61 protein-coding genes, 1 tRNA gene and 1 pseudogene (1 of these 63 running past the window's edge) are annotated in these 57,671 nt (G+C 30.6%); 3 read left to right on the forward strand and 60 right to left on the reverse strand.

Features of this window, described 5'->3' with window-relative positions; genetic code table 11:
• Positions 1–158: 158 nt before the first annotated feature.
• From ACEG17_RS06955 to ACEG17_RS07250, 60 genes and pseudogenes are all read right to left on the reverse strand, one after another.
• Positions 159–836 carry a dTMP kinase gene (locus ACEG17_RS06955; protein WP_372583117.1) on the reverse strand — a complete coding sequence of 226 codons (678 nt, stop codon included), beginning with the start codon at positions 834–836 and terminating at the stop codon, positions 159–161.
• A 176-nt stretch (positions 837–1,012) separates the two neighbouring features.
• Positions 1,013–2,023, reverse strand: coding sequence for a ketol-acid reductoisomerase (gene ilvC, locus ACEG17_RS06960; RefSeq protein ID WP_372583118.1), 1,011 nt, complete (start codon positions 2,021–2,023; stop codon positions 1,013–1,015).
• A gap of 337 nt (positions 2,024–2,360) precedes the next feature.
• Positions 2,361–2,816, reverse strand: coding sequence for an FxLYD domain-containing protein (locus ACEG17_RS06965; RefSeq protein WP_147005036.1), 456 nt, complete (start codon positions 2,814–2,816; stop codon positions 2,361–2,363).
• A gap of 236 nt (positions 2,817–3,052) precedes the next feature.
• Entirely contained in the window at positions 3,053–3,709 is a 657-nt protein-coding gene (locus ACEG17_RS06970; RefSeq protein WP_372583119.1) for a DNA alkylation repair protein, read from the reverse strand.
• Between the two features lie 124 nt (positions 3,710–3,833).
• A pseudogene (locus ACEG17_RS06975) lies at positions 3,834–4,598 on the reverse strand (class I SAM-dependent methyltransferase).
• A 191-nt stretch (positions 4,599–4,789) separates the two neighbouring features.
• Entirely contained in the window at positions 4,790–5,845 is a 1,056-nt protein-coding gene (locus ACEG17_RS06980; protein ID WP_372583120.1) for a DMT family transporter, read from the reverse strand.
• 37 nt (positions 5,846–5,882) lie between these two features.
• Positions 5,883–6,668, reverse strand: coding sequence for an ABC transporter ATP-binding protein (locus ACEG17_RS06985; RefSeq protein WP_372583121.1), 786 nt, complete (start codon positions 6,666–6,668; stop codon positions 5,883–5,885).
• A gap of 27 nt (positions 6,669–6,695) precedes the next feature.
• Positions 6,696–7,754, reverse strand: a complete 1,059-nt coding sequence (gene leuB, locus ACEG17_RS06990) for a 3-isopropylmalate dehydrogenase (protein WP_372583122.1) — start codon at positions 7,752–7,754, stop codon at positions 6,696–6,698.
• A gap of 38 nt (positions 7,755–7,792) precedes the next feature.
• The gene (locus ACEG17_RS06995) at positions 7,793–8,242 is read right to left on the reverse strand and encodes an OmpA family protein (RefSeq protein WP_372583123.1); all 450 of its coding nucleotides are present in this window, start codon (positions 8,240–8,242) and stop codon (positions 7,793–7,795) included.
• Positions 8,243–8,256: 14 nt separating this feature from the next.
• Entirely contained in the window at positions 8,257–8,529 is a 273-nt protein-coding gene (locus ACEG17_RS07000; RefSeq protein WP_372583124.1) for a type II toxin-antitoxin system YafQ family toxin, read from the reverse strand.
• Positions 8,522–8,776, reverse strand: coding sequence for a type II toxin-antitoxin system RelB/DinJ family antitoxin (locus tag ACEG17_RS07005; RefSeq protein WP_372583125.1), 255 nt, complete (start codon positions 8,774–8,776; stop codon positions 8,522–8,524). The genes ACEG17_RS07000 and ACEG17_RS07005 overlap by 8 nt, the downstream gene beginning before the upstream one ends.
• A 104-nt stretch (positions 8,777–8,880) precedes the next feature.
• Positions 8,881–9,339: a hypothetical protein gene (locus ACEG17_RS07010; RefSeq protein WP_372583126.1), complete on the reverse strand. Its 459-nt coding sequence runs from the start codon at positions 9,337–9,339 to the stop codon at positions 8,881–8,883.
• A gap of 13 nt (positions 9,340–9,352) precedes the next feature.
• Complete coding sequence (locus ACEG17_RS07015; protein WP_372583127.1) at positions 9,353–9,511, reverse strand: hypothetical protein; 159 nt, start codon at positions 9,509–9,511, stop codon at positions 9,353–9,355.
• A 247-nt stretch (positions 9,512–9,758) separates the two neighbouring features.
• A complete protein-coding gene (locus ACEG17_RS07020) occupies positions 9,759–10,814 on the reverse strand; it encodes an alpha/beta hydrolase family protein (RefSeq protein ID WP_372583128.1) in 1,056 nt (351 codons plus the stop codon).
• A 22-nt stretch (positions 10,815–10,836) separates the two neighbouring features.
• A complete protein-coding gene (locus ACEG17_RS07025) occupies positions 10,837–11,202 on the reverse strand; it encodes a hypothetical protein (RefSeq protein WP_372583129.1) in 366 nt (121 codons plus the stop codon).
• 410 nt (positions 11,203–11,612) lie between these two features.
• Positions 11,613–12,188: a 3-isopropylmalate dehydratase small subunit gene (leuD, locus tag ACEG17_RS07030; RefSeq protein ID WP_372583130.1), complete on the reverse strand. Its 576-nt coding sequence runs from the start codon at positions 12,186–12,188 to the stop codon at positions 11,613–11,615.
• Positions 12,189–12,216: 28 nt separating this feature from the next.
• Positions 12,217–12,846, reverse strand: a complete 630-nt coding sequence (locus ACEG17_RS07035; RefSeq protein ID WP_372583131.1) for a glutathione S-transferase family protein — start codon at positions 12,844–12,846, stop codon at positions 12,217–12,219.
• A gap of 63 nt (positions 12,847–12,909) precedes the next feature.
• A complete protein-coding gene (gene leuC / locus ACEG17_RS07040) occupies positions 12,910–14,328 on the reverse strand; it encodes a 3-isopropylmalate dehydratase large subunit (protein ID WP_372583132.1) in 1,419 nt (472 codons plus the stop codon).
• Positions 14,329–14,378: 50 nt separating this feature from the next.
• Positions 14,379–15,053: a Fic family protein gene (locus ACEG17_RS07045; protein ID WP_372583133.1), complete on the reverse strand. Its 675-nt coding sequence runs from the start codon at positions 15,051–15,053 to the stop codon at positions 14,379–14,381.
• Positions 15,054–15,090: 37 nt separating this feature from the next.
• Positions 15,091–15,933, reverse strand: coding sequence for a YwqG family protein (locus tag ACEG17_RS07050; RefSeq protein WP_372583134.1), 843 nt, complete (start codon positions 15,931–15,933; stop codon positions 15,091–15,093).
• An 83-nt stretch (positions 15,934–16,016) separates the two neighbouring features.
• Entirely contained in the window at positions 16,017–16,946 is a 930-nt protein-coding gene (locus tag ACEG17_RS07055; protein WP_372583135.1) for a 3-oxoacyl-[acyl-carrier-protein] synthase III C-terminal domain-containing protein, read from the reverse strand.
• Positions 16,943–18,217 carry a F390 synthetase-related protein gene (locus ACEG17_RS07060; RefSeq protein ID WP_372583136.1) on the reverse strand — a complete coding sequence of 425 codons (1,275 nt, stop codon included), beginning with the start codon at positions 18,215–18,217 and terminating at the stop codon, positions 16,943–16,945. Before ACEG17_RS07060 ends, ACEG17_RS07055 begins: the two co-directional genes overlap by 4 nt.
• Positions 18,201–19,031, reverse strand: coding sequence for an MBL fold metallo-hydrolase (locus ACEG17_RS07065; protein ID WP_372583137.1), 831 nt, complete (start codon positions 19,029–19,031; stop codon positions 18,201–18,203). Before ACEG17_RS07065 ends, ACEG17_RS07060 begins: the two co-directional genes overlap by 17 nt.
• Positions 18,994–19,977, reverse strand: a complete 984-nt coding sequence (locus ACEG17_RS07070; RefSeq protein ID WP_372583138.1) for an NAD-dependent epimerase/dehydratase family protein — start codon at positions 19,975–19,977, stop codon at positions 18,994–18,996. Before ACEG17_RS07070 ends, ACEG17_RS07065 begins: the two co-directional genes overlap by 38 nt.
• 2 nt (positions 19,978–19,979) lie before the next feature.
• Positions 19,980–21,251, reverse strand: coding sequence for a glycosyltransferase (locus tag ACEG17_RS07075; RefSeq protein ID WP_372583139.1), 1,272 nt, complete (start codon positions 21,249–21,251; stop codon positions 19,980–19,982).
• Positions 21,226–21,852: a hypothetical protein gene (locus ACEG17_RS07080; protein ID WP_372583140.1), complete on the reverse strand. Its 627-nt coding sequence runs from the start codon at positions 21,850–21,852 to the stop codon at positions 21,226–21,228. The genes ACEG17_RS07075 and ACEG17_RS07080 overlap by 26 nt, the downstream gene beginning before the upstream one ends.
• Positions 21,842–23,020 carry a glycosyltransferase family 21 protein gene (locus tag ACEG17_RS07085; RefSeq protein ID WP_372583141.1) on the reverse strand — a complete coding sequence of 393 codons (1,179 nt, stop codon included), beginning with the start codon at positions 23,018–23,020 and terminating at the stop codon, positions 21,842–21,844. Before ACEG17_RS07085 ends, ACEG17_RS07080 begins: the two co-directional genes overlap by 11 nt.
• Complete coding sequence (locus ACEG17_RS07090) at positions 23,017–23,790, reverse strand: SDR family NAD(P)-dependent oxidoreductase (protein WP_372583142.1); 774 nt, start codon at positions 23,788–23,790, stop codon at positions 23,017–23,019. Before ACEG17_RS07090 ends, ACEG17_RS07085 begins: the two co-directional genes overlap by 4 nt.
• A gap of 85 nt (positions 23,791–23,875) precedes the next feature.
• Positions 23,876–24,718 (reverse strand): metallophosphoesterase, encoded by an 843-nt coding sequence (locus ACEG17_RS07095; protein ID WP_372583143.1) that lies wholly within the window; start codon positions 24,716–24,718, stop codon positions 23,876–23,878.
• 68 nt (positions 24,719–24,786) lie between these two features.
• Positions 24,787–25,167: a RidA family protein gene (locus ACEG17_RS07100; protein ID WP_372583144.1), complete on the reverse strand. Its 381-nt coding sequence runs from the start codon at positions 25,165–25,167 to the stop codon at positions 24,787–24,789.
• A 90-nt stretch (positions 25,168–25,257) separates the two neighbouring features.
• Entirely contained in the window at positions 25,258–26,592 is a 1,335-nt protein-coding gene (locus ACEG17_RS07105) for a DUF4272 domain-containing protein (protein ID WP_372583145.1), read from the reverse strand.
• A gap of 19 nt (positions 26,593–26,611) precedes the next feature.
• Positions 26,612–27,454: a metallophosphoesterase gene (locus tag ACEG17_RS07110; protein ID WP_372583146.1), complete on the reverse strand. Its 843-nt coding sequence runs from the start codon at positions 27,452–27,454 to the stop codon at positions 26,612–26,614.
• A 145-nt stretch (positions 27,455–27,599) separates the two neighbouring features.
• Positions 27,600–27,875: a hypothetical protein gene (locus ACEG17_RS07115; protein ID WP_372583147.1), complete on the reverse strand. Its 276-nt coding sequence runs from the start codon at positions 27,873–27,875 to the stop codon at positions 27,600–27,602.
• Positions 27,856–28,326: a hypothetical protein gene (locus tag ACEG17_RS07120; RefSeq protein ID WP_372583148.1), complete on the reverse strand. Its 471-nt coding sequence runs from the start codon at positions 28,324–28,326 to the stop codon at positions 27,856–27,858. Before ACEG17_RS07120 ends, ACEG17_RS07115 begins: the two co-directional genes overlap by 20 nt.
• Before the next feature lie 53 nt (positions 28,327–28,379).
• Entirely contained in the window at positions 28,380–28,571 is a 192-nt protein-coding gene (locus ACEG17_RS07125; protein ID WP_372583149.1) for a PspC domain-containing protein, read from the reverse strand.
• A 57-nt stretch (positions 28,572–28,628) separates the two neighbouring features.
• A complete protein-coding gene (locus tag ACEG17_RS07130) occupies positions 28,629–29,195 on the reverse strand; it encodes an NAD(P)H-dependent oxidoreductase (protein ID WP_372583150.1) in 567 nt (188 codons plus the stop codon).
• 35 nt (positions 29,196–29,230) lie between these two features.
• Positions 29,231–30,262 (reverse strand): PDDEXK nuclease domain-containing protein, encoded by a 1,032-nt coding sequence (locus ACEG17_RS07135; protein WP_372583151.1) that lies wholly within the window; start codon positions 30,260–30,262, stop codon positions 29,231–29,233.
• Positions 30,263–30,284: 22 nt separating this feature from the next.
• Positions 30,285–30,341 carry a hypothetical protein gene (locus ACEG17_RS07140; RefSeq protein WP_372583228.1) on the reverse strand — a complete coding sequence of 19 codons (57 nt, stop codon included), beginning with the start codon at positions 30,339–30,341 and terminating at the stop codon, positions 30,285–30,287.
• Between the two features lie 97 nt (positions 30,342–30,438).
• On the reverse strand, positions 30,439–30,945 hold the full coding sequence (locus ACEG17_RS07145; protein ID WP_036060000.1) for a DUF4865 family protein: 507 nt from the start codon (positions 30,943–30,945) through the stop codon (positions 30,439–30,441).
• A gap of 26 nt (positions 30,946–30,971) precedes the next feature.
• Complete coding sequence (locus ACEG17_RS07150; protein WP_372583152.1) at positions 30,972–32,483, reverse strand: 2-isopropylmalate synthase; 1,512 nt, start codon at positions 32,481–32,483, stop codon at positions 30,972–30,974.
• Positions 32,484–32,550: 67 nt separating this feature from the next.
• Complete coding sequence (locus ACEG17_RS07155; protein WP_372583153.1) at positions 32,551–33,240, reverse strand: aspartate/glutamate racemase family protein; 690 nt, start codon at positions 33,238–33,240, stop codon at positions 32,551–32,553.
• A 134-nt stretch (positions 33,241–33,374) separates the two neighbouring features.
• On the reverse strand, positions 33,375–33,941 hold the full coding sequence (locus ACEG17_RS07160; RefSeq protein WP_372583154.1) for a hypothetical protein: 567 nt from the start codon (positions 33,939–33,941) through the stop codon (positions 33,375–33,377).
• 56 nt (positions 33,942–33,997) lie between these two features.
• The gene (locus tag ACEG17_RS07165; RefSeq protein ID WP_372583155.1) at positions 33,998–34,747 is read right to left on the reverse strand and encodes a class I SAM-dependent methyltransferase; all 750 of its coding nucleotides are present in this window, start codon (positions 34,745–34,747) and stop codon (positions 33,998–34,000) included.
• A gap of 40 nt (positions 34,748–34,787) precedes the next feature.
• Positions 34,788–35,276 carry an acetolactate synthase small subunit gene (ilvN, locus tag ACEG17_RS07170; protein ID WP_372583156.1) on the reverse strand — a complete coding sequence of 163 codons (489 nt, stop codon included), beginning with the start codon at positions 35,274–35,276 and terminating at the stop codon, positions 34,788–34,790.
• Complete coding sequence (gene ilvB, locus ACEG17_RS07175) at positions 35,269–36,987, reverse strand: biosynthetic-type acetolactate synthase large subunit (RefSeq protein WP_372583157.1); 1,719 nt, start codon at positions 36,985–36,987, stop codon at positions 35,269–35,271. Before ilvB ends, ilvN begins: the two co-directional genes overlap by 8 nt.
• Before the next feature lie 139 nt (positions 36,988–37,126).
• Complete coding sequence (gene ilvA / locus ACEG17_RS07180; RefSeq protein WP_372583158.1) at positions 37,127–38,344, reverse strand: threonine ammonia-lyase; 1,218 nt, start codon at positions 38,342–38,344, stop codon at positions 37,127–37,129.
• Positions 38,345–38,753: 409 nt separating this feature from the next.
• A complete protein-coding gene (locus ACEG17_RS07185) occupies positions 38,754–39,623 on the reverse strand; it encodes a prolyl oligopeptidase family serine peptidase (RefSeq protein ID WP_372583159.1) in 870 nt (289 codons plus the stop codon).
• Between the two features lie 27 nt (positions 39,624–39,650).
• Entirely contained in the window at positions 39,651–41,330 is a 1,680-nt protein-coding gene (ilvD, locus tag ACEG17_RS07190) for a dihydroxy-acid dehydratase (RefSeq protein ID WP_372583160.1), read from the reverse strand.
• 296 nt (positions 41,331–41,626) lie between these two features.
• On the reverse strand, positions 41,627–41,788 hold the full coding sequence (locus tag ACEG17_RS07195) for a hypothetical protein (RefSeq protein WP_039901132.1): 162 nt from the start codon (positions 41,786–41,788) through the stop codon (positions 41,627–41,629).
• A 141-nt stretch (positions 41,789–41,929) separates the two neighbouring features.
• A complete protein-coding gene (locus ACEG17_RS07200; protein WP_372583161.1) occupies positions 41,930–42,670 on the reverse strand; it encodes a tetratricopeptide repeat protein in 741 nt (246 codons plus the stop codon).
• Positions 42,671–42,705: 35 nt separating this feature from the next.
• Positions 42,706–43,485 (reverse strand): tetratricopeptide repeat protein, encoded by a 780-nt coding sequence (locus tag ACEG17_RS07205; protein ID WP_372583162.1) that lies wholly within the window; start codon positions 43,483–43,485, stop codon positions 42,706–42,708.
• A 521-nt stretch (positions 43,486–44,006) separates the two neighbouring features.
• Positions 44,007–45,341: an autotransporter outer membrane beta-barrel domain-containing protein gene (locus ACEG17_RS07210; RefSeq protein WP_372583163.1), complete on the reverse strand. Its 1,335-nt coding sequence runs from the start codon at positions 45,339–45,341 to the stop codon at positions 44,007–44,009.
• An 814-nt stretch (positions 45,342–46,155) separates the two neighbouring features.
• Positions 46,156–47,283: a nicotinate-nucleotide--dimethylbenzimidazole phosphoribosyltransferase gene (gene cobT / locus ACEG17_RS07215; RefSeq protein WP_372583164.1), complete on the reverse strand. Its 1,128-nt coding sequence runs from the start codon at positions 47,281–47,283 to the stop codon at positions 46,156–46,158.
• A 22-nt stretch (positions 47,284–47,305) separates the two neighbouring features.
• Positions 47,306–48,607 carry a glutamate-1-semialdehyde 2,1-aminomutase gene (hemL, locus tag ACEG17_RS07220; protein WP_372583165.1) on the reverse strand — a complete coding sequence of 434 codons (1,302 nt, stop codon included), beginning with the start codon at positions 48,605–48,607 and terminating at the stop codon, positions 47,306–47,308.
• A 184-nt stretch (positions 48,608–48,791) separates the two neighbouring features.
• Positions 48,792–48,866: transfer RNA gene (locus tag ACEG17_RS07225), tRNA-Cys, on the reverse strand.
• Positions 48,867–48,886: 20 nt separating this feature from the next.
• On the reverse strand, positions 48,887–49,993 hold the full coding sequence (mnmA, locus tag ACEG17_RS07230) for a tRNA 2-thiouridine(34) synthase MnmA (RefSeq protein WP_372583166.1): 1,107 nt from the start codon (positions 49,991–49,993) through the stop codon (positions 48,887–48,889).
• A 57-nt stretch (positions 49,994–50,050) separates the two neighbouring features.
• Positions 50,051–50,929 (reverse strand): glycosyltransferase family 2 protein, encoded by an 879-nt coding sequence (locus ACEG17_RS07235; protein WP_372583167.1) that lies wholly within the window; start codon positions 50,927–50,929, stop codon positions 50,051–50,053.
• A gap of 35 nt (positions 50,930–50,964) precedes the next feature.
• The gene (locus ACEG17_RS07240) at positions 50,965–52,425 is read right to left on the reverse strand and encodes a lipopolysaccharide biosynthesis protein (RefSeq protein WP_372583168.1); all 1,461 of its coding nucleotides are present in this window, start codon (positions 52,423–52,425) and stop codon (positions 50,965–50,967) included.
• 481 nt (positions 52,426–52,906) lie between these two features.
• Entirely contained in the window at positions 52,907–53,887 is a 981-nt protein-coding gene (locus tag ACEG17_RS07245) for a KpsF/GutQ family sugar-phosphate isomerase (protein ID WP_372583169.1), read from the reverse strand.
• Positions 53,888–54,021: 134 nt separating this feature from the next.
• Positions 54,022–55,143, reverse strand: coding sequence for a mannose-1-phosphate guanylyltransferase (locus tag ACEG17_RS07250; RefSeq protein ID WP_372583170.1), 1,122 nt, complete (start codon positions 55,141–55,143; stop codon positions 54,022–54,024).
• Positions 55,144–55,332: 189 nt separating this feature from the next.
• Between ACEG17_RS07250 and kdsA the strand changes: the two genes are divergently transcribed.
• The 3 genes from kdsA to lgt all read left to right on the forward strand — a co-directional run.
• Positions 55,333–56,172 carry a 3-deoxy-8-phosphooctulonate synthase gene (gene kdsA, locus ACEG17_RS07255; RefSeq protein WP_147004981.1) on the forward strand — a complete coding sequence of 280 codons (840 nt, stop codon included), beginning with the start codon at positions 55,333–55,335 and terminating at the stop codon, positions 56,170–56,172.
• Positions 56,173–56,209: 37 nt separating this feature from the next.
• Entirely contained in the window at positions 56,210–57,295 is a 1,086-nt protein-coding gene (locus ACEG17_RS07260; RefSeq protein ID WP_372583171.1) for a pyridoxal-phosphate-dependent aminotransferase family protein, read from the forward strand.
• A gap of 69 nt (positions 57,296–57,364) precedes the next feature.
• Positions 57,365–57,671 carry the beginning of a prolipoprotein diacylglyceryl transferase gene (lgt, locus tag ACEG17_RS07265; RefSeq protein WP_147004979.1) on the forward strand. 602 nt of this gene lie beyond the right edge of the window, so 307 of the gene's 909 nt are visible here — the first part of the coding sequence; the start codon lies at positions 57,365–57,367; its stop codon lies beyond the right edge, outside the window.

The following is a 57,671-nucleotide window of genomic DNA, read 5'->3' on the forward strand; positions in this document are numbered from 1 at the left end:
ATGAAAGGTTTCTCCTTAATGTGGTTTGGTAGATTTACATTATATCAGAAACCTTTCTTTTTTTGTATATGCTTGTCACATATGTATTATCTCACAACATTTTCTTTTCTATTTTTGATTTCTTTTAATAAAATTTTATTTTATAAAATTTGAATCAATTATATATTTTCCAGCGATATTTTTAGCATTTCATCATTTATATCTTCTATCGTTCTTAATTTGTCATCTTTAACGCAGGAAATTACATTCCACTTATATTTTAATGACAATTCTTTTGCTACTTCATAGGCATTTTTCAAGTAATTTTTATCTTTTTCGTGAATATCCTTCTCTTTTTCTCCAGTTATTTTATTTTCCCTGTTTTTCATAAGTTTTTGACTAAACTCAAACGGAATATCTAAAAAAAATACAACATCTGGCTCTGGGATTGCTATTTTTCTCCATTCCAAGTCTATTAACCAGTTCAAATATATTTCACGTTCAGATTTATCAGATATTTTAGGAACTTGATGAATCATATTTGAAATTGTATATCTATCGCTAATCACAATTCCTCCATTATTGTAAAACTCTTCCCATTCAGTCTTAAATGAAGCAAACCTGTCAACTGAATAAAGTACAGAAGCCGCATAAGCATTGACACTTTCCGCTGTTTTTCCAAATTCACCTGCAAGATACATTTTTACAGGCTCAGAAGCTCTGCTTTCATAATTTGGAAAAGATATTTTTCTTACTTTCCCGTCTCCTTTTATTTCTTTTAATTTTTCATAAAGCAATTCTGTCTGTGTCTGTTTTCCACTTCCATCTGTACCTTCTATAATTATTAATTTTCCCATTTTTATTTCCTTCATTTTTAAAAAGTCTTTATAATCAAAAATATAGCAGCCTTATTTAAAAGACTGCTAAAATTTTAAATTGTAATTTTATTTTTATTTTATTGATTTTTCCCCATTTTTGCTCCTTTCAGCAAAATGGATAATCACTCTATTCCTTTAAAGGATTTTAATATGATTTATTTTTTAATCCAAGGCATAAGTTTTCTTAATTCAGCCCCAACTTTTTCTACACCGTGATTTGAAAATTCTGCTCTTTTTTCTTTTAAGAATGGTTGCCCTGCTTTTGAGTCTGCTAAGAAATCATTTGCAAATTTACCTGATTGAATATCTGCTAATACTTGTTTCATAGCTTCTTTTGTTTCAGCAGTTATAATTTTTGGACCTGTAATGTAATCTCCATATTCAGCAGTGTTTGAAATTGAGCTTCTCATTGTTGCCAATCCACCTTCATAAATCAAGTCTACGATAAGTTTCATTTCGTGTAAGCACTCAAAGTAAGCATTTACAGGATCATATCCAGCTTCTGTCAATACTTCAAATCCTACTTTCATAAGTTCTACTACTCCACCACATAATACAGCTTGTTCACCGAATAAATCTGTTTCTGTTTCTTGCTTGAATGTAGTTTCAAGGATTCCTGATCTTCCTCCACCAATAGCTGATGCCCATGCTTTAGCAACTTCCATTGTATCTCCTTTAGCATCTTGGTAAACAGCTACTAGACAAGGTACTCCGCTTCCTTCTTGGAAAGTTCTTCTTACCAAGTGTCCAGGTCCTTTTGGTGCAACCATAAATACGCTTATATCTTCTCTTGGAACAATTTTTCCAAAATGAATGTTAAATCCGTGTCCAAATGCGATATATGCTCCTTCTTTCAAGTTTGGTGCAATATCAGATGCATATACATCAGCCTGAATTTCATCTGGAATCAAAATCATAACTATATCTGCACCTTTTACAGCATCTGCAGTTTCTTTTACTGTAAATCCTGCTTCAGTAGCCTCATCCCAAGATTTTGAACCTTTTCTAAGTCCAACAGTTACATCAAATCCACCTTCTTTTAAGTTCAAAGAATGTGCGTGCCCTTGTGAACCATACCCCAATACAGTAATTTTTTTACCTTCCAATTTACTCAAATCACAGTCAGCATCATAATAAACTGTTGTTCCTAAAATATTTCCTGCCATTTTTTATCCTCCTAAATTTTATATGTATATATTATACACTTTTTAAAAATATTTGCAAATATTTCTTTTTAATGTAACTATATATTTTATATATTTTTGAATTTTATTTTTTAGATATTTTTATTAATAGATATTTTTTCATATTACTATGTTTTTCTTATTTCTATAAGATATCTCATTGACGGAAATCCTACAGATTAGTTTATACTAGGCTCTGTTTAAAAAACAAAAATTATATTTTAATTATTTTAAAATATTAGATTTTATCTTTATTTAGAAGAGATTATAATAAATTCATTATTTAAACAGTGTCTAGTATAGGATCTTATTATCAAATTTATTGTGCATTTACATAAGCATCCTTCACTTTACACGCTTTTACATCTCCCGAATTTAGAACAGCTCTAAATTCCCATTTTTTATTTTTATCAATGGAGTCAGTGCTGTCCACAGCATCTCCGACTTTTGTTCCTTTTTTATCAAAGCAAGGGATTTCAATAGTAACATTTTCCTTTCTGCTTCCACTATTTGTTAAAACTCCTGTTACAATTGTTGTATTCCCGTCATTTTCAACTTTCGCCTTAGAAAATTTATACTTAACGCCCTTTGCATCAATTTCTCCATCGTTTCCACCAATTATCCCGCCGATAATATTTCCAGTAGTTTTAATTACTGCTCCTGTAACAGTTCCAGCTGCTTTAATTGTACCTCCAGCAATACTTCCTGCCGCTCCAACAACTCCACAAGATGAAAGAACTAAAGCCGTTCCCATTATCATTATTATTTTTTTCATAATTTATAAATCCTTTCAATATTTTTTATGCTTATAATACAATAAAATTACTTTAAAACTAAATTCAAAAATATTTTATTGCAATACCAGCATATTTCAAGTATTCTAACATTAAAATTATATATTTCTATTTTTTTATAAATATTTTTTACTTTAAAACTTATACTATTCCACATTTAAATAACAAATGTTTAATAAAATTTAGCATAGTTTTTATTTTCTAATGAAATTTATTATTACAAATATTTACTAGCTTCCCTAATACTTAATTTTGTCATTTTTTCTTTATTTTTTTCAATAAAATTTTTTACCCATTCAGGATTAGTCTTGCTATAATCTCTTAATGCCCAGCCTATCGCCTTATTGATAAAAAATTCAGCCTGCCCCAGATTATTCTTTAAAATCTTTTCCAGTAATTCAGTATTTGTTTTTTCTTTTCTCAAAAGCTGATGATCAATCGCAATTCTTCTAAGCCAAATATTTTCATCAATACTCCATTCCAGCAATATTTTATTCACATTTGAATCCTTTAATGCCAAAGCTCCTATTGTCATATCTAAATTGTCTATCGTATCCCACCACGATTTTTTCAAGATTAACTGTTTCAGATTTGGAATATCGTCTATTGTCAACTTATCTTTCTTATTCTTCAAAAAATCAGCTGCAACATACTGAAATTCCCTGTACTTATTTTCCCAGCATTTATTTACAAATTCCCAGTCGATTTTTTCTTCATTCTTATATTCCTTAAAAAAATTTTTAAATATTTTGCGTCTTTCAGGCGTCTTGATTCCAATATATTCAAATTTATTAAGCATATATTTTGACATTTTTTGAGCCTGTTCTTCATTTTTATGCTGAATCATTTCTTCATAAAGTTTATTAAAATCCATAAGTTTCCTCTTTTTTCATTTTATTAAAAACATTAATTTCTATTAATTACAAAATTCTAATTTTTAGATTTTAACCCTTACGGAAAATAAAACGGGCTATTCTCCTGAAGTATGCTCTATAACATTATAATTTAATGCAAAGTGTAGCTATATAGTCATTTCCATAACGTGATAATCTATGTCTTTTGTCACACGATTCATAAAAATCTATCATAGCGAGACCATTTTTAAGTTGTCCTCTAATCTGGGTTTCTAAGGTATGGCTAAATTCATATCCATATTCTGGATTTATGGTTATTTTGCCTTCCTCTTCAAGCTCTTTTGAATTAAAAGGTATTGAAAACTTTAAAAGTAATTCCTCATCGGGTTTGTCCCATACAATGTCAGTATCATACATGTATATCCAAGGATTCATAAATCCGACCATTAACAATCCACCCTTTTTCAATACTCGAGAAGCTTCTTTATACATGTTTTCTAAATCTTCTATATATACATTTGAAACCGGATTAAAAATAATATCAAAAGTTTCATTTTCAAATGGAAATGGTTTTGTCATATCGCCTTGAACTGTATTAATTTTTAAGCCTTCTCTTTTAGCAACCAACTCATCTCTTTGTAATTGTGATTTAGAAAAATCCATTATGGTTACATCATAACCTTTTATAGCAAAAACTGGTCCCTGCTGTCAACCACCACAAGCCAAACCTAATATCTTTTTTCCATTTGCTTTTTCAAACCATTCTTTCGGGACTTTTTTCCCAACAGTTAATGCAACAGAAATTGGATTAGTTCTAACTTCTTCTAATTCTTCATGTGTCAATGGCTCAGTATAGTCATTTTTTACATTATTCCATCTATCTTCATTTAATTTTATATAATTGTTCATCTTATAATCTCCTCGTAATTTTATACTATTTCGATTTAAGTTGGATGTGTTGCAATTATATTTTTCTTACCTCTAAAAATTTTTAATTTCTTGAACAATTTTAATCTTGCTTAATTTTTTTTATTTTTCCTAATGTTTCTTTTGTTTTAAACTTTAGTTTGTTATGTTTTAAATACAGCACTTTTATAAATCTACAATTCCTTTTTGTGTATTAATTTATGTTCTATGCTATTTATATAATTTTTATGTTTATGATTATGCTTTTTCTCTGATATAAAGTGACTATGTTCATGTTCATGCGTGATAATATGAGTATGTGTTTTTCCATCATGCGTATGAACAATTATGTGAGAATGACTATGACTGTGACGTTTAACCATTGTATCGTATACGACAACTGCACTACCAATTATCATAAAGATAAGACCAATGAAATATACCAAAGTAAGTTTTTCTCCATTTACTACAAATGCTAAAAAAGTTCCTACAAATGGAGCTATAGCATAATATGCACTGGTTTTTGCAGCACCTAAATCCCTTTGTGCTCTGATATACATAAAAATACTAAGTCCATATGCTACAAATCCAAGTAGCAAAGCAGCTATTATATATTTGATTTCAGGAATTCTTTCTCCCAAAATAAGGGCGACTATAAATGAACCACCACCAGAGAAAAAGCCTTTTAGCAAAACAATCTCGTAAGTGCTTTTATCCGAGATTTTTCTAGTGCAGTTATTTTCAAGTCCCCAACAACATGTTGCCAATATAACAAACAATGAACCTAATGAAAACTGGAAACTTTCAGCCCCTTCAAATGAAAGAACTATACTTGATATTGTGATAAATCCAATAGCAATCCACAACTTTGATGTTACTTTCTCCTTAAATATCAGAAGAGCAATAAGTGTTGTTGCTACAATTTCAAAATTACCAAGCAGTGAAGCATTTGAAACTGAACCAATATTTATACCAATCATCAGAAATATAGGTGCCGCAATATCAAGGACAATCATTCCAACAGTATAAGGTAAATCTGCCTTATTTAACTTTTTATACTTTTCTTCGGCTTTTCTACGAAACAAGTACATAATACCTACCCCTGTTCCAGCTCCCAAATATAGAAAAGATGCCATCAATGTAGGTGGAATCTTATTTAAAAGCACTTTAGAAAACGGTGTATTAATTGCATAAAAAATAGCCGCAAGCAGTGCTAAAATTACCGCCATAAATTTTCTGCTTTTATCCATATTTAATAAATCAACTCCTTTTAGATAAATCCTAAATTTATCTCACAATCAGCCAAGGTCTTTCATTTTCCCAAACAATCTTCACATCCAAACCAAACATCTGAGAAAGCAATTTACCTGTTAAAATATCCTTTTTAAGCCCTTTTGCTAAAATCTTTCTATCGTGAAGAAGTGCCACATGTGTTACTGACGGCATAATTTCCTCAATCTGGTGAGTTACATAAATAAATGGTATTGCATTGTCATTTTTGGAATTTTCCTCAAGCACTTTCAAAAAATACTCCCTCGAAGTTACATCAAGCCCTGAACAAGGCTCATCCAATATAAGCAAATCAGGCTCATTCATAAACGCTCTTGCAAGCAATGTCCGTCGTTGCTCCCCTTGCGACAAAGTTCCAAAACGATTATTTTTTATATACGAAATCTTAAAATCCTCAATAATCTTATCCGCCTTTTCCCTATCCTCATCGGTAACTTCATCATAAATCCCAATAGAACTAAACTTTCCAGAAATTACAACATCTTCCAGTTTTTCGCCATTTAATGTGCTTGAAAAATTATTTAATGTGGAACTTACAAATCCAACTCGATTCTTTATTTTTTTCCAAGAATAATTACCAAATTTATGCCCAAAAACTCTCACTTCTCCAGAAGTTGGAAAAATGTAGGCTGGTATCATTCCAAGAAGAGTTGACTTTCCAGAACCATTAAGCCCCAGAAGTACCCAATTTTCACCTTTATTTATATGCCAGTCAATTCCTTTCAGTATTTCTCTGCCATTACGCTTAAAAGTTACATTTTCATAGTGTAATATTTCTTCCATAAAAATATCCTTCTTTTTCCAAAATTTTTAAATCCTATTAGCAATTTCAGTTCCCATTTCATCAGTTCCAACTTTCTTCATACCATCTGTATAAATATCAGCTGTTCTAAATCCTGCTTCCAGCACTTCTTCCACAGCTTTTTCTATCGCATCAGCCTCTTTTTGAAGATTAAATGAATATCTTAACATCATTACTGCTGAAAGTATTGTCGCTATTGGGTTTGCAATATTTTTTCCAGCAATATCAGGTGCTGAACCGTGACTTGGTTCATAAAGTCCGACTTTTCCATCTCCAAGACTCGCTGATGGCAGCATTCCAAGCGATCCTGTAAGCATTGAAGCCTCATCTGACAAAATATCTCCAAACATATTTTCAGTCAAAATTACATCAAATTGTCTAGGATTGGCAATCAGCTGCATTGCGGCATTATCCACATACATATGCGAAACTTCCACTTCTGGATAATCTTTTGCAAGTTCATTTACTGTTTTTCTCCACAATTTTGAAGTATCTAAAACATTGTGTTTATCCACACTTGTAATTTTTTTCCCTCTTAATTTTGCAATTTCAAACGCTTTTTTTGCAATTCTTTCAATTTCCATTTTTGTATATGGCAATGTGTCGACAGCTTTTTCATCAGAATATTCTCTAGGTCCAAAATAAATTCCTCCTGTAAGCTCTCTAACTATCATTACATCTAGCCCTTCTCCAATTATTTCATCTTTTAGAGGACTAGCACTTTTCAATTGCTTAAATAAAACCGCTGGTCTTAAATTTGTGTAAACTCCCAAGTCTTTTCTTATCGCAAGAAGCCCTTTTTCAGGTCTTTTATCAGGTTCAATATTATCCCATTTAGGTCCTCCAACTGACCCCAATAAAATCGAGTCACTCTCTTTACAAATCTTCGCAGTTTCTTTGGAATAAGGAATCCCATATTTATCAATAGATTCTCCTCCCAAATATCCTTGCGTATACTCAAATTTATGTCCAAATTTTTCTCCAATTCTATCCAAAACTTTTACCGCTTCATCAACGATTTCTGGACCAATTCCGTCCCCTTTTAATAATGCAATTTTGTAGTTCATTTTATTTGCTCCTTCCTAAATTTTTTATATCATCTTTTTTATTCAAAATTTTTCCATTTTAAATTATTAAATAAAATCTCTACTCTTCTATTATTATATTTTCCTATATCTGTTTCATTTTTATCAACTGGATTATCTTCTCCTTTACCACTTATTTCTCCAATTGAAATAGTATCTTTTAAACCAAGCTCTCTAAGTGTTCTAGCAACATTTCTAGCTCTTATCAACGATAATTTTTGATTATATTTCTTTGTCCCAGTTGAATCAGTATGTCCTACGAAATCTACAGTTCCACTTTCTCCAAATTTATTTAAAATATTTACAATTTCTTTAAGATCAAATATCTGATACTCAGTTATTATTCTCCCATCAACTTTAAAACCTCTTATAACACACTTTTTCTCCTCTCTATTGCAAGGTACTACTAACGTTGTTGAAAAAGAGATATTCACAATTATAAATATACAAAATAAAATAAACTTTTTCATAAAATTCCTCCAACTTAAAACAAATCCGAATGTGTCCCCGTTCTCGACAATGTCAAAACCAAGATATTTTTTTCAATTTTATAAATTAACAACCAATCAGGCTGAATATGACATTCTCTAAATCCTTTATAATCGCCAGTAAGATAATGATCTCTATATTTTTCAGGCAAAGGTTTCTCATTTACCAAATAAAAAAGGACTTCTTCAAATAATTTTTTGTTACACCCTCTTTTTATTGCCCTTTTATAATCTTTCTTGAATTTGACCTGGTATCTGATTTTAAGCATTCAAATCCTCCATTAGCTCATCTACACTATCAAAAGTTTTGCTTAATCCAATACCTTTTTCAACTTCATCCAAAACCTTTCTGGTTTCTCCATTTGGAACTTTCAACTCAAACGGAATCCCCTGCTCCAAAATACACTTCTTCAAAAATAAATTCATAGCAGTACTCATATTAAGCCCCATTTTTTTAAATAATGTTTCCGCTTCTTTCTTCACATTTTCATCAACTCTAGCTGTTACTGTAGCCATTTTTACCACTCCTTTGTAATACTTTTGTTATACAATGTAATTATATTACTAAATAATGTAAAAATCAATATTTTAATTAACTTTTTCAAAAAAATTTACTTTTTTCATTTTTTCAAATCTATTAATCTATTTTCTATCAAATAATTTATATTTTCAACTACCCAATTTTTATTAAATCTATAAAAAATATCAATTCTAAAAGCTTTACTTTCATTATCTAATTTAAAATATAATTTATATCTCATTATTTTTTTTACTAATTTTAAAACCTTTACTTCTTCCCGTGGGATTATTTTCCTTATTTTACCTATATTTGAAAGTTGTATTTCTGAAGGTATTTTTAATGTTACATCACACGAAAATATTTCTATATTGTCTTTCTTAAATAAAACTATAATACTTTCTCTTAAATCCTCGTTAACATCGTAAATAAGTTTTTTATCAAAAAGCACTTTTATAAAATTGATTTTAGGAAAAAAAAACAAATAATTCCTGTCATACTCAATATTATTTTCATTAAAATAATTTTCTATTATTTTATTCCATTCTTTGATAGTTTGCATAATTTTTTATCTCCTAGCCATCTGAAAATTTTTTGTTAAATCCAAGCATATTGCAACTCATAGCACTTTCTATAATAATTCCCTTTAACTGAAGTTTCAAGATTTTTATTTCTTCTAAAATTCCGATTACAGCTTTTTTTGTAAAACTGATAAGCTCTCTTACACCAGCCACTTCTTCTCCAGCTGACTAATTCTCCATTTTTTACAAACACGTCAAATGGTAAATCTTTTGAACTTATTTTAGAGAGTTTTTCTTTTTCTCGCTTTCTATACTCAATTCCTTTTGACCACATAAACATCTCCTTTTTTAGATTATACTTAAAACTTGAAATTTATTTTATAACTCGCATCCTCTGCTTTTACATCTATAATTTCCTAATTTTTCATTTTCAATCAAATTTCTGAAATCAAATTATCTGCTATTTAACAATCCCTTTTGAAATCACATCCAAATCCCCATTGCTAAACTGAATATTTGTTTTTGCCCCTGTATCAGCTAGTATTTTTTGTGCAATCATTGTTGTTAATGGATAAAGTATATTAAAATGATCTCCACCTGCAATTTGGTATTTCTTAAATGGTATTTTGTATTTATCTGCGGCTTTTTGCATAGGCTCGAATAAAATATCTCTTCTTTCTTCTTGCCCTTCAAAGTGGAAAGTTGGTGCTGTTATTGAACGGACGTATCGAAGTGATGATCTTACTGCTATTTCTCTAGGATTTATCAAATCAAATGGAACTCCGCCATATTCATCTGGTTTTTCTGTTGCCCAAAAGAAATCTGGCAAGGCACCTATTGCAAAAACTGCTCGAAAACCTTTTGAATATTCGCTTAGAAGCAACGCCTTTGTCCCACCTGTACTGTGTCCAACAAGATAAATTCTATTTGGATCAACATAAGGAAGTGATGCCACATATTTTCTAGCTTCTTCCAAGTCTTCAATTTCCCCATAAAACATTTCATATTTTCCAGGATTTGCATTTTCTCCTCTAGCACTTGGTATTGCAAGTACAAAATCATCTCTTTTAAATGCACCTGCCCCTTGATAATTATTTTTAGGCGATTCTTCATCCCAACCAAACTCACTATCTCCAATTCCACCAAATCCACCATTTAAATATATGATTGCTGGATATTTTTTCCCGTTATTTTCTTTTGCTGTAATATACATTGGCATTTCTCCTAACTTTGATGGATAATTTACCAATGAGAATTTGCTGTTTTTAGGCGGAATACCTGGTTTGCCATCTGGTACAAATTCCGTTTTTTGTCCATCGATAATCTTTGTCTTAAAATTTTTATGAGCCTCTTCCAATGTTTCTCCATATATTTCAAAATCAAAACTATTATCAATTTCTTTATTATTTTTTTCACTATTTTGAACTTCTGTATTTGCGTTTGAATTTTTACCTCCATTCCCGCAAGATACTACAAAAGTCGCTAAAATTAACAATAAAAGTAATATTTTTTTCATAAAGTCACCTTTCTTTTTTTATTTATTGTTCTAACATTCTTCTTTTGCCCACTCTTTCAGCCAATTTTTCAAAGTACCCACTTTCAATCAGATTATTTCTATTCTGCATCCACCATGCCTTTCCATTAATTTGGGCAAAATTTATTATTTCTTTTTTTATTTTATCTCCAGCTCTTACTGATATTGTCAATTTATAGTTTAAGATTCCTTTTTTTAAATCAATTTTTTCTATATCATCAACATCTATTCTTGTTAAAAGTCCCTTAATTCCACCAAGCATCCCAATTTCGAAAAATAATATTTCATTCTCTTTAAAAAGTATATAACACGGCTTCATTCCTGCTTTCATAATCAATCCAATAAGCCCCATCATCAAAAATGAATTCAAATTTCTTTCTCTTTAAAAAGTATATAACACGGCTTCATTCCTGCTTTCATAATCAATCCAATAAGCCCCATCATCAAAAATGAATTCAAATTTCTTTCTCTTTAAAAAGTATATAACACGGCTTCATTCCTGCTTTCATAATCAATCCAATAAGCCCCATCATCAAAAATGAATTCAAATTTCTTTCTCTTTAAAAAGTATATAACACGGCTTCATTCCTGCTTTCATAATCAATCCAATAAGCCCCATCACCAAAAATGAATTCAAATTTCTTTCTCTTTTAATACCGTAAATAAATTTTTATCATATTCTATACCATTTTATTTAAAATACTCTTCTACTTTCAACTGTTCTTTTGATTTTTCTGGCTATTTTTAAAATCTTTCTTTTCACAAATTAAGTTATTCAGATTATCTATGATTCTTCTCATACTTCCTAATCTCATCCTCATGTTCCAATGTCAATCCAATCGAATCAAGCCCTTTCAGTAATCTCTGTTTCCAGCTTTCCTCCAGCTCAAAGAAATAATCTTTCCCATTTGCTGTCAGCTTGTTATTTTCCAAATCAACTACTACTTTAGCATCTCCAGGAAGTTTAGCCAGTTCCAGTCTGTCCGCTTCTGGCAAAGTTATTGGCAAATGTCCGTTATTTAGCCAGTTCATGTAGAAAATTCCTGAATACCCTCCTGCAACAATTACATGAAATCCATAATCCTGCAATGCCCAAGCCGCATGTTCTCTGCTCGAACCACAGCCAAAGTTATCTCCTGTAATCAGAATTGTCCCTGTCTTATATTCAGGCTTATTTAAATTAAAATCCATATTATCCGTTCTGTCCTCATTGTATCTCCATTCATCAAACACATATTGCCCAAATCCTGTTTTTTCGATACTTTTTAAATATTGTTTTGGAATTAATTGATCCGTATCAATATTATCATTCATTATTGGAACGATTGTTCCTTCATATTTTGTAAATGGTTTCATTTTTTTCTCCTTGCTTTTATTAATTTTTTTAATCTAATCCCATTGATTTTGCTAATTCTTGATCTAGCTCCTGTCCTTTTATATTAGCTTCTCTTGTTCCGTGCAGTTTCATGTAATCTGCGAGCATACCCTCTTTTGGAAGAACTCCAGCCGCAAATGTCGCCCATCTCAATAATCCTGTCAAATATAAATCTAGCACAGTAAATCTATTTCCTATTGCATATTTTTTATCTTTTAAAAATTCAGTTAATGTATTTAAAGCTGTATCATAATCTCCATACCCTATGTTATTTCTTTTCTTTTCACTTGATGGAACATCAAAGAATTTATCCATGAAAGCATACTCTAGATGAAGTGCAAAAAACATCCAACGATAAAATTCTCCTCTTTCTAAAGAATTAACTGGTGGAATCAAGTTTTTTTCAGGGTACATATCTGCTAAAAATGTCAAAATTGCTGCTGTTTCTACAATTACTTTTCCATCTACTTCTAGTGCTGGTACTTTTCCCATTGGATTTACTGAAAGATATTTTTCAGATTTCATTTCTTTACCGAAATGAATAGGTACTACATCATATTCTGCTCCACATTCTTCTAACATCCATCTTACAGATACTCCTCTTGAATATGGATTTGTATAAAAAGTTATCTTTTTCATAGTATTTTTCTCTCTTTCAATTTTTTTATTCTTATTAATTATCATTAACCAGTATCGATTCTCTTATTTTACTTCATCCAATTCCCTTACATCCACAAATTTTCCATAAATTGCAGCAGCAGCAGCCATTGCAGGACTTACTAGATGTGTTCTCGCCCCTTTTCCTTGCCGTCCTTCAAAATTTCTGTTAGAAGTTGAGGCACAATGCTCTCCAGCTGGTATCAAGTCAGGGTTCATCCCAAGACAAGTTGAACATCCAGCTTCTCTCCATTCAAATCCCGCATCTTTCAAGATTTGTGCAATTCCATTTTCTTCAGCCGCTTTTTTAACAACTTGTGAGCCAGGAACTACAACTGCCGTAATATTTGGAGCAACTTTCTTTCCTTTTACAATTTTTGCAACAATTTCCAGATCACTCAATCTTCCATTTGTACAAGATCCTATAAATACATGCTTTAATGGTATATCAAATGGAGTTTGCCCTGGTTTTAAGCCCATGTATTCGTACGCTTTTTCATCATTATGATCTTTGATTTCTGGAAATTTTTCAGTAATATTTATTCCCATTTCAGGATTTGTTCCCCAAGTAACTTGTGGCTCAAGATTTGTAACATCAATTTTTATATGTTTGTCAAAGGCTTCTGCAGAATCTGTATACAATTCCTTCCATTCAGCCACCTTTTTCTCAAATTCCTCACCTTTTGGTGCAAATCTTCTTCCTTTCACATAATTAAATGTAGTTTCATCAGGTGCAATAATTCCTGATTTTCCACCACCTTCAATCGCCATATTACATATTGTCATTCTTTCTTCCATCGAAAGCCCTCTTATCGTATCTCCAAAAAATTCAAAGGCATATCCATTTCCAAGACCAATTCCGTAAGTCTTAATTATATGTAAAATAATATCTTTTGCGTATACACCTTTTTGCAATTTTCCAGTAATCTCAATTCCCATTGTCTTAGGTTTCTTTTGCCAAATTGTCTGTGTTGCCAGAACATGCTCAACTTCGCTTGTCCCAATTCCAAATGCAATCGCTCCAAATGCCCCATGAGTCGCAGTATGGCTATCCCCACAAACTACAGTTTTTCCAGGTTGCGTAAGTCCTTGCTCAGGCCCCACCATATGCACAATTCCATTATTTTCATTAAACATATCAACAAGTTCAATCCCAAATTCCTTACAGTTCGCAGCTAGTGCATCAAGCTGTGCCTTAGAAATCTTATCTCTAATATTCATTCTTTGCGACATTATAGTAGGCGTGTTATGATCCATCGTTCCAAAAGTCAAGTCAGGCCGTCTAACCTTTCTTCCAGCAAGTCTCAATCCCGAAAACGCCTGTGGCGAAGTAACCTCGTGAATTAAGTGTAAATCTATATAAAGCAATTGTGCTTCTCCAGGCTCTCCTGTAATTACATGTTTCTCCCAAACCTTATCAAACAAAGTTTTTGGTTTTTTCATTTCATTTTTCATTTCTGACATCTTTCTATCCTCCAATTTTTCTCTCCAAATTTTTTTATTTATAAATTTTTTTAAAATTTATCTATTCTTTTTTGTTCAAATTTCTGTAATTCTTTTACTTTTTCAAAAATAATATCTACATTTTGTTCCCTCAAATAACTCATATACAAGGCTCTATCTTCCTTTTCGATTACAAATGGAGATATTTTTTCCTGAAAACACAGATACATCATAATCAGTCTTCCCGTTCGTCCATTTCCATCACTAAAGGGATGAATCCGTTCAAATTCTATATGAGAATTTAATATCTCCAATAATTTTTCATCATCATTTTTACATAATTCAAGCCTATAATTAAGATTTTCAATCCAATTTTTTGTAAGAATTGGTGCTTGACTTGGTGTAGAAGTTTCAAAATTTGCACCAATTATGGCATTACTATTTCTTTTAAAATTTCCTGCATTATCATTTAACCTATCCAAAATTTCCTTATTTATACTCTTTATCACGTAAATATCAAGTTTTTTATCATTTTCAAGTTCACTTATCATATAGTCAATCGCCCTTTTATGATTCAAAACTTCAAAAACTTCACGAACACTCTTGCTACCTGGTATTGTGCTATCCAAAATAATTGTAGCCGTCTCATTCAATGTCAATGTATTTCCTTCAATGGCATTTGAATGGTGTGTCATTCTTACTGATAAATCTAAAAAATATTCATAATTTATATTTTTTATATCCATTTTCTCCAACTTTCTATTTTCTGCCTACCAAATAAAATCAATAACAATCCCAATGATAAAAAATATCAGAAAAATCTTTATTTTTCAATTTTTCACGATTAATAAAAAAGTGCATTACCCCACTATCTCCAATCATAACTTCTTTTCCACTATCAATTTGAAACAATGATGTATCGTACTCTTTCATCTGCTCGTCATCTCTTGGTTCCCATTGAGTAAAATATGGAAATCCATTGCATTTTGTCCCAACAATTTCTTCATAGAATTCGTCATCGTATAATTTTTCTACTTCTTCGTATAATTTATCTTTTTCATTAAATCCTATATTTTCTTCTTCCAAGACTTCTTTAAACAAGTTATCTAAAAGTTCATAATTAAAACTTTCTTTCTGTTTTTCCAAAGAAAATTTCATTTTACAAGGTTCACTTGCTATTAAAGTTTCCATATACTTTAAATCAAATTTATAAGGATTGTACATTTCCATAAACTCATCTTCCGAATAATAATCTTCAATTTTTTCATAATAAATTACATCAAATCCATCTCGATTCGTATAATCATCAAAATCCAATCCCAGCAAATCTTCTCCCAGAATCCAAAACTGCAAAATCCCTTCCTGTGGAAAATCTTCAAGCCCCTTTAAATCTTCACAATTTATCTGTGCAAGAAACATGAATTGTTGTCCTTTTGAATTTGTTGGAATTTTTCTCCCTATTGGAATGTACGGAATCCCTTCAATTTTGCTATCCGTTATTTTTATTTCTTTTGAAGCACTGACCGAGGCATCTGCAACAATCATTTCTTTTGCCGTTTCTTGATACTTTTTTTCTATTTTATTAAAAATATCTTTTGCTAAAGTCTTTATTTCTTTCTCTTCCATTTCATACCTCTTCCAAGTTTTACATTTACTTTCTTTATTTTAACATAAAAATCCCAAACTTAAAAAATTACTATTAATTATAGCTATAATTTAATTAGCATCATATTTGTAGTAAGTCCAGCCGCTGTTCCAATAAGCAATATTGTATTGCCGCTTTTAATTTTTCCATTTTCCAGTCCATGGACTAATGTTATAGGAACAGATGCTGATACCATATTTCCAAATTCCTTGACCTCGTCTAAAAATTTATCTTTTTCTATTCCTAACTTTTGCATTACAAGAGGCATTGCAACGCTAGCCTGATGGGGAACTGTCATATCTATATCTGAAACTTTCATTCCATTATTTTTTAGAAAATTTTTCATTAATTCAGGAATTTTGCTTATTGAAAGAGACAATACTGTTTTTCCGTTCATATCGAACATATATTCCTCTTTTGTCATTTCAGAATAATTTTTGGGATGGAAATTGCTTAAACCTCCTCGAATTTCAGTTGAATGTGCTCCTTCTGACCATGTTTTCTGTATTGCATCAATAACTCCTATTTCCTTTTCAGTTTTTTCAATTACAAATGCCGCCGCCCCATCGCTGAAAAGCTGGAAACTTTCCTTTTGTTTTGGATTTAAGGCTTTTGAAGCTACATCGCAGGAAACTATCAGTACTCTTTCATATCTTCCTGCTTCTACAAGGTATGACATGGTATCCAGTGCAGTTATAAAGCTTGTACAGGTAGTATTTATATCAAGAGCTGGAATTGAAGTCCCTTTTGCTATTTTTTCATGAATTAGGGCTGCTGTGCATGGTATAGGCTGTATTCCAACAGCACTGGCTGAAACTATGCAATCAATATCATTAATTGTTATATTTGCATTTTTTAACGCTTTTTCACAGGCAGAAACAGCAAGGGAAATTTGGCTTTCACCTTCACTTATTCTATAACGAATTTGTCCTTTAAATTCAGCTGTATTTTTTGGTAATTCTATTCCATACCCTTTAAATTGAATTCTTCTCATTCTATAACCTTTCTTACTATTCTTTTTAATTTTTTTGTGCTATCTGTTTTATAATCTATGAATCTAATTTCTACATTTTCTATATCCAAAGAATCGAACAATTTATCAAATTCTTTTCTTACTAGTTTTTCCTGTTCATTATTTACATTCAAAATTGCAATCTCCAGTAAATTGCTATTTATTTGAAAAACCTGATATTCTCTTATATTTTCAGCAAAAAGTATTGTTCTTCTAATAAAATCTGGAAATACAGTAATTTCTTTATCAAATTTATTTATAAACCTGAAAATATCATCTGAACGCCCTTCAATCTTTTCAATTCTCTGTAAAACAGAACCGCACTCACATGGTTCTTCTGATCCAACTAGAATATCATTCAAATAATAATTTACAAAAGGCTGGCTTGTCCTCCTGAAATCTGTAATTATTGGATAAAATCTTTTTGCATCTATATATTTCCTGTCAAATTTTATTAAATCTTCATTCAAATGGAGATGTCCGTATTCACAAGTACAGGCTAAAAAACCTTCTGTCGCCTGGTAAATCTGATGAATTACTTTTAAATTAAACTGCTTTTTTATATATTCCTCATCAGGTTTTTCTAAAATTTCTGCAACTGAAACAACTTTTTTCACAAAAGTTTTCAACTTGCCTTCCTCTATCTTTTTAGCCAGCATTAGTAGTAAGGAGGGGGGCGCAACAATAATAGTTGGATTGTATTCATTCAACCTCTCAATATGTCCGTCAATATCTTTAAAAGTATCAAAATATTCCAAACTTATTAAAAAAGAATTTATAGATTTATACAAATCATTGTCCGCTCTTAGGAAAAATGCTATTCTATGTCCAAGAATACTATTTTTAGGCAGCATTTTAGCCAAAATTGTTCCTGCCCATATGCCTTGCTCTTCAGGAGTAGTAATAAACATTCCTCTATGTCCAGAAGTTCCAGAAGACAACCCTACTGAAATATCTTTGTATTTCTGATTAAAATTTCTTGTTTTTTCACTATTTAGGGCAATTTCCATTGCTTCATCCCTTTTTACCCCTAAAGTATTAAGTTCATCAAAATTTTCCATCATAAATGCTTTGTTCATAACAAAATTTTCAGAAATTTCGTGAGTTTTAAAATATGGAGATTTTTCTTTTAGAAATTTTAAGTGTTTATTTACCTGTTTTTTCTGATGTTCCAAAAGTTTATCTCGTGAATCCCATTTATTAAAATATCTTATTTTTATAAAACTTGATATAATCTTAAATATTTTTTTCATTCAATATCCTCTTTACCTTTTCTTTATTATCATGACTGACAACAACAGAAATATCATCTTTTATCAATTTTTTCAAAAAATCACTTCCCTGCTGATAATCCTCAAAGTTATTCTGTATTTTTCTAGCAAGCCATTTCATTTTATCTGTAAATGGAAGATATTCAGTCCCCCAGCATACATCAGCGCCAATAAACAGTTTTAATTCTGGCATATATACACATGCCTGACCTTTTGCATGTCCGTCTATCTCGACCATAAGCATAGATGAATCAGAAAATAAATCAAAACTATTTTTATACAAAAACAACTTGTTTTCCTTATAATTTTCCTTTCCTATCAATGTCAATCTATTTTCAAAATCATCTGGCAGAAGTTCATTAAAAATCAAAAAATCATCTTTTTTTGACTTAAAACTATTATAGCAAGTCTCAGTTAATATTAAATTAGAGTTTGGAAAAAATTTCAATCCCCCAATATGATCAGGATGTAAATGTGAAACAATTATATATTTTATTTCTTCTATACTTATACCTTTTTTTCTAAGTTGATAATCAATTGTATCTTCTTTTTTTAAGGTTATTGGATTGGGAAATCTATACAAAAAATATTTAAATTTATTTTTTAAAATATCCATAGAATAACCAGTATCATAAAGAATATAGCCCATCCTTTTATGCTTTATCAAAAACACTCCCGCATAAAAATCAACTACTGTCTTACCAAAACCTTTAAAAACCTTCTTTAAATCATTTGTACAATAGCCACAGGCAAAATATTCAACTTTTTCTATCATTTTTTCTGATGTGCTTAACATATTTTTTTACTCCTTCAAGGACAGATATTTGCGGATAGTATCCTAATTCTTTTTTTGCCTTGTCAATATTCAAAGTCTGGCTGTATCTCATTAAATATAGCGTATATTTGGTAAGAGGAGGCTCTTTCTCAATTCCAAAAAGTTTATAGACTTTTTCTAAAATTGAAACTAGAATTAAAATTAGTCTGTAGTTCCATTTTAAATATTTGCCTTCTGTTCCCAGCTCGTTAAAGAACAATGTCAAAATTTCCTTAAATTCTATCGGCTCATCGTTTGTTATATTGTAAATTTGCCGTGAATACTTTTCGTTTTCTAGTGCCAGCCTTAAAGCATAGGCAACATTTTCAACACAAGTTACATCGACTTTTTGTTTTCCATCAGCAAAAAGAGGTATTCCCATTTTTTTATTTAAATCTAGAAGTCTTGGAATTATGCTTGTATCTCCAATTCCAAATAATCCACGTGGACGAATTATCATATAATTTAGCTTGGAATTCTTGATTATATTTTCTGCCATAATTTTACTTTTTATATAAAAATTAAGGTTATTTTCCTTTGGAGCCTCATTTTCCTTAACATCCAGCTGATCTTTTGCCCCAGCATATATGCTTGGAGATGAAACAAAAACTAATTTTAGGTCCTGTTTCTCACAAATTTCAACGATATTTCGAGTTCCTAGTACATTCACCTTATAAAAATTGTTCCATTTACCCCAAACTGTAGATAATGCCGCAGCATGAATTACTGCACTGCATCCTTGCAAAGCTCCTAGCAAATCTTCCTTATTTTCTATATCTCCCTTAAAAAACTCAACATTACTGTCAATCAAAGTCTTGCCAATTTTCTCATTTCTTCCAAATGCAACAACCTGATAACCATTATTTTTTAATTCTTCAACTATATATTTTCCTAGAAAACCAGTAGCCCCTGTAATTAAAACCTTCATCGCTATCCTCCTTTTAACAGCCTGTCAATTTCTTTTTTCAATATTTCACTTGGTAAATAATTATTAAATTCTTTTGATAATTTTTCCAAATTGTTCCATTCTTCTCTTTTTAGCATTTTCTTAAAAGCCTTTAAAATCGACTTTCTTGATTTTAATTTAGCTGGTATTCCAATTTTAGCTAAATCAGCCCTTACTGCATAATCAAACTGGTCATAATCATGAGGAACAATAACAGTAGGCTTGTTATATTTTATACAGGAATAAAGTATTCCTGCTCCACCATGATGAATAACATAATCTATCTTGGGCAAAATTTCATCATAATCTAAATAATGGTAAATGTGTAAATTATTTTCCTTTATAGTACCCTTATCTTTTTCTAAATAACTTCCCAATGAGACTACGAACAGAAATTCAGGATAGATTTTTGAAAGTTCTTTTGCCAACTCAATTATTGAATTTTTAGCCCATTTCAGATGCGTTCCGTTAGTTAAAAATACAGTTTTTTCAAATTTTTTATTATTTTCAAATTGCACACTATTTTTAAAAAGGGACGAACAGCAAGGCCCAGCCCAGGAAAATTGACTTGGAAAATCATCTCTAAATTCAATTTCTTTCATGCCTAAACCTAATATCGAATATGGAGAATAAATATTTTCTTCACCTTTTTCATTGTACAAAGTGAAGTTAAATTGTCTTAATTGATTTTTTAAAATAAAACAAACCATTCTTTTAAAATTTCTGACAATGTTTCTTGATATACTATCTCTTAGTTTGAATAAAAAATTATCTCTTGGATATAGTCCTCCCATATAAGAAGGAGTTGTTGTCCTGCTTTCTATTGCAAATGGTGTCGGAATGCTTGTAATCCAAGGAATATTAATTTTTTTGCACACAAATCCTGCTGGAACGGCTGTAAAATCTGCTATAACTATGTCAGGCTTTCTTTTAGAAAAAAAATCTTCCATTTCTCTTATTATTTCTGGCATAAGTCCCATATTTTCTTTAAATTGCTTATACATAATCCGAAGATTAGTCTGTTTATCTGTATCAGATATTTTTTCAAAGATAGCAGGCTTATCTCTAAGGAAAACTTTTACAGGAAATCCAAGTTTCTTTACAACTTCCTCTTTTTGACAACCTGTATAAATACAGATATTATATTTGTCCTTTTCCTTTAATAGAGGGAGAACTAACTCTAAAGCTGGATAGAGATGACCGCTAAAAGGCGGAGCAACAACTGCAATTTCAATTTTTTCCTTGTAAGTATTCATAAATTATTTTTTTTACCTTTCTATCCTTAAAATATTCCAAATGTCCACAATTTACAATTCTGTCAGTCTTGTGAAAATCTAGAAGCCAGCTGTAAATATCTAAACTTCCCTTAATAACTACTGTATTTTTCAAGTTTCCATAACCTTTCGCTACAGGTCCTAAAGCAAACATCGTAATATTCTCATTATTATAATTTGCTAAATCCATAAATTTATTCCAAACATTTAAGCCTGAGCTTAAAGAAATAACTATCACATCTTTTAAATGCTTAACAGGCTCTAAATGCCTCAAAATTTCCTGTTTAAATTTTTTATTAAAAAGAGTGCTAGAATAATAAACAATATTTGATAAACTTGCTTTAAAAATGCTGATGTCTTCATATTCATCATGTTCAAAGTCTTCATTATATGGAAAATTTGAATTTATAATTTTGTAGCCAAATTGCTTAAAAATATTTAAAATCTCAAATTTTTCTTGTGCTAAGGCAGCTGTTTTAAGATTGCTGCTTCCACTTATAAAAAAGACAATTTTATCTTCTTTTAAAAAAGTTTTTGAAACATCAAGACTTTCCAGCTTTTCTAAATAGTCGTTAAACTTCATAATGTATTTTCCCATCTTTAACTCTAATTTTTTTATTTCTCCATATAATCACAGGCGGTGTTAAAAGAGTATAAACCAGTATAAAAGGCAATAAAAATTCACTTATTAACTCATACGGCGATTCATCAGCCTTATGAAAAAAATTACCTTTCTTTTGTATTTCTGACTGATAAATAAATAATCTCACTATATGGAACAATCCAACCTTTCCTATAAATAGTGCTATTATCATGATAAAATAATTTATTCCCAAATAAAAACTTAAAAATAATAGAATAGCTGGTAAGAATACAGGCAATAATATTATAAATAAAAATTTAATGGAAAAGGCATTTTTCATATAAACATTGCTAAATAAAAGCCATCTTTTCATAAGAAGAATATATTTTCTAAAATTTGGAACAGTATTTCTCACATTGCAAAAAATAGTACTTTGTATAATTTTTACATTTTTGGAAAGTAAATAAGTTGCAAGTGCCAAATCATCACATAGCCAATATTTTATCTCTTCAAAAGCAGAATATTTTTTTAAAATATCAGTCCTTAAAATATAAAACATTCCGTTTATAGTCTTATTTTCCTTTAAAAAAGACATAGAAAAGTATGAAAAAATAGAATTAGAATTTATAAAAGCCGAGATTAATTTTGAATAGAAGCCTTTAATATTATAATTATAAGGAATCCCAGTTACTATCCACTCCGCCTTATCTTTTTCATAGATACTTAATTCATCGAGTTTTTTTCTGTCAATAACTGCATCATCATCTAAAATTACCGTATATTCCGTTTTTATTTTCTTTATAGCTTGCGATAATTTAAATACTTTGGGATTTACTTCTTGCGGAACATCATCTAAGTAACAGACTTCTACTCTGCTAGAATAATTTTTATTTTTTAAAATATTTTCAACTGTCTGTCTTGCTAAAGAATCACTTTTATCAACAAGCCAAATAAATTTCATGTCATTAGTATTTTTTAAATTTGCAGACAAATCATCTTCCAATCTTATATCTCCAGACAAAATAGGTTGAACTACTGTGTATTTGCTCTCATCTATCTTATTTTTTTCCAGACTATTTATTCTTTTAAAGTAAACAAAAGAAAATATTAATTTTAAAATGAGCAAGATTACTGCCAATATCAATAAAAAATTAAACAATACTGTCATTTAATCACCTTTTTCAAGACTAATCCTGCTAACCTTAGCTGTAACGAAATTGGCAATAAATTTATTAAAAACATGGACACTCTATTCCTAAAGCCAATAATGGAAAATCTTCTTCCTTTTTCCATCGCTTTTATAATTTTTTTTGCTGTCTCTTCCGAACTCATCATAAATTTTTGAGAACTTCCAAATTTTTCCTGTGTATTCTTATCAAAAAAATTAGTTGCCGTTGGGCCGGGACAAACTGATAAAACTCTCACATCTTTGTTTTTATGCGACAATTCTTGATCTAATGCCAAAGAATAATGCAATAATGCAGATTTTGTCGAACTATAAACTGCCATATACGGATGCTGATATAAAGCACCTGTCGAACATACATTTAAAATAATTCCTTTTCCTTTTTGCAAAAATTTTTCTGAAAATTTTTTTGTTAAAATTAATGGAGAAACAAAATTCACATTTACAGTATCCAAATCTTCCTTATCACTTAATTTCAAAAAATCTGTAATTTTTCCAAAACCAGCACAATTAATAACCAAATCAACATCACAATTTTCAACAACATTTCTTAAATTATCTATATCTGTTAAATCATATTCTATACAAATACATTCAATTAAGGGATTTTTTTCTTCCAGTTCTTTTTTTAATAAATTCAGTTTATCAGAAGATCTTGCCAGCAAATACATCTTTTTACTTTTATTTGCCAATTTTTTTGCCAATTCTTTACCAATTCCTGAACTTGCGCCTGTTATTAAAATTTTTTCCATTATTTATTCATCCTATTCATAATCAAATAATCTGGCTGTCAACAAACTATTATAGTCCTTTATTTATTTGATTTTCCGTATATATTTAAATTTTTTTCAATTTTAGCACTACAATTTCAGGCTGTGCAAAAAATCTTATGAACATTTCAAATGCTCCACCACCAACACCTGAAGTAGTATAAATTTTATGTCCATCATATTCCTTTAATCCGTATCCGTATTTCCAAGGATGCTTAATTTCTGCCCATAATATCAAGCCGAACAATGTTATCTGCCCACCGTGAGTATGCCCTGCCAAAGTCATATCTGATCTTTCTTTCTGTTCATTTGTCATTTCTTCAAAATAATCAGGATTATGTGTGATGAAGATATTAAAGTCCTCTTTTTTTATACCATTAAGCGCTTTCTGTGCATCAGGTTTCCCTTTTAGTAAATCATCAACTGCTGAAATGTAGATACTCTGGTTATTTACTGTTATTTTGTCATTTTCATTTACCAGCACTTTGTACCCAAGGCTTTTAAGTCCAGCCATATTTTTTTCCACAGAATTATAATCATGATTTCCCAAAACTGCATAAATTCCATATTTAGGCTTTTCCAACTTTTCCATTCCTTTGTAAAATCGTGGAATTTTACCAGTCCAGTTAGTATAGTCACCACCCAGAATTATAATATCCTTTTCCTGCTTGTTTATCAAATCAATAATCCTGTCAAGCTGCTTCTGATTAAATCTCGCATAAGTATCTAGCTGAAAATCTGCCGCAAAGACAATCTTCTTTCCATCAAATTCTTGTGGAATATCTTTTGAAGCAATTTCTATTGTTCTGACCTTGAGCTGTGTATATTCATAATGTGCATAAATTAGGCAGATTATAAAAAATATTGCTAAAATTCCTAAAACTGAAAATACTGTTTTTTTAGTTATCATAAAATTTTTCTTTTCAATTGTTTTATTTTCTCTCTAATTTTGAGATTTATAACTTTTCTATTTATTTCTTAATCAGCAACTGCACTTACTTCTATTTCTATCATCAATTCCTTATCAATTAATGAAGACACCTCTACCATTGTTGCAACTGGTTTAATGTCCTTAAAAAATTCTCCATGTGCTTTTCCATATTCTTCCCATTTTGAAATATCTGTAACAAACATTCTTGTTCTAATAACGTTTTTTAACCCCAATCCTTCCTTTTCAAGAACTTTTTTTATATTTTCAAGAATATATTTTGTCTGTTCATAGGCATTTCCTGCTGCATAAGGCTTTCCATCCTTAACGGCTGTTGTTCCTGCTATTTCAAAAATATTTCCTATCCTTACTGCTCTCGAATATCCTACAATGTCCTCCCATGGAGAATTTCCGCTTATATTTTTTCTCATTAATTTAACTCCTTCCGAATTCTCATACTTATCTTATTTTTCAATAATAGCATTCATATTCTGTGTTTCAAAAAGTTTATAATAAATTTTCTAAGTATGCATCTCCGCTTCAACATCCTCAATACTTTTTTCAGGCTGTACAAGCCATTCCAGTGCCAATCTTCTGAAATGAATAATACTTTCATCATAAGGGAATTTCTTATTATTATGATTTTCAGGACGTATTCTCAGTTCCACTGCACTCCAGTTAAGTCTGTACAAATAATCAAGCATATCCATTATTTCATCTTTTGAACGTAATTCTGCTTTATTCATCAATGTTTCTAAATCATTTTCCATGAAATATTCTATTGTTCCCTTAACATCACAAATTGTATTCAGATCTGTTAATTCTTGTAATGATAAAGCCCATAGCAGTACTGGTGGACATTCATAACGCCAATTATATTCTGAATTTATTCTTACATCATCTGTATATTTTTCAAGATAATTTTTTTCTTCATTAGTCAAAACTTCTTTAATTCCGTATTGTTTTTCAAATATTTCCAAAAACTCTTTGATTTTTTCTTTGGCATTTTCCTGCATTTCATTATAAAGTTCTGATGCAATTCCTGTCATCTGCATTGCAGCCGCCCTTTTTATAATCAATTCTTTATCAGGAATAACAGCCCTCGCCTCCGAAATGCTTGTATGCATATTCTCAAGATATGGTAATTCATCAGCCTTTATTTTTTCAATACTTCTCGCCATTCTAGCATTATCTTCATCTGTCATTTCAAAATTATCAATCAATTCTTTAGGAATAAACGGTGTAAACTCTTTAAATTCTGTTCCTATCTCTTTCGAAACAAATACTTTTTTATCAGGCGAATATAGAGTTTCTGCACTAAATAACGAATAACCATCAAAACTTTTTCCTGCTCCCAAAATAAAATCCAATAGTTTTATCTTTTCGTTTTTCTTTTTCCCACTTTTGTAAAAATCAAAAGTTGCCGTTAATTTTGTTCTGCAATTGAAAAATGCAATTTGAGTCAATAACATCTGCTTCAAATTTTCATCTTTTATATTCACATCTGAAAAATGTTCGGCAAGCCCAGCGCCATATTTTGCAGCCATTTCACTATCATCAATTTCCCCATTGATTTCTGTACCATCTTTTAATTTTATTTTAAAAATTCGTGTCCATTCTTGTATTGGAAACTCCTTTTCAGAATCTTCCCCTTCAAAATATGAAAGTACCTCTTCTTCCGCGAAATTTTTATGCGTATCAACTGCTTCTTCCACTTTATCTCCAAAATACTCAACAATTTTTCGTGCAATTCCATCCCCATTTTTTCCAACAACTGAATGAAAATGAAAATCTTTAGCTATCCTTAAAGGAATTTCTTCTTCCTTATTCTTTTTAAAAAAATCAAATATTCCCATTTCTTCTCTCTTTCTAAATCTAAATTTTCTTCAGCTCAAAAATCACAATCTCAGGCTGTGCAAAAAATCTAATAAACATTTCAAGAAAAGCTCCTCCTAATCCTGAAGTAATGTATATTTTATGACCATTATATTCCTTCATTCCATATCCATATTTCTTCTTATCCTTTATCGCTGACATGATAATTTTTCCAAAGAAAGTAACCTGTCCGCCGTGAGTATGTCCAGCAAGTGTAATATCTGCCTTTTCCTTTTCATCTTCTGTCATTTCCTCAAAATATTCAGGATTATGAGTCAAAAATAATACAAAGTCCTCCTTTTTTAGCCCTTCAAGAGCCTTTTTCGCATCAGGCTTTCCATGCCACAAGTCTGTTACTCCAGCAATATATATATTTTCATTATTTATTGTTATTTTCCTATTTTCATTTACGAGCAGATTAAATCCAAGTTTTTTCATATTTTCAGCCGTTTTTTCTGCTCCTGGATACTCATGATTCCCATAAATCGCATATACTCCAAGTTCTGGAATCCTTATATCCTTCGCATCCTCATAAAACTTAGGAATATTTTTCTCCCAAGTCGCATAATCTCCCCCCAGAAGTATCATATCCTTTTTCTGTGCATTAATCAGCTCAATCGCCTTTTTCTGCTGTTTTTTATTATACCGTGCCATCGTATCATACTGAAAATCAGCTACAAACAGCACTCTTTTTCCGTCAAACTCTTTTGGCAAATCCTTAGACTTTATCTCAATTGTTTTAATCTTTATATTCCGATATTCATAATGCGAATACACCAAAAACACTATAATTAATCCTAAAAAAACATATAAAATCTTAAGAATCCAACTTTTTCCTTCCATTTTTTCTCCTTATTAGTAAATTTACCCCTAACCCTATAAGAAATATTACATCCAATGAACCTACATAAACAAAATAGCCATAAACAATAAATATGATGAATATTCCTGCCTTATCATCTCCAAGCGATGAGTCTGAAAATATACTCTATACCCATACTAAAAATATCAATATTTTTATTACTATTCCAACTATTGTCAAACTTATCAAGGACTTTTTCCCTATTCTCACTTTTGCATAAAAATATGATAAAAATATATTAAGCAAAATCAACACAAGATAACCTATTCCAAAATACGCATCTCCACCAATTTCTAAATTTCCTAAAACCGATTCTCCTAACCAAAACAATAAACTTGATACAAGAATATTAAAACAAAGCAGATAAAGAAAATATGAACCTCTAAGAATTATTTTTTTCATTCTTTCTCCTTCTAAATAAGTTGAACAATAATCCTAAATAAAAGTATAAATTTAGCATTCCCATATACGCTCCAAAGCTGAATAGTATAAGATATAAAAGGAATCCTCCTGCTCCTGCATCCTCTGTTTCAGGAATCGACATAAAAAATCCAAATATGCAAAAAAATATTATTACTTTTATCGTCACTATAACTAATGGCGGAATTAACAAACTTTTTTTACTGACTTTTATTTTTGAAATTAAGTAAGCGAAAATTAGACAAATTATAATGAAAACAATCTCTATTAGTGGAAATAAGCTTTCTAAAATCCACTCATTTTTTATATTCAGGTTTATAAAAAATTCATAAATACTATTATAAATACTATTATTAAACCTCATAACCGCCAAAATAATGTCAAAAAATGTTAAAAACAATAAGTAAAATAACCAAAAAAGTACTTTTTTCATTTTTATTCTCCATCTAATTTTTTATTTAACTATTTAAGAATTTTAAAAATATTTTACTCATTAGGATTATCATCAAGAACTATCGCACAAATAATATAAGCCAGCAGACCTGTTCCTGCAAAAAGAACCAAAACAAGCCACACTATCCTCACAATACTTGAATCAATATCAAAATATTCTGCAAGTCCTCCACATACACCTGTAATTTTTCTATCTTTTACTGATTTGTACAATTTATTTTTCATAATATAAAACTCCTTTTCTTCGTTTGTTTTAAATACGAATATTTTCTATTTTTCTTCCTAATTACTCACAAATTCCTTAACTTTCTCAAGAAATTTCTTCCTATCCTCATCTTTACCTTTTGCTCTAAAACTATAATGAATCCATTCTGTTTTCTTTATTCCGATTCCACCAAGATTAGCTTTTTTCATAGTAATTCCAAATCCTGTTATACTTAATAGAATTTTAGGCACTTCAGCTGTCGTAATCATTTTTGCGGTTTTTATATTAGTTAAAATCCCCTTTATTTCATTTTTTGCACTTTCATATGCAAAGCCTTTAAGCATAACTTTATCAAAAAATCCTTTCAGTATTGCAGGCATTGACATCCACCATATTGGAAATACAAGTATCAGCTCATCTGTATTTTTCAAAATTTCCTGATATTTTTCCACTAAAGGATCAATACTTTTCCCTTGTGAATACAAAGACAATTCTTCTTCTGTCATTACAGGATTAAATCCATCCTTATTCAAATCTATAATTGTATATTTTTGTTTTGTTTCATCAAGTTTTTCCACTACTTTATCTAAAATTGCTTTATTGAAACTTCCATTCCATGGATGTGCAAAAATTACTGTTTTCATTTTAAAATCCCTTCTTTCTGTAATCAATTTTCTAATTAATATTCCACTTCATTATTTTTTTTACTTTCAAACAATATCTTCTGTCTTTCAATTTCATTTATCAATTCTTCTTCACTAGGAAGATAATTTACATATTTACTTGCAAAAAGATTTTTATTATCATTCAAGACTGAATATTTTATAACAGTACTATCTGTATCTGTACAAAGAAGAAGCCCTATTGTCGGATTATCATTTTCCTGTTTTTTCAAATCATCGTACATTCTAACATACATATCAAGCTGTCCTATATCCTGATGTGTTAATTTTCCTGTTTTTAACTCTACTATAACAAAACATTTCAAAATATAGTTATAAAATACCAAATCAATATAAAAATCTGAATTTTCTGTACGAATATGCTGTTGCCTTTCCACAAATGCAAAACCTTTTCCAAGTTCCATCATAAATTTTTGAATATCGTCTGTTAATGCTTTTTCTAATTCATTTTCTGTATAAGACATATTTGTTGGTAAATCTAGAAACTCCAAAACTACTGGATTTTTTATAAATTCTTCTGCTTGTAGTTTTTTTGTCTTCTCTTTCATTTCATTTTCGACAATTTTTTTATCAATACTTGCAACAATACGATTATAGTAAAGTGTAGATATATTCCTATCCAAAGTTCTTACAGACCACATATTTTCTGCTGCTTCTGTTAAATAAAATATTCTAGCTTTCTCATCAGAAACTCTTAAAACTTTTTGAATGTGTGTCCAAGTTAATTTGGAAATCAGTGATTTCCATTTTTCATAATCTGAAAATAATACATAAAACTGTCTAATATTCCGAATATTTCTTTCACCAAAACCTTTTCCAAATTCTTCTGTCAATTCTTTTGATAAATTTTTGATAATTTCTTTCCCGTATTCTGCTCTTTCTCTTCCACTCTGTTCTTCTTCTACAATTCGTCTACCGATTTTCCAATATGCTTCCACCATAGCCGAATTTACAGCGGTATATGCTTTTTGTCTAGCATTTTTAAGTATTGTCTTTATTTCATTAATGTAATTTTTTGATATCTCCATCAAAATCCCCTCCCTTTTAAAATTACTTATTATAAAGTCTATTTATACCGTTAATATAAGCCTTTATACTAGCTTCCACTACATCTATACTTTGTCCTCTACCAAATATCTATTTCCATTTTCATCTTTCCTAAATCAATTTTGATTACTGTAAAATCTCTTACTCTTATCTTAATTTATTGAGAAATATGCAAAACTTCGTACACTTTTGAATTTTCTACTTCTTTAGGAGCATCTTCAAAAAAATAATACTCTGTATGTTTCCAATTTTCAGGGTTATATACTAATGCTCTTCCAACAGTTTTATCATCTGATATAGAAAATTCCATTCTTTTCATTTTTTCCATCGGTTTTGTTTCATTCTCTATTTCCAATAAATATTTTGCTTTAGAAAAGTTTTCATTAAACTCTTGCAACAATGGTATTCCAATATTTATAGTCTGCCATCCAAAAGAATTTAAAATATTATCATAGAAACCATCAAATATGAATTTATTCATTCCTTTGTTATCTTTCCAAAAGTATAATGGCGAATATTCTTTATTTTCCTCAGAGATTAAATAGGCTTTAAAAAATAAATCTTCAAATCCATCTGTTTTAAATCCATTTTCTTGGACTCTTTTTCTAATATTATTCATATCAAAATCTTTCGAAAGTTTTACTTTATACTGCATCATTATCATGTCTTTTATCCTCCAATATTTTCTATTTAATTACTGTATAATCTATTTATCCCGTTAATATAAGCCTTTATACTTGCTTCAACTACATCCGTACTTTGTCCTCTACCGATAAATCTGTTTCCATTTTTCTCGATAATTACAACTACTTGTGCCTGTGCATCAGTATCTCCAGTTATTGCCTCCAGCTTGTACTCTTCTAGAACAAAAGTATCACTTACCGCTAGATTAACCGCATTATACGCCGCATCAACAGGCCCATCTCCAAGAGCTTCTTTAACTAGTTTTTCTCCATCCAGTTCAATTGTAACTGTCGCTTTTGGCTTTTTCCCTTCCTGTCTTGAAATTTCAAAGTGAGCCAGTTTTATTCTTCCCTCTATTTTTGCTGCTTCTCCAGCAACTAATGCTATAATGTCTTCATCTAAAACATATTTTTTCTTGTCTGCCAATTTTTTAAACTGTGCAAATAATTCTTCCACTCTATCACTTCCGACATGATTAAATCCTAATGATTCTAATTTTTGTACAAAAGCGTGTTTTCCTGAATGTTTTCCAAGTACTAAGCTGTCTGGATTTCTTCCAACTGATTCTGGACTCATAATTTCGTAAGTTTCAGGATTTGCTAATACTCCATGTTGATGAATTCCTGATTCATGTGCAAAGGCATTCGCTCCGACAATTGCTTTATTTGGCTGTGTTGAAACTCCTGTCAAAAGGCTTACTAATTTACTTGTTGGGTAAATTTGCTTTGAATCAATGTTTGTATAATATTCTTCAAACAAGTCTTTTCTAGTTTTTAAAATCATTGCAATCTCTTCAAGCGAAGTATTCCCAGCTCTTTCTCCAAGTCCATTAATTGTACACTCAATCTGAGTTGCTCCAGCCTGAATCGCCGCAACCGAATTTGCCACAGAAAGTCCCAAGTCATCATGACAATGCACAGAAATATCCACATTTTCAATCCCTTTAACATTTTTTTTCAAATAAGTTATAAGTTCAAACATTTCATTTGGAGTTCTATAACCTACTGTATCAGGCACATTAAGTGTAGTGGCTCCAGCTTTTATAGCTGTTTCATATACTTCCACCAAAAATTCCTTTTCAGTTCTAGTCGCATCTTCTGAAGAAAATTCAATATCGTCAATAAACGATTTTGCATAAGACACTATTTCTTTTACTCTATCTAAAATCTGCTCTTTTGTCATTTTTAGCTTGTATTCCCTATGAATCGGAGAAGTTGCAATAAATGTATGTATTCTTGGTTTTTTCGCATTTTTCACTGCCTCTGCCGCTGCTTCAATATCTTTTTTCACAGCTCTCGCCAAACTTGTAACTGTAGATTTCTCAATATTTTCAGCAATTAATTTAACTGATTCAAAATCTCCTGGTGATGCCACCGCAAATCCAGCTTCTATCACATCCACTCCAAGACTTTCAAGCTGTTTTGCAATTCTCAATTTTTCCTGTGTATTAAGATTGACACGTGGTGTCTGTTCTCCATCTCTTAGCGTTGTATCAAATATTTTAATATGTTTTTTCATTGTCTCCTCCTTATAGGTAATACTTTTCATTGTCTCCTCCTTATAGGTAATACTTTTCATTTTATTTTTATTTTATAGAATAAATCGCTGCCTGCTCTGCATGAATAATCGCTGTATCAAATAATGGAACATCAGTATCTTCATTTTTTATAAGAAGCCCTATTTCAGTACAGCCTAATATTATTCCTTCTGCACCTTTGTTTCTAAGTTTATCAACAATTTCTAAAAATTTCTTTTTTGAATCAGAATTTATAGTTCCAAGACAAAGTTCGTCATATATTACTTTATTTATAATTTCTATATCATTTTTATCAGGAATTATGACATTTATCCCTTTTTCAATAAGTTTTGATTTGTAAAAATCCTGTTCCATTGTATATTTTGTTCCAAGCAGTGCTATATTTTTTAATCCTTTTTCTAATATCTTTTCTGCTGTCATTTCAGCGATATGCAATATTGGAATGGAGATTTTTTCTTTAATCTGATTAACAACCTTATGCATTGTATTTGTGCAAATAACTATAAAGTCTGCTCCCGCTTTTTCAAGATTATTAGCAGCCTCTCCCAAGATTTCTCCGCTTTTTTCCCAATTTCCGTTTGCCTGACATTCTTCTATTTCCTGAAAATCCACACTATATAATATACATTTAGCTGAATGAAGCCCACCAAGCCTTTCTTTCACAGTTTCATTTATTATTTTATAATAAGTTACTGTACTTTCCCAGCTCATTCCTCCTATTAATCCTATTGTTTTCAAATTCATCTTCCTTTCAAAATAAAGATTTTCTATTCTTTCACAGCCTCAAATCTCAATCTTACATAATCCGCCAAAATTTGTCCATCTTCATTTCTTTCCAGTTCTTTTTCAACTTTTTCAGTTATTTCATCAATTTATTTAACTGATTCAAAATCACTTTTTTTACAACTCGTTTGTGAAAATCTTTTTGGACTTGTTTTTCTAATTTTATCCGCAATATTTTCTCCTAATTCATAAACCTTTTTTATAGTTTCATCATCTACTCCGTTTTCTGAAAGTTCATTTTTATCAAGAACCTCTACACTAAATATAGTTGTATTCCCATATTCATCTGTACACCTAAAATCCATTATAACAGGAATTCCATAACCTGTTTTCAAATCTTTTATATACCAATATTGTTTGTTCGGCACATCATTAAACATTAGTTCTGTATTCTCAGGAAAAACATCCCGAGCGCCTTGATCCACTATTTTTCTATTTTTTATATCATCCATTGCTGACAAAACACCTCTTTTATACTCTTCTTTAGTAATAGCATAAATTCCACTTTTTTTATACATTTTTTTTCTTTCTATCCCATTTATTATTTTTTCACCAAAAACAGGATACGTTGTTTTCCAAGCAAGAAATCCTCCAACAAGTGGAACGCATGAATTAACCAATAGCGACAACAAAGAAATCAAGATTAATTTTTTCATAATATTACATTCCTTTCAATATTCTGTTTATTTTATCTTTCCTTAAAAAATAGAATTTATTCTTTCACAGCCTCAAATCTCAATCTCACATAATCCGCCAGAATTTGTCCATTTTCATTTCTTTCAAGTTCTTTTTCCACTTTTTCTGTTATTTCATCAATCAGTTTTTCATGCATTTCCACTGGAACGTTTACAAGAGCAGGTGCAGAAAAAGTTTGAAGCCATCCTTTTATTCCAGTTGGAAGCAAAGTAGGACGGGGAAAACTTATCATTCTTTTTACTTTCAGCCCATATTTTTCAAGTAATTCCGTTTTTTCTTCTGGAGTTGGAAAAAACCAGCATTTTTTAGCTTTCAGGTTATGTTTTTCTAAAGTTTCAAAAATAGCATTCTCTATTTTTTCCACGTTTCCTTTACGACCCGTCTCGGCTACAAAACGTCCACCTTTTTTCAAGGCTCGAGCTACTCCTTCCATCACTTTCTCTGGATTAGTCATCCAATGTAGTGCCGCATTGGAAAAAATCGCATCAAACTCATTTTCAAATTTCATATTCTGTGCATCTCCCTGTATGGCTTCAATCCCAATTTTTCTTGTCGCTTCAACAAATTTCTGACTTCCGTCAAGCCCTAAAACTTTGCACCCATATTCAGTAATTTTCTTAGTCAATACTCCATCTCCACAGCCTAAATCCAAGATATACTCATCTTTTTGAGGATTTAACCATTCAATCAGCTCTTCTCCATAAGTTGATACAAAACGTGCATTTTTCTCATATTTTTCCTTTTCCCAATGCTGACTTACTTTCATTTTATTACTTCCCTTCTATACTTTTTTTATTTAAAAAATATTACATTTTTTCTCCACGGCTCATTGCTACAACCCCTGTTTTGGCGATTTCCAGTATTCCATAACTTTTCATCATTTCCACAAATCCACGTAATTTTTTCACATTTCCTGTAAGTTCTATTACAAGCGAGTTTGGTGCCACATCTAGCACTTTTCCACGATAAATGTCTGCAATTTGAACGATTTGAGCTCTTGTTTGAGCATCAGATTTTACTTTTATAAGCATAAGTTCACGTCTTATAACTCCTTCTGCTGGAAAAATCTTTACTTTTACAACGTCAACAATTTTATAAACTTGTTTTTGAATCTGATTTAATGCCTTGTCGTCACCATCAACTGTAAGTGTCAATCTCGCATAACCTGGCTTATTTGTAACTCCAGCAGTCATCTTGTTTACCGAATATCCTCTTCTATTAAACATAGACATTATTCTTGATACAATTCCACTTGTATTTTTTGTAATTATTAATATTTCATGCTCCTTAATCATTTTCCAGTACCCCTTTCTTACCTATCATTTGACTTACAGTTTTTCCTGCTGGTATCATTGGAAACACATTTTCTTCCTTTTCAACAATACAATCCAGTATCACACCTTCATCTGATAAAATCAGATCTTTTAATTTATTCTCCAAATCTGCCTTTGTCTGTAATCTTTCCGATTTTATCCCATATGCATCAGCAATTTTTACAAAATCAGGATTACATTCCAAATCAACAAAAGAGTATCTCCTATCTTTAAATAATTCCTGCCATTGTCTAACCATTCCTAAGAATGAATTATTTATAATTACTATTTTTACTGGCAAGTTATACTGTCTAATCATCATAATTTCTTCAAGCGTCATTTGAAAACCACCATCTCCAACGATTAACACAACTTTCTTATCTCTTGCCCCAACTTGAGCTCCAATTGCTGCTGGCACTCCAAATCCCATTGTTCCAGCTCCACCTGAAGTTACAATGCTATTTGCATTTTTATAAGTCATATATTGTGCAGCCCACATTTGATGCTGTCCAACATCTGTTACAACGATTGTATCCCCATCCAGAATATTGTTAATTGCCTTTAACACTTCCTGTGCAAGCAATTTATCCTTACCAACATCTCTATGTGCCAATGGATATTCTTTTTTCCATTCTTTTACTTTATCTGTCCATTCTTTGTGATCCTGTGGCTCTAATTCCTTATTAATTTCAGAAAGCACATTTTTCAAATCTCCAACTATCGGAACATCAGCCTTTTTATTTTTATCAATTTCAGCAGGGTCAATATCTATATGTATTATTTTTGCACGTTCACAAAATTTGCTCGGATTTCCTGCGATTCTATCATCAAATCTTATCCCAGCCGCAATTACCAAATCTGCCTCATCTGTGGCATAATTTGCCGGAACAGTACCATGCATTCCAAGCATTCCAAGCGATAATTCATGATTTTCAGGGAACGCTCCAAGTCCTAAAAGAGTTGTAGTTACCGGAATATCCATTTTATTTACCAGCTCTAAAAGTTCCTTTGAAGCTCCAGATTTCATGACACCTGCTCCCGCTATGATTAACGGTTTTTTAGCTTTCTTTATCAATGATAAAGCTCTTTTTATCTGTACAGGATGCCCAACATAAGTCGGCTCGTATCCTTCCAGCTGTACTTCCTTGTCAAACAGCTTGTTAAATTCCTCATAAGAAATCTCCTGTTGCTGAATATCGTTTGGTATATCCACCAGTACAGGTCCTGGTCTTCCTGTCGAAGCTATAAAATAAGCCTCTTTTATGATTCTTGGAATATCTTTAATATTTTGCACCAAATAATTTCCTTTTGTTATTGGAACAGTAATTCCTACTATATCAGTTTCCTGAAAAGCATCTCTACCAAGCAAGTTGCTTCTTACCTGTCCTGTTATCGCTAGTAATGGTACAGAATCCATATGTGCAGTCATAATCCCTGTAACCAAATTTGTTGCTCCAGGTCCCGAGGTAGCAAGACAAACTCCCACTTTTCCAGAAACTCTCGCATATCCATCTGCCGCGTGCACTGAACCTTGCTCATGTCTTGCAAAATAATGTTTAATTTTACCAAAGCTGTAAATTTCATCATAAATTGGTATTACTGCTCCACCAGGATACCCAAACATATCAGTTACGCCCACTCTATGAAGGCATTCCAATAGCATTCTTGCACCATTTATCATTTCGTTACTCATTTTTCAACCACCTTTTCTTTTTGATTTTTTTATTAATTTTTCGATAATTTAATTTCTTGATTTATAATATTCCTAACAGTGTTTCCCATTTAAATATTGAATGTTTAATAAATTTTTAATTGCATACTATTTAACTTTTTTATTCTATCTCCTGCGAATTTAATCTTTTAACTACATATCCTTTTTTATTAAATTCCTCTATTATTTTTTGAATATGCTCCTCACCATTTGTTTCTACCGTTACCTGAAGTTCCACATCGTGAAATCTATTAAGATTTTTAAACTGATTATGATCAAGCCTTATAACATTTGCATTTTGTTCAGACAAGATTTGCGATACAGTAACCAGCTGTCCTGGTTTATCAGGCAAGTCAACCGAAAATCTAAATATTCTACCTCTTACAATAAGCCCTTTATTTATCATAGAAGAAATAGTCAATACATCAATATTTCCTCCACTTAAAATTGATACAATCTTTTTCCCTTTTTCATTAATTTTTCTAAGTGCCGCAACCGAAAGAACTCCTGCATTTTCTGCAACAATTTTATGTTTTTCAACTAACAGAAGGAAAGATTCCATAAGTTCATAATCTGAAATTGTAATTATATCGTCCACATAATTTTTTATATAATCAAAGTTCAATTCTCCGATTTTTCTAACTGCCGTTCCATCCGCAATCGTATTTGTTTCAGGCAGTTCCACAACATCTCCATTTTTTAGAGCTGCAATTGCCGAAGCTGCTCCTTCTGGCTCCACACCGATTATTTTTATCATAGGATTTTTCAGTTTTGCCGCAAGTGCAATTCCTGAAATTAGTCCTCCACCTCCAAGTGGCACAAGAATTATATCAGCATCAGGTAATTCTTCTAACACTTCAAGTGCAATTGTTCCCTGTCCTTCCACAACATCATCATCATTAAACGGATGAATAAATACATACCCTTCCTTCTCCTGTAGTTCTCTCGCATAATTATAGGCATCATCATATTCTTCCCCAGCCAAAATAACTTCAGCACCATATTGACGAGTTGCTTCCACTTTTATAAGCGGTGTGTATTTAGGCATTACAATAACTGCCTTAATTCCTAGTTTTTGAGCCGCAAGAGCCACACCCTGAGCATGATTCCCTGCTGATGAAGCAATAACTCCCTTTCTTTTCTCCTCTTCTGTCAATTTTGCAATCTTGTTATATGCTCCCCTAATTTTAAACGAACCTGTTCTTTGTAAGTTTTCAGGCTTAATATAAACATCATTTCCAGTTTCTTTCGAGAACACTGAACTGTGAATCAATTTAGTTTTTGTTATCACAGTACTTAATCTCTCTCTTGCTTCCATAAAATCATAAAGTTTATGCAATCTCTTCACCTTCTTCAAAATTTTTTATTTATTTTAAATATCTATTTTTATATAATATTTTTTATTTACATTTTTAATTTTTTTAACGTAAGGGCATCAATCGCCATGCCCTTACATCCCCGCTTTACGCAAAACTTTCTTATAAAGAAAAAAGAAAACTCGCTTTTGAATTTAAATTGTTTTAATAAAAGCAACTGCATTTCATTCAAAATATATTCCAAAAGCTCAAACAGTTCTTTTTCCTTTAACGAAATTTTGCTTATTATTTTTACTATTACAAGTAGTATCGTTAAGTTAAAAATTCCGTGAATTTTTAGAAACAAAAATTACAGAAAAAAATACCCATTAACTATAATTCTTTTTACAAAATTTAAAATTGCGGCTACATTATCTATTTTTTATTTAAATATTAGATATTTTTTATCTTTTCATTTAAAAACTCTATTATTATATTTACAATTTCTGGCTGAAACCAATATTCATCAGAATGTCCTGCCCCAGTTACTACATATCTTGTTGATTCTATCCCTTTTTCAATTAATGCCTTGTGAAGTTTTTCTGTATGGATTGGAGGGACTAAAGTGTCTGCATCTCCGTGCATCAATAAGAATGGTGGTGTTTTATCAGAAATATATGATATTGGGTTTGTTACTTTTATATCATTTCTTACATCATTTAGCCAAAATTTCACTGATAATAATATTGCCCTGTAACCTTCATCAATATCATCTGGAATTTCAAAATCCACTTCTCCAAAGTCTGTTACTCCATAAATATCGATAACTGCCTTTATATCGCTATTTTCAGATAAATTTTCACCTTTGTCAAAATCTCTTGTTCCATTTGTCGCTCCAGCCATTGCTACAAGATATCCACCAGCAGAATCACCCATTATAGCTATTCTTTCTTTATCTATCCCATACTCATCAGCATTAGCCTTCAAAAATCTGATTGCTGATTTTACATCTTCCACACTTTGCGGAAATACTCCATCAGGAATAGTTCTATATTCCATACTTGCAACCACATAACCAGCCTTTGCGATTTCAATTCTTTGCTGTAAATAATTTTCCTTGTAGCTATGTGCAAATGAGCCACCTGTTACAAACAGCACTGTTGGAAACTTTCCTTCCCTATTGGGTTTCAAAATATCCATTTCCAATTTTATATTTTTTCTAAAATAGCTGACTGGCTGTGAATAAGTAACATTCACTATTGATTTTATCTTCTCTTGTGTCAGCTCGATATTTAAAACTTTACTTTCTCCACCATTTTCCATTTCAATCTCCTCCTTTGTAAAAGCACATTAGTCCAATATCTCAATAGCCCCTCTATCTGCAGAAGACACGTGCATTGCATATTTTCTCAAATACCCTTTTACTTCAATTTTGAATGGTTCCAATTTAGCTTTTCTTGCTTCAATTTCTTCATCCGAAATTTTTATGTTTATTGTTCTGCTTGGAATATCAATTTCAATAATATCTCCATCTTGAACTATAGCAATATTTCCACCTGAAGCAGCTTCTGGAGAAACATGTCCAATTGAAGCTCCTCTTGTCGCTCCTGAAAATCTTCCGTCTGTAATTAACGCAACATCCTTGTCAAGTCCCATTCCAGCAATCATCGCTGTTGGTGATAACATTTCTCTCATCCCAGGCCCACCTTTTGGTCCTTCATATCTAATAATTACAACATCTCCTGCTACAATTTTTCCACCAACAATTGCTTCTACAGCTTCTTCCTCACTATTAAATACTTTTGCTGGTCCTGTATGCTGTAACATTTCCGGATCTACTGCCCCTTCTTTAACAACGCAGCCGTCTGGTGCCAAGTTTCCTTTTAATACTGCAATTCCACCAGTTTTATATGCTGGTTTGTCCCAAGGCTTGATTACATCATCATCATTTATAAATGCTTCTTTTGCAAGTTCTCCTTGAGTACGCAATGCTACAGTTTTTGTATTTTCATGTAATCTTCCATTTTCAAGCAATCTTTTCATAACTCCTGTTACTCCACCTGCTCTGTACAAGTCTTCTATAAAATATTCACCAGATGGCGATAATTTACACAATTGCGGAGTTATTTTTGCAATTTCATTAAAATCTTCCAATGTCAATTTTATTCCTGCTTCATGTGCTATCGCTGGCAAGTGTAGAGCTGTATTTGATGATCCTCCAAGAGCCATATCCATTGCAACCGCATTTTCAAATGCTTCTCTTGTCAAAATATCTTTTGGACGAACATCTGCTTTCAATACTTCCATAATTTGCATCCCAGCTTTTTTAGCAAGCCGTATTCTTTCTGAAAATACCGCTGGTACAGTTCCATTTCCTGGAAGCCCTAATCCAAGTGCTTCTGTTAAACAGTTCATTGTATTTGCTGTATACATTCCTGCACAAGATCCGCAAGTCGGACATGCCATTTCTTCAACAGAATTAAGTTCTCTTTTAGTTATTAATCCAGCTTCATATTGTCCAACTGCTTCAAACACATTACTAAGCCCTATCTTCTTACCTTTATACACTCCCGCAAGCATCGCTCCTCCACTTACAAATATTGAAGGTATATTTAGTCTTGCAGCTGCGATTAACATTCCAGGCACTACCTTATCACAGTTTGGCATAAATACAATCGCATCAAACGGAGTAGCCATTGCAACTGCTTCAATCGAATCTGCGATTATGTTTCTTGTTACCAGCGAAAATTTCATCCCAATATGATTCATTGCAAGTCCATCACAAATTCCAATTGTATTAAATTCCATTGGAACTCCTCCAGCCATTCTTATACCATCCTTCACAGCCTGAACCAAATTTTTCAAATGAACATGCCCCGGTATAATTTCATTAAATGAATTAGCAATCCCAATAATTGGACGATCCATTTCTTCACTTGTAAATCCTAACCCTTTCAAAAGCGATCTGTGTGGAGCTCTAGCCTCTCCTCTTGTTAAGTTGTTACTTCTTCCTTTTCCTTTCATTGTCATTGATTTCACTCTCCTAAAATTTGTTTTTTTCATACATAGTTAATCTCAATTTTTAAGATTTTCCTATATATTTTTATCTATAAAATATCAACAAACTTTAAAAATAATCATTTAAAGTTATTTGATTATATTTTATCACATATTTTATAAAATTTTTACTTATTTTTCTTTATAAATTTCATTGAATACTTTATTTTTACTAGTTTTTTAAAAAAATAAAAGACGATTTGTATATAAATCGCCTCAAAGTTATAAAAACAATAACAGTTTTTTATTATTCTATATAATTCTATCAATTATTTCCCAGTAAAATTAGCCATTACTTCTCTATCATTTACCGATACAACAAAATCATTGTTAGAAACTTTTAAGGCAACGTATTTTCTATTTTGTACAACTTTAATTCCTAAAATTTCAATAATCAGTAATAATGATAAGACTAAAATTAATAATGACATAATTTCCTCCAGTTTTTCAATTTTTTGATTCATTTATCTGTATGAAATTATTATATCAAAAATCAATCATTTTGTAAAATATATATTATATATATGACTTATATATTTTATTAATCTTTACAATTTCAAATTAAACAAAATCTATTTTGATTTTTGAATAACATCCAATGCTTCTTTAAAATATTTTTTTAATTCTTCATCATCTGTTTTTTTGGCTACTTCCATTCCTTTTTTTAGCCATTTCTCAGCTGTTTCAGAATCTCCTAGTCCAGCATAAAAGTTCGTAAGATTGTAATATGCCCACGGATAGCCCTTTTGAACAGACGCCTGATACCATTTTAATGCCTCTTTCTGATTTCCTTCCTCTTCAAACATTAACCCCAATTTATTTTCCGAAAATCCATCTTTCTCAAATTTAGTTACCTTTAAATACCATTCTTTTGCATTCTTATAATCTTCCATTTCATAATATGCCCCCGCAATCCAAAGATAGTTATCAGGATTGTCTACTAACTTTTGATATTCTTTATAATATTTTATTGATTTCTCATAGTCTCCTTTTTCAAAATATAAATATGCTATATTTGAAATCGCCGTAAAGTTACCGTTTTCTATGGCTTTTAAATACCACTTTTCAGCCTCTGAATAATTTTTTTGATTAGTATACAAAACTCCTAATCTATTTAAATAATCAGCATTATTTGGAAATTCATTTACATATTTTGTAATTAAATTTACCATTTTTTTATTATCTTTTTTTTCATAAGCATCATCTATCTGTTTTTCTAATTTTGTTTTTTCCTCTTTCGTCATCGCGGAAAAACTTTGAACTCCTAATCCCAAATTTACAATTACTAATAATAAAATCAAGTATTTTTTCATAATATCCCTTCTTTCTATTTTTTATATTACTAAGGTTAGTTATTACTCTCAACTTCTTTAATGATCTCCTGTATATCTTTCATTTGTTTTTGATCTTTTTGCTTTTTCGCTGTTTCAAAAGATTTTTTTAGCCATTTTAATGCGGTATTCTTATCTCTCTGTTGATAGTACAAAATCCCTAGATTCGCTTGGCCTCCTGAATTTCCTTTATCTGAGGATTCTAAAAACCATTTTCTAGCCTCTTTCTGATTCCCTTCAGCAAGATAAATCTGTCCTAAAATATTTTGTGACATCCCTTCTTCATCCTTGACGTAGGATTTTAATAAATATTTTTTTGCTTCTTCTGTATTTTCCAATCTATAATTTAAATAACCCATTATAAAATCTATCTCATCTATGCTTCCAAAATTTTTATTATCAATTTTGCTAAGCCACTTTAATGCTTTTTCATATTCTTCCATTCCCATATAAACTATCCCTGTTAATAGCCTTATATCATATTTCTTCCCATCATCTGCTATAAAAGGATATTTTTTCTGCATCTCTATCGCTTCATTTAATTCTTTTTCACTTTCATTCTTTTTGCCCATGTCATCATACAACATTCCCAATACAGCTTTTAATACAACATTAGTTGGATTTTTTTGTATATCTTCTTTTAACATTGATATTGCCTTCTGTCTATTCCCTTTATCATATTCTTCCGACACTTTCTCTATCACTTTTTCAAATTCCTTAGAATTCATTTGTGAAAATCCCTGCACTCCAAAAATCAAGCTGGTCATAATTATCGCAAAAACTAATAGTTTTTTCATTTCTACACCTACCTTTTTTCATTAGTTCTTTGTTTTTGTTTAATTAAAAATTTCTTCGTTTATTGTATCACAATTATTAAAAAAATCAAAATTTTACATATAATATCCTTAAATCCATTAATTCTTAAGAATTAATTTTTTTAAAGACAAATAAATCGAAAAAATTTATTTTTATAGTGAAACTTATACAAAATCGACCTAAAAATATGAAATAATAACTTTATGGCATATGAAAAAGATTATAGAAAAAGAATTTTAAATTTTTATTACTAAAATGGAAAAACAAAAGATTTTGGCTGTGGAAAGGAGACAGTGAGAGTGGCACTGAAAAAATTAGGATACACAAGAAAAAAACAGACAAAATACAGGGAGCAGGGCATTTTCTATTATTTCTTCCGCTGTATTCACCGAATTTAAATCTAATAAAAAATATAAAAAAAACACCTAAGATATTTATTATCCTAAGTGTTTTATATTATTTATGAATGTTAGAAGAAAAACAACTTTTGTATTTCAATTTATTAGAATTGTAATCCTAAACCTACTTTAAATACACTATTTTTTGTGTCATATAATTCATAACCTGCTGACAAGTTAAAGTTATCTGATACATTGTATTTAGCTCCAAGTCCTAAATTAAATACACCTTGATCATAATCTAATCCAGCTAACTTAGCAATTTCTACACCATTACTAGAAATTTTTCTTTCCCCATGATAAGATTTTTTGCTAAATCTTTGTTCGTATTCAAGATTTCCATATAAATCTAAAGCTCCAACCTTAGTTTGTCCATAAATTCCTGCTGTAGCATTTCCACTACTTCTTTTAGCACTTCCATAACTTATATTTCCTGCAGTAAATCCATCTTCCTTAACACTTGTTACCCCTAATCCAATATAAGGTTTAACGTAAGTATTCTCGTCTGTGTCGTCTCTAAATTTATATCCTAGTCTAGTTTGGAAATCTAAAACATTTGAATCAAATTTTACATTGTTATAATTATTATATTTATGTTTATTACTTCCATATGTCAATGCTGATGCTAAATCTATATTGTCTGTAAAGTCATATTTTCCACTTAATGATACTTGGTAAGAATCTAGTTTTTCTTTTACTCCATCAAATGATTTTTTATATTTTACAGTAGAATTTTCAACTCCTACTCCTGCTCCTAATGTAAAATTACCAAATCTCTTTGTTCCTGATAAAATTGCTCCACTAGTTCTAGAATTATATTTTAAATCCTGATCATACGATCCTGCATTACCAAGATATTGGATATTTAAATTAAATCCATTTTCTTTTTTAGCTTGTTCTAAATCCTTAAAGCTATTTGCTGTTGCAACTTTTGTCAAATCATAGTCAACTCTTGATCTTGCACCTTGAACTGTAGGTATTGTTCCTGTAGTCGCTGGTGTTGTTGGTGTTGATGGCGCAGCAGGCGTTGTCGGAGTTGTTGGTGTCGCTGGTGTTGTTGGTGTTGATGGCGTAGTAGGCGTAGCAGGTGTTGTTGGTGTCGCTCCTGTGCTAGCTACTGATGCTATTGTTGCTGATGTTACTCCTCCATTTAATGGTGATGTCAATGTTACCGTTGTTGGTCCTGTATAAGTTTGTACAGTTCCCGAATCTGTTACTATATTTAATGTTCCTCCTGCTGGAACTATAAATTTATTTCCCGCAGATATTGTACTTCCACCAGTTGCTGTAACTGTATTAGTTCCAGTACCTAAATTCCAGCTTGTAGCACCTGTTATTGCTGTTCCTGCATTAATATTAAGTCCTCCACCAACAATTGAAGCGGCAGAAAATGTATTTGCACTAATAACTAATGCTCCTAATAATAATAGTTTTTTCATTTTAAATTACCTCCCTATTTTGTTTTTTTTTAACAATAATTTTTGATAAGTGTTTAAATATTATCATATTTAATTTTTTATGTCAAATTTCATAAAATTTATTGTTTGATAACAATTTTTCTTTGAATTTTGTTATTATATTTTGAAAATTATAAAATTTAAATTAATTTATAAACGCTAAAAAAGTTAAAAGAGTCCCTTTATTTTTAATAAAATTATCATTTATTACTTTTTAAAATATTTATTAAAAAACAGATGTCATAATTACTCAATCTAAATATAAATTTAATAGTTAAAAGTTTTTTGTAAATATTTATATGTATTGTATTGTATTGTATTGTATTGTATTGTATATATAAAATAATTTTAAAAAAAATATATTAATTTTTATTTAATGTTATTAATAAAAATATCATTTTTCAGAAAAATACTTTAGATAATCTAATATCTGCTATATTTAAAAATATACTCAAACCTACCTAAAATTAAACTTCTAAAAATTATATAAATTTAGGGTTTGAGTAAAATAGTCATAACTTTTGAGTTTAGTTTTAAAGCAGTTTTACTATATAAATTATATTCAAATCAATCTACTTAAAAACTAGAATAAAAATATGTAAAAATTAATGAGTCAACTATAAATCCAATTTACTCTTCTACTTTTGTTTTAAAATAGAATTACTATTTTTAAATTCCTAATAATGAAAAAACTGTCCTTCAATTTTGAAAGACAGTTAAAACATTTAAATATTTTATTTATGACAATAATACTAGATACATTTAAAAATTTAAATATTCCAAATAATGTATTTTTTTATACATCAGGATATTTTCTTACAATTTCAGTAATATTGCAAGCTCCCTCAATCACAGGGAACATCATAACAGCCCCAGTACCTTCCCCCAATTTCATATTCATAAAGAGCATTGGCTCTAAATCCAGTTCCTTCATAATATACTTCATTCCAGGCTCTTCGCTCAAGTGGGAAGCAATCATAAAATCTCTGCAGTTTGGACAAATTTTATATGCAACAAGGGCAGAAATCGCTGAAATAAAACCATCTATCACAACAGGCACACGGTTTTTTGCACATCCTAGATAAGTTCCCACCATTCCAGCAATATCAAGTCCTCCAACTTTTGCCAGTACATCTATTATTTTATTTTTTTCAAATTTTTCTTTTTTTCCTGTTCCATTTATATTTTCTTCAAAAAATTTTGACAATCCATTTACTTCAACTGCTTTTTTAACGACATTCTTCTTATGCTCCAAAGTTTTATCATCAATTCCGCTTCCATATCCGACAATCTCATCTAGTGACAAATCTGTCAGAACCTTCAAAATAGCACTACTAGTCGTAGTGTTTCCAATCCCCATTTCTCCAGTTGCAAATAAATTGTATCCGTCCCTTGTAAACTCGTCAACCATTTCAATCCCAGTTTCTATAGCCTTTACAGCATCTTCATACTCCATTGCGGCTTGTTTAGCAATATTATTAGTACCTGATTTCATAATTTTTCTGTTAATAATTCCCGATAAATCTATTTCTTTTTTTATATCCGAACTCTCATCAATTCCCAGATCTACCACTTTCACATCAGCATTATATGCCATTGAGAGAGCATTAATTGATGATTTGCCATTTAACATTGCTTCCACTACATACTGCGTTATTACTCTTTTGGATTTGCTGACTTTTTCTCTTTCCACACCGTTATCGGCTGCCATTACAAGCACCATTTTTTTGCAAGGTTTATAATTTTCACTCATTCCTTCAAGCCTGATTGCCAGTTCTTCCAGTTTTCCCAGTCCTTTTGGAGTTTTTAGCAATGAATTCAGTTCATTTTCCTTTTTTTTCATTTTATTTCTATCTAAAGCCGTTATTTTTTTTATTGTATCAAATAAAATTTCTCCTGTAATTTTACTCTTTATGATTTCCATATATATTCCTCTATTTACAAATTTATTTTAATTTTTCAGCAATTTTTTGAAAAGTTTTTTCCACACCCTTCAACAACTTTTCCACATCCTCATCATTATGAATATAAGAAACAAAATGTGCCTCATATTTTGAAGGTGGCACAATTACTCCATTTTCAAGCATTGTATCAAAATATATGCTGTAAAATTCATCATTCGTATTAATTGCATCTTCCAAAGTTTTCACTTTTTCTTTTGAGAAAAATATTGTAAATAAGCTTCCAAAATGATTCACACTTGCTGGAATATCATATTTTTTTATTAATTCATTAATTTTATTTACCAAATTCTCTGTTTTTTTATTTACATTTTCATAAATTTCAGGATTTTCCTTCAAAATCGAAATTGTTTCTATCCCTGCAGCCACTGAAATTGGATTTCCAGAAAGCGTTCCAGCGTGATAAACATTACCAACTGGCGAAATTAAGTTCATAATTTCCTTTTTTCCACCAAATCCACCAACTGGATAGCCACCACCAATAATCTTTCCAAGAACAGTTAAATCAGGTGTAATTCCAAATACTTTTTGAGCACCACCTAATGAAACCCTAAATCCAGAAATTACCTCATCAAAAATTAACACCACATTTTTTTCTTTTGTAATTTCACGTACCTTTTCCAAGTATTCCTTCTCTGTTTCAATAAGCCCCATATTTGCCGGAATTGGCTCAATAATCACACACGCAATGTCATCATCATTTTCCAAAGTTTCCTTTAATTTATCAAAATCCCCAAAAGGCAATGTTATCGTATCTTTCACAACTCCCTCAGTAATCCCGTTACTATCCTGATGCTCAAATGTCAAAAGCCCTGATCCAGCCTTAACCAGCAATGAATCCGAATGTCCGTGATAACATCCTTCAAATTTTATAATCTTATTTTTTCCAGTAAATGCACGAGCAACTCTCACACTTGTCATAGCCGCTTCTGTCCCTGAAGTAGTCAATCTTAATTTTTCAATTGATGGAAAACAGCTCTTTACAAGTTCTGCCAGCTCTACTTCCTTTTTCGTAGGAAGCCCAAAAGAAGTCCCATTTTCAAGCTCTTTCTTCACAACTTCCAAAACTTTCGGATAATTATGTCCCAAAATCATTGGTCCCCAAGAACCTATCATATCTACATACTCATTTCCGTCTTCATCATAAAGTTTACTTCCATTTCCACTTTTAATAAAAATTGGATATTCTTTATCCACCGACTGAAACGCTCTAACTGGACTGTTTACTCCACCTGGTATTGACTCTTTAGCTTTTTCATAAATTTTTCTTGAGTTATCTGTATTCATCTATATTTCCCTCTTTTCTTTGGTTTGCTTTGCTTTTTTTTATTTATACTAAAATTATTTTTAAATATATTCTATCATATTTATCTTGATTTGGAAATATTGAATATTTTTTAAATTTAGACTAAAAAAAATAACTACCTAAATAAGCAGTTATCACTATTAATTATTATTATTAATCAGTTAATGGAGGCGACAACCGGATTCGAACCGGTGTACAAGGTTTTGCAGACCTCTGCCTAAGCCCCTCGACCATGTCGCCACTTGACTTTGTTAAGTTTATCATATTTTTAGGGCTTTGTCAAATATTTTTATTTCGCCGCCACCAACGATTTCATCACCTAAATAAAATACAATGTGCTGCCCTTCTGAATTTTCGTGAGTCTTTTCATCAAATTCAAAAATTATCCTATTTTCATTGCTTTCTTCACTTTTTAAAAGTTTCAATTTTCCAGCCAGCCCTTTTGAAGAAAATCTCGGACGTGCAGTTAATTTTTTTCCAATCATTTCTTCTAAATCATAATGAAATTTACAATTTATCACTTCTATTTCCTTTATTAGTAATTCCTCAAAATCTCCCACAACAACCTCATTTGTTTCAGGGCGAAGTTCAAGTACAAAAAATGGCTTTCCTAAATTAAGCCCCAGTCCACGCCGCTGACCAACCGTATAAAACTGATAACCTATATGCTCTCCAATAATTTTACCATTTTTATCCACAAAATTTCCCTTTTTTACATCATTTCCAAGTACTTTTTTCAAAAATGGAATATATCCGTTGGGAGCAAAGCAGATTCCTTGGCTGTCAGGCTTGTTATGAGTGTGAATGCCATTTTGTCTTGCAATTTCACGAACTTCTGATTTTTCATATTCTGCAAGCGGAAATAAAAATCTCTCCACAATATCCTTATCCAGCCGGTAAAGCATATAAGTCTGATCTTTTCGGTTATTTTTATCCCATAAAAGCATATTATTCTCGCTAACTTTTGAATAATGCCCTGTCGAAATGTATTTTATTCCCATTTTATCAGCAAATTCTACGAGTTTTTTTATTTTTACCTTTTCATCACAAATTACACAAGGTGAAGGAGTTTTTCCAGCATTATACATTTTTATAAAATAATCCATTACATCCTTTTTAAATTCTTCGACGACATTTAGTACATAATGAGGGATTCCCAATGTGTAGCATGTATATCTCGCATCATTTATATCATCAAGGGAACAGCACGTTTTTCCAGGATTTTCTGAAAGTTCATCAGGCAAATGCTTTAACGTAACCCCTATAACTTCATAGCCTTGCTGTTTCAACAAAAGAGCAGCGACAGAACTGTCTATGCCGCCGCTCATTCCAACTACTACTTTTTTTTCATCTAATTTTTTGTTCATTTCGTATTTCTTTCTCTTTTCTAAATTTTTAATTTCTATGTTCCCAAACTCAAAATCTTATTTTTTATTTTTCTCTTTTTGCCACATATATTCCCCAATTCCTAAAGCAAAAATTAAAAACAATTTATTTTTATTTTCTTTAAATATTTTTCCAAATTTATATCCTGCTGCCCTGCAAAATTTGTAATAAACAGCATTATTTAGAACTTTCTGCTTAAAAGATAAATTTTGGAAATTGATTTCGTTATGATAAAGTGCCTGTCCTTTCGGATTTCGCAGCAGCAAATTGTTATATTTGGCTGTCAATCCATCTTCCTGATATTCCTTTATCTCGATTTTCTCATTTACATAAACCATCTTATATTTTTCACAAATTCTGTTATAGACAACAGCTTCTGTAATAAATTTCTCATCATCAAAAACTGGAAATTTATATTTTTTTATAATTTCAGTCCGAAACATAAGGCCTTTATCGCCCTTAACTCCGTATTTATTGTAAATATCAAACTGTGTTGAAATCATCTCTTTTTCTGGAAAACTAGAGCCTATAACTTCTCCATTTGGATAAGTTGACAAATATCCCATTCCCGCAATATTGTTATTTTTTTCATATTTTTTCCAATATTTCAAAATAGTTTCAAGTCCATTTTCAACATATTCATCATCAGAATCAAGGCATATAAAAAGCTCTCCATTTGCTTTATCAGTTGCAAAATTATACGCTCGCTGTTTACCTCCGTTTTCCTTAAAATAATACTTTATATCCAGCTTTTTTTCACTCAAAAATTCTTCTACTTTTTCTTTAGTTCTATCAGCAGAGCCATCATCTACAATAAGCCATTCAAAGTCCTTGAAAGTCTGTTTTTGAAGTGATTTATACAATTTTTCAAGCAGTTCCTTTCGATTAAAAGTTGGTGTAAAAATCGTAAATTTCATTTTTTATTTCCCCTTATTTTCCAAAGCTTTAAAATTTAACGTTTTATAATTTTTCCTTTTATTCCATTTACAAGATTTGCAATTTTAGCGTAAACTTCCCTATTTACAAGCAATTTTGTCACTATCGCCAAATAAACTATTTTCAAGCCAAATTTCATCCATGAAAGCTGATCATTTGACAAATAGAATATCACGGGATTTACAATAATTATGAAATATAAAAATAATTTTTTATAATTAAACGAAATCTTGTATTTTTTTCTTATAATCATCATTTCCATTATTGCTCTAAATAAAAAGGCAAGTAACGTAGTCCACGCCGCAATAATAGGCCCAATTTCTGGAAATTTCGGTATAAAAATTATATTTCCAACTAAATTAAATATCATTGCAAACATTGTAAAATAAAAAATGTATATGCTATCTTCGTGAAAATGAAAAAAATAATCAAGGCAAAATAGTGCCTGAACAACAATTCCAGCTAGAATTAAAGGCATATAATTTATCGCCTGATAATAACTTTTTGGAAATATCAATTTTATCCCTTCTGGAGCAAACAACTGTGCGATTACACAGGCAAAGGAAATAATCGCAATAAAGTTTTCCACGCTTCTTGTTATTCTCGGATTTGTCCTATCCTCCTTCATCGCCTCATAAAACTCTGGCGTCCAGCTGTTTACAAAAGAACCTGTAACAACCGACAAAACCCTTCCTCCAGTAAATGCAAGCGTATATCCCCCAACTACCGCAAGAGAAACAAATTTTGCCAAAACAAGCCTATCGCTCAAATTCACAACCTGATCCGTAAGTTCAATAAAAATTAGTGGTAATCCATTTCTTAGCGAATATTTTACATAATCAAAATTCAGCTTAAATCTAAATTTTCCAAAATAATCCTTAAAATAGAACAGAAATACTATAATCAGCGCAATTAAATTTGCAAACTGGTTTCCAAAAACTCCCCATTTTAAGTATTTTATAAAGTAAATTGCCAGAATATAAGTTGTAAAAAGGCTTACAACACTCCCTATCGCAACCTTCATATACATTCTCTTCATTCTGAACAAAGTTGTCGAAAGATTGTTAAAAGCGTTCGTTGTGGCAATTAAGACGCTGACAATTATCAAAGGATAGTAACTTACTTTGCTTAAATCAACTATATATGAAAACAGTTTTTTGGCTATTGGCGTAAATAAAAAAATATAAGTAAGTATATTAAAAACTACTATAATTAAAGTTGAAGAAAACATATAACTTCCAAATTCATCTTCACTTTCCTTCAAATCTACATATTTCTTCATCTGAGCATTATAAAGCCCCAGCCCTAGAATTACAGTAAATAATGAAGTAATCGGAGCCAATGTTCCCACAATCCCAAATTCTTCCTGTGTCAATAACCTCGTTATTATCGGCAAAAATATAAACGACCCCATCTTTGTAACCAAATTCATAAGAGAATAAACCATCGTTCCCTTCAATAAATTCTTATTATCCATCTCTCTCCATTTCCAAAACTTTTCATAAACCTTACTTATTTAAACTAATTTTTAAACATATAATTTTTTTATGTTGATTTCTTATTTTGTTATTTTAGATAATTTTGGTTAATATTTTTTCTTTAACAAAATTTCACTTGTTTTTTGTTTTAGTTAAAATTAACTATTATAGTTAAACTAAAGACTGTCGTGATTTTTTTGGAATAAAATTGATTGTTTGAGCTTTTTTGAAACTTTTAAGTTACAATCAATTATAGAGTTGATAATAACTGTTATTAAAAAGCGAGTTTCAATTTTATTTCAAAAAATGCTTAGACAAGCTGGGATTGTAAAGGGGATAGCGACTGATCCCCTTTACATTTAAAAAAGAAAAAATATAGAAAAAACAACAATTAATCAAAAAAATTTAGAATTTTTAAAAATTATTTATCTGTATATTTAAGAAACAATTTTGTTATTAATAAAAAAATTAAATATGCTGCTATCTTAATCCTATTAAATCGTGCACCCGTATCAAGCCTACAACATTTCCATTTTCCACAACAGGCAATACATTAATCTGGCTTTTTCTGTTTTCCATCAGATGAAGTGCATCGAGAGCCATCGCATCCTTTTCAATCGTTACTGGTGTAGAAATCATAATATCAGAAGCCACATAATCAAAAAATTTCTCCTTATGCTCCAATGCACGCCGAATATCTCCTTCTGTTATAATTCCAAGCAGTTTGCCGTTTTCAAATCCTGTATCCGAAATGCACACAGCTCCTAATTTTTTCTTTGTAAGAAGCATTAATACATTCTCAATTTTCTCATCTTCTTTTACAACTGGCAATTCTTCTCCAATGTGCATTAAATCTGAAACATGTAATAATAGCCGTTTTCCAAGGCTTCCTCCTGGATGATATTTGGCAAAGTCATTTTCTGTGAAATCTTTTAATTTCATAAGGCATACGGCCAAAGCATCTCCTGTTACTAGAGTTGCTGTAGTCGAACTCATTGGCGCTTGCCCCAACGGACATGCTTCCTTTTCTACTCCAACATTTATCACAAGTTCTGCATATTTTCCCAACATAGAATCAGGATTTCCAGTAAATGCAACTATTTTCCCTCCAATTTTTTTTATTGGCGCTAAAATGCTTAATACTTCGTCAGAATTTCCGCTGTTTGAAATGGCTATTACCACATCTCCATCGTTAATCATTCCCAAATCACCATGAAGTGCCTCTGCTGCATTTATAAATACTGATGTTGTACCAGTTGAGGCAAGTGTCGCTGTAATTTTTTTACCAATTATTCCTGACTTTCCAATTCCTGTCACAACAACTTTATTGTTATTTTTCAAATTTAAAATCATTCGGACTAATTTTTGAAAATCATCTCCTAGTTTACTTTTTAATTTTTCCAGTTCTGCAATTTCAATATCAAATACATTTTCAGCTTCTTTTATAATATCTATTTCCATTTTTAGTTTTGCTCCCTTTATTCAATAAATATTTTTATATTAATGTTTTTATTACACCCAAACTTTTTTATATCAAACTATTAAATTTCAAATAACAATAAAATTCAAGTAAAATAATCAAATGCTGTTTTTGACTACTTATTTTTCATCTCAATCTTATTCAATATTTTCTTAATTTCCTGACTTTTATCCTTATGACAGACAAGCAAGGCATCTTTTGTATTCACAATAACTATATTTTCTAGCCCAATTGTAGCAATAATTTTGTCATTTTCCTTATTAATTACGATATTTCCTTCTGATTCAATCTGCTCAAAATTATCAGCCTGCACAACGTTGCTATCCTTGTCTTTTGGAAAAATATCCTCAAGCGACTTGAAGTTTCCAACATCGTTCCAGTCAATGTCAACAGGTATGACACTAACAGATTTTGTATGCTCCATCACTCCAAAATCTATCGAAATTTTTTCAAATTTTTCAAATTCATCCTTCACAAAATCACTTAGTCTTTCTCCATAAACTTCATTTAAATCAACATTTTCGAGCATTTCTTCAATTTTTTCCAAAATAATGCCATGAGTTTCCATATGTTTTTTTATTTCATGCAAGATAAATTCCGTTTTCCAAAGGAACATTCCACTATTCCAAAGATAATTTCCCTGCTCAATATATTTTTCAGCTAGCTCCTTATTAGGCTTTTCCCTAAATTTTTTAACTTTATATGACTTAAATCTTTCTTTATTTTCACAGTTATTTTTATCATCTTTTGATTTTTTTCTATCTATATACTCAATATATCCATACCCAGTTTCAGCATAAGTCGGCTTAACTCCCAGCGTAACAATCTTATTTTTTTCAGCCTCTTTAAACGCAAACTCCAAGCTGTCCAAAAATTCCTTTTCCTTCTTAATCAAATGATCTGATGGCAAAACTGCCATAATGCTATTCTCATAAATTTTTCTAATAATACATGCCGCATATCCAATACAGGCTGCCGTATCTCTTGCCATTGGCTCAAAAATTATATTTCTATCAGCAATCTCAGGTAATTCCTTTTTTATTATGTCAAGATACTTAATATTCGTTGAAATAAAAATTCTCTCTATTGGAATAAGTTTTTTTATCCTGTCAATTGTTTCTTTTATCATAGTCTTTTTTGATACAAGATCCAAAAACTGCTTTGGCTTATCATTTGTAGATAATGGCCAAAATCTTGTTCCACTTCCTCCAGCCATAATTAAAGCTACTTTATTCATATCTTTCTCCTGTTCTTCAATTAATTTTATTTATCATTCTGCTTTTTATTTTTCAATTATTTTTCCAGTTAAGAGTATAACATAATTTATTTGTTTTATCAAAAGGAATATTTTAGAAAAATATTAGGAAAAAAAGAAATATTATGATAAAATGAAAATATAAGAAAATTTTTTAGAAAGGAATTGGATATGTTAATAGATAAAGTTAAAAAAGTTAAAATTACTGATAATATCACAATTGGTAATGATAAGATCTTTTTAATAGCTGGACCTTGTGTAATTGAATCAGAAGATTTAGTTATGGAAGTAGCTGCAAAAATGAAAGAAATTACTGATAAACTTGGAATTCAGTATGTATTTAAGGCTTCGTTTGACAAGGCTAACCGTTCTTCTATTTCTTCATTTAGAGGACCAGGACTTGAAAAGGGACTTGAAATTTTGTCAAGAGTTAAAGAAAAATACGGTGTTGCTCTTGCTACAGACATTCATGAGCCACATCAATGCAAGGAAGCTGCAAAAGTTATTGATTTACTTCAAATTCCTGCCTTTTTATCAAGACAGACTGATTTACTCATCGCAGCAGCAGAAACTGGAAAAGCAGTTAATATCAAAAAAGGTCAATTTTTAGCACCTTGGGATATGAAAAATGTTGTAAAGAAATTTCAGGAAGTTGGAAATGAAAATATAATGCTTTGTGAACGTGGAGCTTCGTTTGGATATAATAATCTTGTTGTAGATATGCGTGGACTTTTGGAAATGAGAAAATTTGGATATCCAGTCGTATTTGACGCTACACATTCAGTACAAATTCCTGGCGGACAGGGCGAAACTTCAGGAGGTAACCGTGCTTATGTGTATCCACTTGCAAGAGCTGCAGTATCTGTTGGAGTTGATGGAATATTTGCAGAAGTACACCCTGAACCTGATAAAGGATTGTCTGACGGTCCAAATATGCTAAAATTAGACGATGTAGAAAAAATCTTAACGAAATTGCTTCAATATGATAAATTGACAAAGGAGTTAATATAAAAATTTTTAAAATATAAATTTTAGGAGGAATAGATTTATGAGTTCAAAATTATTATTGACACCAGGGCCAACTAATATTCCAGAAGAATATCTGGAAATTTTTGGAAAGGATATTATCCACCACAGAACACCTGAATTTAGAAGAATTATGAAAGAAAACAATGAAAATTTGAAAAAAGTATTCAAAACTAAAAATGATGTTGCTGTTATAACTTCATCTGGTACAGGTTCAATGGAAACTGCCATTGTAAACTTTTTTTCAAGAGGTGACAAGGTTCTTGCCATAAATACTGGATATTTTGGGGATAGATTTAGAAAAATTGCTGAAATTTATGGATTAAATGTAATTAATTTACAATATGAATTTGGAGAAAGCTACAATTTGGAGGATGTAAAGAAAGTTATTTCAGAAAATCCAGATTTAAAAGGAATTTTAGCCACTCATAGCGAAACTTCAGTTGGTATTCTGAATGACATAAAATCTTTAGGAGATTTGACAAAAAATACTGATATTTTGCTAATTGTTGACACAATCAGTGGACTTGTTGTAAATGAATTTGATTTTGATGGATGGCATGTGGATGTGGCGATTGCAGGAAGCCAAAAGGCATTTCTAATACCTCCAGGACTATCATTTGTTGCAATAAGCGATAAAGCAAAAAAAGCTATGGAAGTTTCTGATTTACCTAAATATTATTTTGATTTGAAGCAATATGCAAAATATTTTGAAGAAAACGGAGAAACGCCATACACTCCAGCAATTGCTTTAATTCTAACATTGAATCAGTCATTAAAAGACTTGATAAAAAATGGAATTGAAAACACAATTAAGCAAAAACACGATTTGAGAAAATATGTTGAAGAAAAAGCTCAAAAACTTGGGTTTGAACTATTAGTTAAAAATGAGGCAAATAGAACAAATACACTAATTTCAGTTTATAGAGAAGGAATTATTATAAAATCAATAATTTCAGCCCTTGAAGAACAAGGATACACTGTTACAGGCGGAAAGGGAAAATATGCTGAAAGCCTTATGAGAATTGGAATTTTAGGACAAATTTCCAAGGAACAGCTTGATGATTTCTTTGTAATCTTTGAAAAAGAATTAAAAAAACAATTATAAAAAACAAAAAAATATAGAAAGTTATCATTTTTTTAACTTTCTATTTCAAAATATTGAAAAGGAGCATAAATGAAACCATATTTATTTAAAATTGGAGGTTTTGAACTTAGAATTTATAGTTTAATGTATATTTTAGCTTTTCTTTTTGGAATGTTTATCGCACTTGCTGATGATGTTGCCGAAAAAAGAGGCGTTGATGATAGAAAAATTATTGAAGATTTTGCATTTACTACAATAGTAGCAGGATTAATCGGGGCAAGATTATATTATGTTATTTTTAAATTTTCAGATTATATTGGAAACCCTTTATCTATCCTGTACATCTGGGAAGGTGGACTTGCAATTCACGGTGGAATTATCGGAGCATTTATAGGCT

The organism is Leptotrichia hongkongensis, assembly GCF_041538065.1.
Lineage (GTDB): Bacteria > Fusobacteriota > Fusobacteriia > Fusobacteriales > Leptotrichiaceae > Leptotrichia > Leptotrichia hongkongensis.

What these genes read in the sequence shown, in the direction of transcription:
- ACEG17_RS07000 (WP_372583124.1), bottom strand. Translation starts at nt 8,529, where the DNA reads ATGCTTAAAATCAGATACCAGGTCAAATTCAAGAAAGATTATAAAAGG.
- ACEG17_RS07160 (WP_372583154.1), bottom strand. Translation starts at nt 33,941, where the DNA reads ATGAAAAAATTAATCTTGATTTCTTTGTTGTCGCTATTGGTTAATTCA.
- ACEG17_RS06985 (WP_372583121.1), bottom strand. Translation starts at nt 6,668, where the DNA reads ATGGAAGAAATATTACACTATGAAAATGTAACTTTTAAGCGTAATGGC.
- ACEG17_RS07035 (WP_372583131.1), bottom strand. Translation starts at nt 12,846, where the DNA reads ATGAAAAAGATAACTTTTTATACAAATCCATATTCAAGAGGAGTATCT.
- kdsA (WP_147004981.1), top strand. Translation starts at nt 55,333, where the DNA reads ATGTTAATAGATAAAGTTAAAAAAGTTAAAATTACTGATAATATCACA.
- ACEG17_RS07105 (WP_372583145.1), bottom strand. Translation starts at nt 26,592, where the DNA reads ATGGGAATATTTGATTTTTTTAAAAAGAATAAGGAAGAAGAAATTCCT.
- ACEG17_RS07065 (WP_372583137.1), bottom strand. Translation starts at nt 19,031, where the DNA reads ATGTTAAGCACATCAGAAAAAATGATAGAAAAAGTTGAATATTTTGCC.
- ACEG17_RS07150 (WP_372583152.1), bottom strand. Translation starts at nt 32,483, where the DNA reads ATGAAAAAACATATTAAAATATTTGATACAACGCTAAGAGATGGAGAA.
- ACEG17_RS07020 (WP_372583128.1), bottom strand. Translation starts at nt 10,814, where the DNA reads ATGAAAAAAATATTACTTTTATTGTTAATTTTAGCGACTTTTGTAGTA.
- ACEG17_RS07145 (WP_036060000.1), bottom strand. Translation starts at nt 30,945, where the DNA reads ATGATAATGATGCAGTATAAAGTAAAACTTTCGAAAGATTTTGATATG.
- cobT (WP_372583164.1), bottom strand. Translation starts at nt 47,283, where the DNA reads ATGGAAATCATAAAGAGTAAAATTACAGGAGAAATTTTATTTGATACA.
- leuC (WP_372583132.1), bottom strand. Translation starts at nt 14,328, where the DNA reads ATGTCAGAAATGAAAAATGAAATGAAAAAACCAAAAACTTTGTTTGAT.
- ACEG17_RS07010 (WP_372583126.1), bottom strand. Translation starts at nt 9,339, where the DNA reads ATGCAAACTATCAAAGAATGGAATAAAATAATAGAAAATTATTTTAAT.
- ACEG17_RS07055 (WP_372583135.1), bottom strand. Translation starts at nt 16,946, where the DNA reads ATGAGAAGAATTCAATTTAAAGGGTATGGAATAGAATTACCAAAAAAT.
- ACEG17_RS07195 (WP_039901132.1), bottom strand. Translation starts at nt 41,788, where the DNA reads ATGTCATTATTAATTTTAGTCTTATCATTATTACTGATTATTGAAATT.
- ACEG17_RS06955 (WP_372583117.1), bottom strand. Translation starts at nt 836, where the DNA reads ATGGGAAAATTAATAATTATAGAAGGTACAGATGGAAGTGGAAAACAG.
- ACEG17_RS07130 (WP_372583150.1), bottom strand. Translation starts at nt 29,195, where the DNA reads ATGAAAACAGTAATTTTTGCACATCCATGGAATGGAAGTTTCAATAAA.
- ACEG17_RS07135 (WP_372583151.1), bottom strand. Translation starts at nt 30,262, where the DNA reads ATGGAGATATCAAAAAATTACATTAATGAAATAAAGACAATACTTAAA.
- leuD (WP_372583130.1), bottom strand. Translation starts at nt 12,188, where the DNA reads ATGAAACCATTTACAAAATATGAAGGAACAATCGTTCCAATAATGAAT.
- ACEG17_RS07240 (WP_372583168.1), bottom strand. Translation starts at nt 52,425, where the DNA reads ATGGATAATAAGAATTTATTGAAGGGAACGATGGTTTATTCTCTTATG.
- ACEG17_RS07110 (WP_372583146.1), bottom strand. Translation starts at nt 27,454, where the DNA reads ATGGAAGGAAAAAGTTGGATTCTTAAGATTTTATATGTTTTTTTAGGA.
- ACEG17_RS07200 (WP_372583161.1), bottom strand. Translation starts at nt 42,670, where the DNA reads ATGAAAAAATACTTGATTTTATTATTAGTAATTGTAAATTTGGGATTA.
- ACEG17_RS06965 (WP_147005036.1), bottom strand. Translation starts at nt 2,816, where the DNA reads ATGAAAAAAATAATAATGATAATGGGAACGGCTTTAGTTCTTTCATCT.
- ACEG17_RS07185 (WP_372583159.1), bottom strand. Translation starts at nt 39,623, where the DNA reads ATGGAAAATGGTGGAGAAAGTAAAGTTTTAAATATCGAGCTGACACAA.
- ACEG17_RS06995 (WP_372583123.1), bottom strand. Translation starts at nt 8,242, where the DNA reads ATGAAAAAGTTTATTTTATTTTGTATATTTATAATTGTGAATATCTCT.
- hemL (WP_372583165.1), bottom strand. Translation starts at nt 48,607, where the DNA reads ATGAATACAGATAACTCAAGAAAAATTTATGAAAAAGCTAAAGAGTCA.
- ACEG17_RS07125 (WP_372583149.1), bottom strand. Translation starts at nt 28,571, where the DNA reads ATGAAAAATAAATTGTACAAATCAGTAAAAGATAGAAAAATTACAGGT.
- ACEG17_RS07250 (WP_372583170.1), bottom strand. Translation starts at nt 55,143, where the DNA reads ATGAATAAAGTAGCTTTAATTATGGCTGGAGGAAGTGGAACAAGATTT.
- ACEG17_RS07045 (WP_372583133.1), bottom strand. Translation starts at nt 15,053, where the DNA reads ATGGATATAAAAAATATAAATTATGAATATTTTTTAGATTTATCAGTA.
- ACEG17_RS07095 (WP_372583143.1), bottom strand. Translation starts at nt 24,718, where the DNA reads ATGATAACTAAAAAAACAGTATTTTCAGTTTTAGGAATTTTAGCAATA.
- ACEG17_RS07100 (WP_372583144.1), bottom strand. Translation starts at nt 25,167, where the DNA reads ATGAGAAAAAATATAAGCGGAAATTCTCCATGGGAGGACATTGTAGGA.
- ACEG17_RS07060 (WP_372583136.1), bottom strand. Translation starts at nt 18,217, where the DNA reads ATGAAAAAAATATTTAAGATTATATCAAGTTTTATAAAAATAAGATAT.
- ACEG17_RS07070 (WP_372583138.1), bottom strand. Translation starts at nt 19,977, where the DNA reads ATGAAGGTTTTAATTACAGGGGCTACTGGTTTTCTAGGAAAATATATA.
- ilvN (WP_372583156.1), bottom strand. Translation starts at nt 35,276, where the DNA reads ATGATTAAGGAGCATGAAATATTAATAATTACAAAAAATACAAGTGGA.
- ilvD (WP_372583160.1), bottom strand. Translation starts at nt 41,330, where the DNA reads ATGACAATGAAAGGAAAAGGAAGAAGTAACAACTTAACAAGAGGAGAG.
- ACEG17_RS07005 (WP_372583125.1), bottom strand. Translation starts at nt 8,776, where the DNA reads ATGGCTACAGTAACAGCTAGAGTTGATGAAAATGTGAAGAAAGAAGCG.
- ACEG17_RS07050 (WP_372583134.1), bottom strand. Translation starts at nt 15,933, where the DNA reads ATGGAAGAGAAAGAAATAAAGACTTTAGCAAAAGATATTTTTAATAAA.
- ilvB (WP_372583157.1), bottom strand. Translation starts at nt 36,987, where the DNA reads ATGAGTAACGAAATGATAAATGGTGCAAGAATGCTATTGGAATGCCTT.
- ilvC (WP_372583118.1), bottom strand. Translation starts at nt 2,023, where the DNA reads ATGGCAGGAAATATTTTAGGAACAACAGTTTATTATGATGCTGACTGT.
- ACEG17_RS07120 (WP_372583148.1), bottom strand. Translation starts at nt 28,326, where the DNA reads ATGAAAAAAGTACTTTTTTGGTTATTTTACTTATTGTTTTTAACATTT.
- ACEG17_RS07080 (WP_372583140.1), bottom strand. Translation starts at nt 21,852, where the DNA reads ATGAAGTTTAACGACTATTTAGAAAAGCTGGAAAGTCTTGATGTTTCA.
- ACEG17_RS07085 (WP_372583141.1), bottom strand. Translation starts at nt 23,020, where the DNA reads ATGACAGTATTGTTTAATTTTTTATTGATATTGGCAGTAATCTTGCTC.
- ACEG17_RS07115 (WP_372583147.1), bottom strand. Translation starts at nt 27,875, where the DNA reads ATGAAAAAAATAATTCTTAGAGGTTCATATTTTCTTTATCTGCTTTGT.
- ACEG17_RS07245 (WP_372583169.1), bottom strand. Translation starts at nt 53,887, where the DNA reads ATGGAAATAGATATTATAAAAGAAGCTGAAAATGTATTTGATATTGAA.
- leuB (WP_372583122.1), bottom strand. Translation starts at nt 7,754, where the DNA reads ATGAACTACAAAATTGCATTATTAAAAGGGGACGGAATTGGTCCAGAA.
- ACEG17_RS07260 (WP_372583171.1), top strand. Translation starts at nt 56,210, where the DNA reads ATGAGTTCAAAATTATTATTGACACCAGGGCCAACTAATATTCCAGAA.
- ACEG17_RS07210 (WP_372583163.1), bottom strand. Translation starts at nt 45,341, where the DNA reads ATGAAAAAACTATTATTATTAGGAGCATTAGTTATTAGTGCAAATACA.
- ACEG17_RS07165 (WP_372583155.1), bottom strand. Translation starts at nt 34,747, where the DNA reads ATGAAAGTAAGTCAGCATTGGGAAAAGGAAAAATATGAGAAAAATGCA.
- ACEG17_RS07090 (WP_372583142.1), bottom strand. Translation starts at nt 23,790, where the DNA reads ATGGAAAAAATTTTAATAACAGGCGCAAGTTCAGGAATTGGTAAAGAA.
- mnmA (WP_372583166.1), bottom strand. Translation starts at nt 49,993, where the DNA reads ATGAACAAAAAATTAGATGAAAAAAAAGTAGTAGTTGGAATGAGCGGC.
- ACEG17_RS06970 (WP_372583119.1), bottom strand. Translation starts at nt 3,709, where the DNA reads ATGGATTTTAATAAACTTTATGAAGAAATGATTCAGCATAAAAATGAA.
- ACEG17_RS06980 (WP_372583120.1), bottom strand. Translation starts at nt 5,845, where the DNA reads ATGGATAAAAGCAGAAAATTTATGGCGGTAATTTTAGCACTGCTTGCG.
- ACEG17_RS07075 (WP_372583139.1), bottom strand. Translation starts at nt 21,251, where the DNA reads ATGAATACTTACAAGGAAAAAATTGAAATTGCAGTTGTTGCTCCGCCT.
- ACEG17_RS07205 (WP_372583162.1), bottom strand. Translation starts at nt 43,485, where the DNA reads ATGAAAAAACTATTAGTTTTTGCGATAATTATGACCAGCTTGATTTTT.
- ACEG17_RS07235 (WP_372583167.1), bottom strand. Translation starts at nt 50,929, where the DNA reads ATGAAATTTACGATTTTTACACCAACTTTTAATCGAAAGGAACTGCTT.